30 protein-coding genes (2 of these 30 cut by a window edge) are annotated in these 57,671 nt (G+C 72.4%); 12 read left to right on the forward strand and 18 right to left on the reverse strand.

The annotated features are described in order from the left end of the window. Positions 1-556: the 3' end of a sensor histidine kinase gene (locus tag IOD16_RS22075; protein ID WP_201435953.1), read on the forward strand. The gene continues 572 nt to the left of window position 1, outside the view; 556 of the gene's 1,128 nt are visible here — the last part of the coding sequence; its start codon lies off the left edge, out of view; the stop codon is at positions 554-556. Between the two features lie 3 nt (positions 557-559). On the opposite strand, the gene vanX is transcribed toward IOD16_RS22075, so the two are convergent. From vanX to IOD16_RS22090, 3 genes are read right to left on the reverse strand one after another with little or no spacing between them, the layout of a single operon-like run. Next, the gene (vanX, locus tag IOD16_RS22080) at positions 560-1,174 is read right to left on the reverse strand and encodes a D-Ala-D-Ala dipeptidase VanX (RefSeq protein WP_201435954.1); all 615 of its coding nucleotides are present in this window, start codon (positions 1,172-1,174) and stop codon (positions 560-562) included. After that, on the reverse strand, positions 1,171-2,202 hold the full coding sequence (vanA, locus tag IOD16_RS22085; protein ID WP_201435955.1) for a D-alanine--(R)-lactate ligase: 1,032 nt from the start codon (positions 2,200-2,202) through the stop codon (positions 1,171-1,173). Before vanA ends, vanX begins: the two co-directional genes overlap by 4 nt. After that, positions 2,199-3,242 (reverse strand): D-isomer specific 2-hydroxyacid dehydrogenase family protein, encoded by a 1,044-nt coding sequence (locus IOD16_RS22090; RefSeq protein WP_201435956.1) that lies wholly within the window; start codon positions 3,240-3,242, stop codon positions 2,199-2,201. The genes vanA and IOD16_RS22090 overlap by 4 nt, the downstream gene beginning before the upstream one ends. Before the next feature lie 236 nt (positions 3,243-3,478). Between IOD16_RS22090 and IOD16_RS22095 the strand changes: the two genes are divergently transcribed. After that, positions 3,479-4,627, forward strand: coding sequence for a BMP family lipoprotein (locus IOD16_RS22095; protein ID WP_201435957.1), 1,149 nt, complete (start codon positions 3,479-3,481; stop codon positions 4,625-4,627). 109 nt (positions 4,628-4,736) lie between these two features. Here IOD16_RS22095 and IOD16_RS22100 read toward each other — a convergent pair whose 3' ends face one another. Further along, a complete protein-coding gene (locus IOD16_RS22100; RefSeq protein ID WP_123747191.1) occupies positions 4,737-5,654 on the reverse strand; it encodes a TauD/TfdA dioxygenase family protein in 918 nt (305 codons plus the stop codon). A gap of 251 nt (positions 5,655-5,905) precedes the next feature. Here IOD16_RS22100 and IOD16_RS41540 point away from each other — a divergent pair, with 251 nt between their 5' ends. The 9 genes from IOD16_RS41540 (at position 5,906) to IOD16_RS22140 (ending at position 14,956) form a co-directional block, all read left to right on the forward strand. Next, positions 5,906-5,989 carry a putative leader peptide gene (locus IOD16_RS41540; RefSeq protein ID WP_360457754.1) on the forward strand — a complete coding sequence of 28 codons (84 nt, stop codon included), beginning with the start codon at positions 5,906-5,908 and terminating at the stop codon, positions 5,987-5,989. A gap of 81 nt (positions 5,990-6,070) precedes the next feature. Further along, entirely contained in the window at positions 6,071-7,075 is a 1,005-nt protein-coding gene (locus tag IOD16_RS22105) for an ABC transporter substrate-binding protein (RefSeq protein ID WP_236594276.1), read from the forward strand. Beyond that, positions 7,072-7,893: an ABC transporter ATP-binding protein gene (locus tag IOD16_RS22110; RefSeq protein ID WP_201435958.1), complete on the forward strand. Its 822-nt coding sequence runs from the start codon at positions 7,072-7,074 to the stop codon at positions 7,891-7,893. The genes IOD16_RS22105 and IOD16_RS22110 overlap by 4 nt, the downstream gene beginning before the upstream one ends. Further along, a complete protein-coding gene (locus IOD16_RS22115; RefSeq protein ID WP_201435959.1) occupies positions 7,890-8,741 on the forward strand; it encodes an ABC transporter permease in 852 nt (283 codons plus the stop codon). The genes IOD16_RS22110 and IOD16_RS22115 overlap by 4 nt, the downstream gene beginning before the upstream one ends. 29 nt (positions 8,742-8,770) lie before the next feature. Then, positions 8,771-10,342 carry an FAD-dependent oxidoreductase gene (locus IOD16_RS22120; protein ID WP_123747188.1) on the forward strand — a complete coding sequence of 524 codons (1,572 nt, stop codon included), beginning with the start codon at positions 8,771-8,773 and terminating at the stop codon, positions 10,340-10,342. Further along, entirely contained in the window at positions 10,339-10,692 is a 354-nt protein-coding gene (locus IOD16_RS22125; protein WP_201435960.1) for a 4Fe-4S dicluster domain-containing protein, read from the forward strand. The genes IOD16_RS22120 and IOD16_RS22125 overlap by 4 nt, the downstream gene beginning before the upstream one ends. After that, entirely contained in the window at positions 10,689-11,870 is a 1,182-nt protein-coding gene (locus tag IOD16_RS22130) for an ROK family transcriptional regulator (protein WP_123747186.1), read from the forward strand. Before IOD16_RS22125 ends, IOD16_RS22130 begins: the two co-directional genes overlap by 4 nt. Before the next feature lie 2 nt (positions 11,871-11,872). After that, positions 11,873-13,204 (forward strand): LLM class flavin-dependent oxidoreductase, encoded by a 1,332-nt coding sequence (locus tag IOD16_RS22135; protein ID WP_268957637.1) that lies wholly within the window; start codon positions 11,873-11,875, stop codon positions 13,202-13,204. Between the two features lie 117 nt (positions 13,205-13,321). After that, positions 13,322-14,956, forward strand: a complete 1,635-nt coding sequence (locus IOD16_RS22140; protein WP_201435961.1) for a serine/threonine-protein kinase — start codon at positions 13,322-13,324, stop codon at positions 14,954-14,956. Here the strand turns inward: IOD16_RS22140 and IOD16_RS22145 are convergent. Further along, entirely contained in the window at positions 14,938-15,624 is a 687-nt protein-coding gene (locus IOD16_RS22145; protein WP_201441501.1) for a DUF2306 domain-containing protein, read from the reverse strand. The two genes, IOD16_RS22140 and IOD16_RS22145, sit on opposite strands and share 19 nt — an antisense overlap. A 234-nt stretch (positions 15,625-15,858) precedes the next feature. Between IOD16_RS22145 and IOD16_RS22150 the strand changes: the two genes are divergently transcribed. Beyond that, positions 15,859-16,803: a TetR/AcrR family transcriptional regulator C-terminal domain-containing protein gene (locus tag IOD16_RS22150; RefSeq protein ID WP_201435962.1), complete on the forward strand. Its 945-nt coding sequence runs from the start codon at positions 15,859-15,861 to the stop codon at positions 16,801-16,803. 60 nt (positions 16,804-16,863) lie between these two features. On the opposite strand, the gene IOD16_RS22155 is transcribed toward IOD16_RS22150, so the two are convergent. The 13 genes from IOD16_RS22155 to IOD16_RS22215 all read right to left on the reverse strand — a co-directional run. Continuing rightward, on the reverse strand, positions 16,864-17,589 hold the full coding sequence (locus tag IOD16_RS22155; protein ID WP_201435963.1) for a thioesterase II family protein: 726 nt from the start codon (positions 17,587-17,589) through the stop codon (positions 16,864-16,866). Between the two features lie 127 nt (positions 17,590-17,716). Then, entirely contained in the window at positions 17,717-18,448 is a 732-nt protein-coding gene (locus tag IOD16_RS22160; protein WP_123747183.1) for an ABC transporter permease, read from the reverse strand. Beyond that, entirely contained in the window at positions 18,435-19,388 is a 954-nt protein-coding gene (locus IOD16_RS22165) for an ABC transporter ATP-binding protein (protein WP_201435964.1), read from the reverse strand. The genes IOD16_RS22160 and IOD16_RS22165 overlap by 14 nt, the downstream gene beginning before the upstream one ends. A 27-nt stretch (positions 19,389-19,415) precedes the next feature. Then, positions 19,416-25,331 (reverse strand): type I polyketide synthase, encoded by a 5,916-nt coding sequence (locus tag IOD16_RS22170; protein ID WP_201435965.1) that lies wholly within the window; start codon positions 25,329-25,331, stop codon positions 19,416-19,418. Positions 25,332-25,333: 2 nt separating this feature from the next. Beyond that, on the reverse strand, positions 25,334-28,612 hold the full coding sequence (locus IOD16_RS22175; protein ID WP_201435966.1) for a non-ribosomal peptide synthetase: 3,279 nt from the start codon (positions 28,610-28,612) through the stop codon (positions 25,334-25,336). Positions 28,613-28,703: 91 nt separating this feature from the next. Then, positions 28,704-35,462, reverse strand: coding sequence for a non-ribosomal peptide synthetase (locus IOD16_RS22180; RefSeq protein ID WP_201435967.1), 6,759 nt, complete (start codon positions 35,460-35,462; stop codon positions 28,704-28,706). Next, positions 35,459-40,168, reverse strand: a complete 4,710-nt coding sequence (locus tag IOD16_RS22185; RefSeq protein WP_201435968.1) for an SDR family oxidoreductase — start codon at positions 40,166-40,168, stop codon at positions 35,459-35,461. The genes IOD16_RS22180 and IOD16_RS22185 overlap by 4 nt, the downstream gene beginning before the upstream one ends. Continuing rightward, positions 40,156-44,739 (reverse strand): type I polyketide synthase, encoded by a 4,584-nt coding sequence (locus IOD16_RS22190; protein WP_201435969.1) that lies wholly within the window; start codon positions 44,737-44,739, stop codon positions 40,156-40,158. The genes IOD16_RS22185 and IOD16_RS22190 overlap by 13 nt, the downstream gene beginning before the upstream one ends. Beyond that, positions 44,736-45,983, reverse strand: a complete 1,248-nt coding sequence (locus IOD16_RS22195) for an ACP S-malonyltransferase (protein WP_201435970.1) — start codon at positions 45,981-45,983, stop codon at positions 44,736-44,738. Before IOD16_RS22195 ends, IOD16_RS22190 begins: the two co-directional genes overlap by 4 nt. Then, positions 45,980-55,888, reverse strand: a complete 9,909-nt coding sequence (locus IOD16_RS22200; RefSeq protein WP_201435971.1) for a non-ribosomal peptide synthetase/type I polyketide synthase — start codon at positions 55,886-55,888, stop codon at positions 45,980-45,982. The genes IOD16_RS22195 and IOD16_RS22200 overlap by 4 nt, the downstream gene beginning before the upstream one ends. Positions 55,889-55,976: 88 nt before the next feature. Beyond that, positions 55,977-57,116, reverse strand: coding sequence for an acyl-CoA dehydrogenase family protein (locus IOD16_RS22205; RefSeq protein ID WP_201435972.1), 1,140 nt, complete (start codon positions 57,114-57,116; stop codon positions 55,977-55,979). Beyond that, entirely contained in the window at positions 57,109-57,405 is a 297-nt protein-coding gene (locus tag IOD16_RS22210; protein ID WP_201435973.1) for a phosphopantetheine-binding protein, read from the reverse strand. The genes IOD16_RS22205 and IOD16_RS22210 overlap by 8 nt, the downstream gene beginning before the upstream one ends. Then, on the reverse strand, positions 57,398-57,671 hold the 3' end of the coding sequence (locus IOD16_RS22215) for an HAD-IIIC family phosphatase (protein ID WP_201435974.1). 752 nt of this gene lie beyond the right edge of the window; only the last 274 of its 1,026 coding nucleotides appear in the window; its start codon lies off the right edge, out of view — the gene reads right to left on this strand; it ends in the stop codon at positions 57,398-57,400. The genes IOD16_RS22210 and IOD16_RS22215 overlap by 8 nt, the downstream gene beginning before the upstream one ends.

Consider the following 57,671-nt stretch of genomic DNA (forward strand, 5'->3'; position numbering starts at 1 on the left):
CACCCGGGCGATCGACCTCACCGAGGCGCTGCTCCTGCTCAGCCGCGCCAACCAGCGGTCCTTCACCCGGGAGCACGTCGACCTGTCCCTGATAGCGGAGGAAGCCGCCGAGACGCTCCTGCCCCTCGCGGAGAAGCGGGGCCTCACCATCGAGACCTCCGGCGACCTGACGCCCACCGCCGGCTCGCACGCGCTCCTGCTGCAGATGACGACGAACCTCGTGCACAACGCGATCGTCCACAACCTGCCGGAAGGGGGCACCGTGCGGGTCACGACCGGCGCCCACCCCGCGAAGGCGGTGCTCACGGTCGAGAACACCGGCGAGAAGCTCACGCCGCAGGTGGTCTCGACGTTCACCGAACCGTTCCAGCGCGGCACCCAGCGCGTGCGCAGCGACCACGCGGGCGTCGGGCTCGGCCTGGCGATCGTCCGGAGCATCGCCCAGGCCCACGGCGGAACGCTCACCCTCACCCCGCGAGCCGGCGGAGGGCTCCGCATCACGGTCCGGCTGCCCCTCTCGCCACCGCCCACCGACCGGTGGACCGGTGACCGGTGACGCTCAGGTCGACGTGATGGGGAAGTCGAAGTAGCGGTCCGGGTACGGCTCGTCCGCCAGCGCGTAGTGCCACCACTCGCGGTCGTACGACCGGAAACCGCAGTCCTCCATGATCGAGCGGAGGTGCCGGCGGTTGTCCGCCTCGACCGGGGTGAGCCCCGTCGCGCCGTGGTGCGAGACGGGGTCCATCAGGTCGTGGCCGCCACCCGTGGCGGCGAGCTCACCGGTCGCCAGGTGGTAGAGCGTCAGGTCGACCGCGCTGCCCCTGGTGTGGCCCGACCTGGCGGCCACGTACCCCTTCTCGACCATCTCGGCGCGGTCGATGGCCGGGTAGTGCCGCGCCTTCGTCCGACCGTCCTCCGGTTGCCGCGTCCAGCGCAGGAAGTGGTCCACCGCGCGTTGCGGGCGGTAGCCGTCCCAGACGAGCAGGCCGAAGCCCAGGGTCGCGGCCTTCTCCTGCGCGCTCCGCAGGGCCGCGCACAGCGCCCGCGTGCCGACGACCCGGTTCGCCGCGTAGCCGTCCACGGGTCCGCCGGTGAAGTTGTCCCCGGTGGCGTACTTGGCGTCCCAGCGCAGTCCGGGCACGAACTCGTCGAGGAAGACGAAGTCGTCGTTCACCGGGCCGCTCCGGCCAGGGCCAGCGACACGACCCGGTCGATCACCTCGCCGAGCGGCATCCCGGCCGCCGCCATCATCCTCGGGTACCGGCTGTACGAGGTCAGGCCGGGCAGGGTGTTGACCTCGCTGAGGACCACCGTCCCTTCCTCCGTCAGGAACATGTCCACCCGAGCCAGTCCCCGGCAGCCGAGAGCGCGGTACACGGTCTTCGCGGTCTCCCGGACGAGCGCGCGCGCCTCGGCCGGGATGTCGGCCGGGACGATCGCCGTCGAGTTCTCGGAGCCGCTCTCCGGCTCGCTCTCCTGGTGGATCCGGAAGAAGCCGTGCGAGAGCGCGATCCGGTCCACCTCGCCGGCGACCGGGTCCGCCGCGTCGCCCAGGATGGCGCAGCCGACCTCGCTGCCGACGACGGCCCGCTCCAGCACCACCTTCGAGTCGTACTGCCTCGCGGTCTCCACCGCGTCCGCCAAGTCCTCCGGCCGGGTCACCTTGCTGACGCCGAAGGACGATCCCGACCGGGCCGGCTTCACGAACACCGGGTAGGACAGCCGGTCGGGTTCGACCCGCTCGTCCTTCGCGACGACCCGGAAGTCCGGCGTGGCGATCCCCGCGGCGCGGGCGACGAGGTAGGCGAGGGACTTGTCCATGCACAGGGCGGAGCTCTGCACGTCGCAGCCCGCGTAGGGGATGCCGGAGAGCTCCAGCAGGCCCTGCGTCGCGCCGTCCTCGCCGAGCCTGCCGTGCAGGACGGGCAGCACCACGTCCAGTTCGATCGTCCGGTACCGCCCCTCCTCCAGCACCAGCAGTCCGCGCGCGTCGCGGTCCGGCGACAGCACGACCGGGCGGGAACCGCCGTTCTCCCACCCCGGTTCCGGACCGTCGCAGAGCCGCCACGCGCCGCTCCGGGTGATCCCCACGTAGAACGGCTCGTACTTGTCGGTATCGAGGTGCCTGGCCACCTCCCGGGCGGATTTGACGGAGACGGGGTGCTCTTCGGAGCGACCCCCGAACACGATGCCGATCTTCATATCCAGTGCTGCTTTCTGCTCTCGAAGTCGCGACAGTTGATGAGGGAGTTCGCCACGGTGTCGCGGAGCGCGTGGTCGGTGTGGTAGGCGGTGTGCGGTGTGATCACCACGTTCGGCAGTCGCCGCAACCGCGACAGGTGCTCGTGGCCGAGGGGCCGGTTCCGGTGGTCGGCGTAGAAGATCCCCTCCTCCCCTTCGAGCACGTCCAGCGCCGCGCCGCCCAACCGGCCGCTCTCCAAGGCGGGCAGGAGCGCGTCGGTGTCGATCAGCCCACCCCGCCCGGTGTTGACGACGAACGCGCCGCGCTTCATCCGCTCGATGCGCCGGCGGTTCAACAGGTGGCGCGTGGCCGCGGTGAGCGGTGTGTGGAGCGTGACGACGTCGCTCTGCCGGAGCAGTTCGTCGAGCGGCACGTGCTCGGCCGACGACCCGGGTCGGACGTCGTGGGCCAGCTGCCGACACCCGAAGCCCCGCAGCCGGTCGACGACCGCGGCGCCGATGCGGCCCGTGCCGACCACCCCGACGGTCAGGTCGCGCAGTTCCCGCCCGGGCAGGTCGGGCAACCTGTAGTCGTGAGCGTCCGCGCGCCTGAGGACGGACCCCGCGTTCCGCACCGCCATCAGCATCAACATCACGGTGTAGTCGGCCACGCTGTGGGGCGAGTACTCGACGGTCCCGACGGTGATGCCGACGCTCGCCGCGTAGGCCACGTCGACGTGGTCGTCGCCGATGCTCCTCGTGGAGAGGTACGCCACGCCGACCTGGCTGAGCGCGAGCAGGGTCGGGTTGGTGATCCGGGTCTTGTGGCCCACGCTCACGCACCGGTTCCCCGAGGCCAGTGCCGCGTTGGCCGTGGACACCGCCTCCCCGGTGATGGTCGGCGTCACGCCGAAGCGAGGCGCCAGCTCGCGGAACAGGACGGCTTCGTCCGGTCCGCAGCCGTACACCGTGATGCCCGGCGGCGGGCCGGGAGGGGAGGACCGGGGCTCCGGTGATCGGGTGCGGCGGGCCGACGGCAGTGCCGGTTCGCGGTCGGTCATGGCGCCAGTCAAGGCGAAGCGGCGTTGCCGGCACGTATGCGGTTCCCGATATGCCGACCATATGTTACCGACCAGTAAAACGGGGGCGGTCGCCCGTCCCGTCGGCCGGCCGAGCCCTTCCCAGCAGATGAACGCTCGTCCGAACGGTCGCGTCGAGCAGGTACGGTCCGTCGCGCAAGCGCGGACACGACCCACCGGGGGAAGTGTCCGCCCGAAGAACTGGGAGGGAACGAGCCGTGCGCCGTCCTGTCCGTGGCACCGCTGTCGTCGCGCTCGCGCTGACCGGCCTCCTGGTGGTGAGCGCGTGCGCGAAGGACTCCGGTGGCAGCAGCACCGGGCCGACCGCCACCGGCGCCGCTTGCGAGTTCGCGACGCCGCCCGGCGCGCCCGCCACCCCGAACACCGGCACCACCGAGGCCGACGGCGTGAAGGTCGACGGCAGCGCGCTGAAGATCGGTCTGGCCTACGACATCGGCGGCCGCGGCGACGCGTCGTTCAACGACCTCGCCGCCGCCGGGTTCGACCGGGCCATCGCGGACTTCGGCGTGCGCAAGGAGAACACCCGCGAGCTCTCCGCCTCGCCGAACGAGGACGAGTCGGTGAAGCAGTCCCGCCTGCGCCAGCTCGCGCGCGAGGGCTTCAACCCGATCGTCGGCGTCGGCTTCGCCTACACCGAGTCGCTGAAGGTCGTCGCGCCGGAGTTCCCGGAGGTCCGGTTCGGTCTGGTCGACTCGGCGGTGGAGGGCGCGGCCAACGTCACGCCGCTGGTCTTCGCCGAGCAGGAAGGCGCGTTCCTCGCCGGTGTCGTGGCCGCGTACCAGAGCAAGAAGTGCCACGTCGGGTTCGTCGGCGGCGTGGACATCCCGCTGATCCACAAGTTCGAGGCCGGCTACGCGCAGGGCGCGAAGGCCGCCGCGCCGAACATCGTGGTCGAGAAGAAGTACATCACCCCGGCCACCGACTTCACCGGCTTCCAGGACCCGGCGAAGGGGCTGGAGACCGCGAAGGGCCTCATCGAGAAGGGCGCGGACGTCCTCTACCCCGCCGCCGGCGCGTCCGGCATCGGCGTCTTCTCCGCGGTCAAGCAGGCGGGTGTGCTGGCGATCGGGTGCGACGCCGACCAGTACAACCAGCCCTCGCTCGCGGACACCCGGGACGTCATCGTCGCGTCGAGCCTCAAGCGCGTCGACGTGGCGGTGTACGACTTCTTCAGCGCCGCCGCGCGCAACGACCTGGCGTCGCTGCCGAAGGTCTTCGACCTCAAGGTGGACGGCGTCGGGTACGCCACGTCGGGCGGCAAGGTCGACGCGAAGCTGCAGGGCATCCTCGAAGGCTTCAAGGCGCAGATCATCGACGGCTCGATCAAGGTCGCGGACAAGCCGTAGTCCACCGGTCCGCGGCCGCCGGGCCGGGCGGGGGTGCCGTCCCCGCCCGGCCCGGCGGTCCGCCGGCGGCCGGACGCGCCCCGGCGGGCGGCGGTCGGGGCGGGAGCGGTCAGAGCGCGGAGAAGTGGGCCGCGTCGCCGACCACCGTGGTGCTCGTGACGCCGTCCACGCTGACCGGGACGTCACCCGCGATGGTGATGCGGTGCAGACGGCGGCGCGCGTCGTCGTAGTCGGCGACGCCGTAGTGCTGGGTGGCGCGGTTGTCCCAGATCGCCACGTCGCCGTCGGCCCACTGCCAGCGCACCGTGTTCTCCAGCCTGGTCACCCGGTCCTGGAGCAGTCGGTGGACCGACTGCGACTCGGCGTTCGTCAGCCCCACGATCCGCTTGACGAAGTGGCCCAGCAGCAACGCCCGCTCGCCGGTCTCCGGGTGCACGCGCACGACCGGGTGCTCGGTCTCGTAGCGCTGCGACTCGAACTCGTCGCGGTAGGACTCCTCCTTCACGTCCACCCCGCCGATGCGGGTCGAGTCCACGTGCCCGGCGTAGTCGTAGACGTTGCTGTGCACCGCCCACAGCCGGTCCACCAACGCCTTCAACGCCGGCGGCAGCTCCTCGTAGGCGCGCACCGTGTTGGCCCACACCGTGTTGCCCCCGTAGGGCGGCAGCTCGACCGCGCGCAGGATGCTGATCGCGGGCACGCGGTCGACGAACGTGACGTCGGTGTGCCAGCTGTTGGCCTTGCCGTAGTCGGAGTCGATCGGCAGCACGTTGGCGTGCTCGCGGCCCTTGACGGTCGGGTGGGCCAGCGTCGGCTCGCCGAGCAGCCGGGCGAAGGCGAGCTGGCCGTCGTCGTCCAGGTGCTCCTGGCCGCGGAAGAACACCACCTTGTGGGCCAGCAGCGCGTCCCGGACGGTCGCGACGGCGCCCTCGGACAGGTCGCCGCCCAGCCGGACGCCGCCGATCCGCGCGCCGATGCCCGCGCCGAGCCGGTGGACGGTGATCGTGTCGGAAAGCTGTGCGGTCATCACGGTGTCCTCTCGTGGGAATGCGTTCGCACTTCACGATGGGCAGCCACGGGTGTCGGCCACAACATTGCACGGCGGTGAATTAAGTCGTCCCAGCACGCGGACGCGGTTGACACGACCGAGCGCCTCGACACTTCTTTGCGCGGCGCAAAGAAGTGCCCCGTGTCCAGCTCCGCGAACCGCCGACTCCATGATGTGGGACGGCCACCGAGCCCGTTGACCCGGCCTGACCTGGGTGTGAGGCTCGTCGGGTGAGCCAAGCCGTCAACCTCACCTCGCGCCGGCACGTCGACCTCCGACGGCAAGCCGGCGCCCTCTGTCGCGCCGGTCGCTGAACGCGCCTCCCCTTTCTCGCCACTCGGGTCCCGCGACCCGGTATTTCGGCCTGCCCGCATTTACCCAACAAAGGATTCGCCGTGATCAGCACGCGACGGAACTTCCTCGGCCTCACCCTCCTCGGCCTGACGGCGGCCGCGGTCGGCTGCTCCACCGCGGGCGCCGGCGGCGCCGAAACCAGGACGCTGCGCTACCAGGGCTGGGCGGGCGACGTGACCCTGCCCGAACTGGCCGCCGACCTCGGCTACCTCGGCGACGTGACGCTGGAGTGGGTCGGCAACACCACCAGCGGCCCGCAGGACATCCAGTCCGCCGCCACCGGCCAGGTCGACTTCGGCGGCGCGTTCAACGGCGCGGTGGTCAAGCTCAAGGCCGCGGGCGCCCGGATCAGGTCGGTGATCGGCTACTACGGCTCCGACGAGGCGGCGTTCAGCGGGTTCTACGTGCCGGAGGACAGCCCGATCACCTCCGCTCGCGACCTGATCGGCAAGAAGGTCGGCATGAACACCCTGGGTGCGCACCACGAGGCCATGCTCGGCATCTACCTCAAGCGCAACGGGCTGTCCCCCGACGAGATCAAGAAGGTGGAGCCGATCGCGGTGCCGCCGGTCAACATCGAGCAGTCCGTGCGGCAGGGGCAGATCGAGGTCGGCGTCCTCGGCGGCATCCTGCGCGACAAGGCGTTGGAGAAGGGCGGCCTGCGCAAGCTGTTCTCCGACTTCGACCTGCTGGGCGCGTTCACCGCGGGCACCTACGTGTTCACCGAGGACTTCCTCAGGGACAACCCGGGCACCGTGCGAACCTTCGTCAGCGGCGTGGCGCAGGCCATCGAGTGGAGCCGGACGACCCCGCGTGAGGAGGTCGTGGCGCGCAAGGTCGACATCCTCACCAAGCGCGGGCGCAACGAGGACCCGGCCGCGTTGCGGTACTGGAAGTCCAACGGCGTGGCCGGGAAGGGCGGCCGGATCGTGGACCAGGAGCTGACGCTGTGGGTCGACTGGCTCGCCGAGCGCGGCGAGATCGCCAAGGACCAGGTCACGCTCTCCGACCTCTACACCAACGAGTTCAACGGGGTGGCGGCGTGAGCGCCCACATCGGTTTCCGCGACGTGGGCAAGCGGTTCGCGGTCCGCGACCGCGCATCCCGGCGGCGCGCCGAGTTCACCGCCGTGCAGGGGGTGGACCTGGACGTGGAACGCGGCGAGTTCCTGGTCCTGGTCGGGCCGAGCGGCTGCGGCAAGTCCACGTTGCTCGACCTGCTCGGCGGCCTGACCGAGCCGAGCGAGGGCCAGGTGCTGCTGGACGGCGTCCCGATCACCGGGCCGGGCCTGGACCGCGGCGTGGTGTTCCAGCAGTACGCGTTGCTGCCGTGGCGCACCGCGCAGGGCAACGTCGAGTTCGGGCTGGAGGCGGCCGGCGTGCCGCGCCGGGAACGCGCCGGGCGGGCCCGCGAGTTCCTGGACCTGGTGGGGCTGAACGGGTTCGAGGACCGGCACCCGCACCAGCTCTCGGGTGGCATGCGGCAGCGCGTCGCGATCGCCCGCAGCCTGGCCTACGACCCGACCGTGCTGCTGATGGACGAGCCGTTCGCGGCCCTGGACGCGCAGACCCGCGAGTCCCTGCAGGACGAGCTGCTGCGCATCTGGCGGCGCACCGGCAAGACGGTCGTGTTCATCACGCACTCCATCGACGAGGCGGTCTACCTCGGGCAGCGGGTCGCGGTGCTGACCTCGCGGCCGGGCCGGGTCAAGGAGGTGGTGCCGATCGAGCTCGGTGACCGCGTCGGTCAGGTCGACCTGCGTTCGAGCACCGAGTTCGCGCGATATCGACACCGGATCTGGGAGCTGCTGCAGGACGAGGTCTCGCGCGCCCAGCAACAGGAGAAGGAGGTGGCGGGGGGATGACCGCGCTGCTGGAGTCACGACCGGTCGCGGACGAGGAGCGACCCGCCGGCCGGGTGCGGAGGCCCTCGGTCGCGCGCCGCGTCGCCGACGCGCTGGTGACGGCGACGGGCAAGGTGGCGGCGATCGCGGTGCTGCTGGCGGTGTGGGAGGTCGCGCCCCGGCTCGGCCTGGTCGACGCCACGTTCCTGCCGCCGTTCTCCACCGTGCTCGACGCCTGGTGGGAGCTGGCCGCCGGCGGTCAGCTCGTGGACCACACCGGGGCGAGCCTGGCGCGTTCGCTGTCCGGGTTCGGCCTCGCGGTGGCGGTCGCCGTGCCGCTCGGGTTGCTGATCGGCTGGTACCAGCCGGTGGCGACGCTGCTCGGTCCGCTGCTGGAGGTCTTCCGCAACACCGCGGCGCTGGCGTTGCTGCCGGTGTTCGTGCTGCTGCTGGGCATCGGCGAGACGTCGAAGATCGCCATCGTGTTCTACGCCTGCACCTGGCCGATCCTGCTCAACACGATCAGCGCGGTGCGCGGGGTCGACCCGACCCTGCTGCGGCTGGCCCGGTCGGTGGACCTGTCGGGGTTCCGGCTCTTCCAGAAGGTGATCCTGCCCGCCTCGGTGCCCACGGTGTTCACCGGCATCCGGCTGGCCGGCGCGGTGTCGATCCTGGTGCTGGTGGCCGCGGAGATGGTGGGCGCCAAGGCCGGGCTCGGCTACCTGGTCAACGCCTCGCAGTTCAACTTCGCCATCCCCCGGATGTACGCGGGCATCGTCACCATCTCGGCCATCGGCGTGGTGTTCAACCAGCTGCTGGTCGCCTTGGAGCGCCGGTTCACCTCCTGGCGCGTCCCCGTCGGTTCCTGATCCACCTCAGCACGGGAAGGAGCACGCGCATGACGCTCGAACTCGACGCGGACGTGCTGGTCGTCGGCGGTGGGCCCGCCGCGACGTGGGCGGCGCTCAAGGCCGCCGAGGACGGCGCCGCGGTGGTGCTGGCCGACAAGGGCTACTGCGGCACCAGCGGCGCGACGGCGTCCGGCGGCACCGGCGTGTGGTACGTGCCGCCGGAGCCCGAGGCGCGGGAGCGGGCCATGGCCAGTCGGGAAGCGCTCGGCGGGCACCTGGCGGACCGGCGCTGGATGGCCAGGGTGCTCGACGAGACCTACGACCGGATCAACGAGCTGGCGGAGGTGGCCCGCTACCCGTTCCCGACGGGTCCGGACGGCCGCCCGCTGCGCAACGGCCTCCAAGGGCCGGAGTACATGCGGCGGCAGCGGGTGCGGGTGCGCCGGGCCGGGGTGCGGGTCCTCGACCACAGCCCCGTCACCGAACTGCTCACCGCGGACGACGGCGCGGTGGCGGGCGCGGCGGGCCACCAGCGGCAGGCCGACCGGCCGTTCCGGGTGCGGGCCGGCGCGGTGGTGCTGGCGACCGGTGGCTGCGCGTTCCTGAGCAAGGCGCTGGGCTGCGACGTGAACACCGGTGACGGCGCGCTGTTCGCCGCCGAGGTCGGCGCGGAGCTGTCCGGCATGGAGTTCTCCAACGCCTACGGCATCGCGCCCGAGCACACGTCGGTCACCAAGACCGCGTTCTACAACTACGCCACGTTCTACCGGGCGGACGGCTCGGTGCTCGACGGCGCGGGCAGCCAACGGGGCCGGTCGGTGATCGCGAGGACGCTGCTGACCGGGGAGAAGGTGTTCGGCAAGCTGGACCGCGCCGACGAGGCGGCCCGCGGGGCGATGCGGCTGGCCCAGCCGAACTTCTTCCTGACCTTCGACCGGCTGGGCGTCGACCCGTTCACCCAGCCGTTCCCGGTGACCCTGCTGGCCGAGGGCACGGTGCGCGGCACCGGCGGCATCCGGATCGTCGACGACGGTTGCGCGACCACCGTGCCCGGCCTGTACGCGGCCGGCGACGCGGCGACCAGGGAGCTGATCTGCGGCGGGTTCACCGGCGGCGGCAGCCACAACGCGGCGTGGGCGATCTCGTCCGGGTCGTGGTCGGGACGGGCGGCGGCCCGGTTCGCCCGCGCGCTCGGGCCGTCCGCGCGGCAGCGCCCGGTCCGCGCCGCCGGTGGCGCGGGACTGCGCCCGACCGGCCCGGCGACATCGCTGTCGGCGGCGGAGGTCGTGCGCGCCGTGCAGGCCGAAGTGCTGCCGTACGACAAGAACTACCTGAGGCACGGTGACGTGCTGCGCACTGCGCTGGGGCAGCTCGACGGCACGTGGTCGGCGGTGCGCTCCGGCCTGCGCGCCGAGGGCCGCGACGTGGTGCGGGCGCGCCAGGCCGCGGCGATGGTCGCGCACGCCCGGTGGATGTACACCTCGGCGCTGGTCCGCAGCGAGAGCCGGGGCATGGCCAAGCGGCTCGACTTCCCCGAACTCGACCCCGCCCAGCACTTCCGGGTCACCTCCGGTGGCCTGGACGCGGCGTGGGCCCGACCGCAGGAGGTGGCGGCGTGATCGAACTGGTGTCGGCCGCGCGGTGCGTCACCTGCGACAAGTGCGTCGCCGTGTGCCCCACCAACGTGTTCGACCGCGGCGCGGACGGAGTGCCGGTGATCAGCAGGCAGCAGGACTGCCAGACCTGCTTCCAGTGCGAGGCGAACTGCCCGACCGACGCGTTGTTCGTGGCGCCGCAGACCCACCCGCTGCCGGCCGGGTCGTCCGCCCACGACGAGGAGCACCTGCGGCGGACGGGACTGCTCGGCAGCTACCGGCGCGACATCGGGTGGGGCCGCGGGCGCACACCGGGCGCGGCGAAGGCGGTGGGCCCCGCGCTGTCCCCGTCCGGCCCGCCGCTGATCTCGTGAACCCCGCGAGGCGCGGCACCGGGGCGGCGGCGGTGTTGGGCGCCGTGCTGCGGCACGGACCGGTCGCGCGCACCACCATCGCCCGGCTGACCGGTCTGAGCCCGGCGGCGGTGACGCGCAACTGCGCGGCGCTGGCCGGTCTCGGCCTGCTCACCGAGGCGGCCGGGTCGCTGCCGTACCGGGGCATGGGCCGTCCGCACTCCCCCGTCGACGTGGAGACCCGCCGGCACCTGGTGGCCGGGATCCACGTCGCCCACGACCACTGCACGCTGGCGTTGCTGGACCTGCGCGGCCGCGTCCGGGCCAGGCTGCGGGTGCCGCACCGCGACCCGGACGACCACCGGGAGGTGCTGGCGACCGCCGCCGACCGCCTGGTGCGGCTGCACGCCGAGCACCTGCCGGGGCACGTGCCGCTCGGCCTGGGCGTGGCCGTCGGCGGCTGGGTCGACACCGAGGCGGGCGTGCTGGTCGAGCACGCGTCGCTGGGCTGGCGGGACGTGCCCGTGCGCGACCTGCTCGCGGCGCGGACCGGCCTGCCGGTGCTGGTGGACAGCCACGCGCGGGCGTTGGCGCGGGCGGAGCAGCTGTTCGGCGCCGCGGGACACCACCGGTCGCTGGTGCACCTGTTCGTCGGCAACGTGGTGGACGCGGCGATCATCACCGGCGGCGGCCCTCACCGGGGCACGCGGTCGGCGGCGGGAGGTGTCGCGCACCTGGCGCTCGGCGACCCGGTGATCGACTGCCCGTGCGGCCGCAAGGGGTGCCTGGAAGCCACCGTGTCCGACCGCGCCTGGGCGTGGCGCGCCCACCGGGCGGGTGTGATCCCCCGGCCGTCGATCGCGGACCTGGTCGACGCCGCCGCGGCCGGGGACGCGAGGGCCACCGCGCTGCTCGTCGACCGCGCCAGGATCGTCGCCCGCGCCGCGGCGCTGCTGTTCGACATCGTCAACCCCGACGTCGTCGTGGTCACCGAGCTGGGCGTCATCCGGCTGCCCGAGTGCGCGGACGCGTTGCGCGCCGAGGTGGCCGCGACCTCGCGCGCGTGCCCGTCGCCCTCGACGGTGCTGCCGAGCAGCTTCGGCCCGGACGTCCTCGGCGTGGCGGCCGGGGCCGTGCAGCTGGACGCGATCTACGCCGACCCGCTCGACATCCGCAACCCGATCCGACTGGGAGTCTGAAGTTGTCCGCACGAGAGCTCCACCTCAACGCGTTCCTGATGGGCGTCGGCCACCACGAAGCCGCCTGGCGGCACCCGCGCGCCGACCCGCGCGCCCTCGACGAGGTGGCGCACTTCCAGCACCTGGCGCGGATCGCCGAGCGCGGGACGTTCGACTCGGTGTTCCTGGCCGACGGCGTGCAGATCTGGGGCGACGTGCGGCACACGGCCGCCAACCGGTTCGAGCCGATCACGCTGCTGACCGCAATCTCGCAGGCCACCGAGCGCATCGGGCTGATCGCGACCGCGTCGACCGGGTTCAGCGAGCCGTACAACCTGGCACGGCTGTTCTCCTCGCTCGACCACATCAGCGGCGGGCGGGCCGGGTGGAACATCGTCACCACGGCGGGCGACCGGTCGGCGCAGAACTTCAACCGCGAGGTCAACTTCGACCACGCCGAGCGCTACCAGCGGGCCGACGAGTTCCTCGACGTGACCACCGCGCTGTGGGACTCGTGGGAGGACGACGCGCTGGTCGTGGACCGGGAGTCCGGGGTGTTCGCCGACGACGCCAAGGTGCACGAGATCAACCACAAGGGCCGGTTCTTCTCGGTGCGCGGACCGCTGAACGCGGTGCGCGCGCCGCAGGGGCGCCCGCTGCTGGTGCAGGCCGGGTCGAGCGAGGACGGCAAGGAGTTCGCGTCGGCGTGGGCGGAGGCGGTGTTCACCGCGCACCAGGCGCACGGCGACGCGACCGCGTTCTACGCCGACCTCAAGCGCCGCGTCACGGCGCGGGGGCGTGACGCCGACGACGTGAAGGTGCTGCCCGGCATCGTCCCGGTGCTCGGCGGCACGGAGGCCGAGGCGCGGGCGCTGGCCGAGGAGCTCGACGGGCTGATCATCCCGGTGCGGGCGGTGCGGCAGCTGACCGAGCTGATCGGCGTCGACTTGACCGACCACCCGCTCGACGAGCGGTTGCCGGAGTTCCCGCCGGTCAGCCAGGTCAACGGCGCGAAGAGCCGGTTCGAGCTGGTGCGCGACCTGGCGCGGCGGGAGCGGCTGACGCTGCGCCAGTTGCTCGGCCGGCTCGGCGGCGGGCGCGGGCACCAGGTCGTCGCCGGCACGCCCGAGCAGATCGCCGACCACGTCGAGCTGTGGTTCACCACGGGCGCGGCGGACGGCTTCAACGTGATGGCGCCCCTGCTGCCCTCGGGGCTGGAGGACTTCGTCGACCACGTCGTGCCGCTGCTGCGGGCCCGGGGCCTGTTCCGCACCGAGTACACCGGCCGCACGCTGCGCGAGCACTACGGCCTGCCGCGCCCGGTCAGCCGGTACGCCGCGGCTTCGTTGATCTGAACGGCCCCCCGACCTCCCTCCGCCGCACCGGGCGGGTGCAGTCGTCCGGTGCGGCGGGGGGATCCGGAAGTGCCGCCGCCGCTCCGGTGCGCCGCGGGCGGTTGCTAGCGTGTCGCCGTGTCTGAGCGAGAGCACACCGGGCGGATCCTCGACGGCCGGTTCGAGCTGCTGGAGAGGCTGGGCAGCGGCGGGATGGGGACGGTCTGGCGCGCCCTCGACCTGGGGCTGCACCGCGAGGTGGCCATCAAGGAGGTCCGCCCGGCCGACGCCGACCAGATCGACGGCAACTCCGCGATGGCCGCCCAGCTGCGGGAGCGCGTGCTGCGCGAGTCCCGCGCGCTCGCCCGGTTGCAGCACCCGAACGTCGTGTCGATCTACCAGATCATCGAGTCCGCCGACTCGCCGTACCCGTGGATCGTCATGGAGCTGGTCCGCGGCACGTCGCTGGACGCGCGGCTGAACGACGGCGTGCTCACCCCGGCCGAGGCGGCGGGCATCGGGCGGGACGTGCTCGCGGCGCTGCGCTCGGCCCACTCGGCGGGCGTGATGCACCGCGACGTCAAGCCCGGCAACGTGTTGCTGCGGACGGACGGCAGCGCCGTGCTCACCGACTTCGGCATCGCCGCCCTGCAGGGCTCCACCCAGCTCACCGCGACCGGCGACGTCATCGGGTCACCGGAGTACATCGCGCCGGAGCGGCTGCGCGGCGACGAGACGCACGCCGCGTCGGACTTCTGGTCGCTCGCCATGCTGCTGTACGTGGCCGTCGAGGGCTACCACCCGATGCGCCGCGCGTCCACGATGGCGACGCTCGCCGCCGTGATGACCGAGCCGGTCCCGCCGCCACGACGCGCGGGCGCCCTCGCACCCGCGCTCAACGCCGCGCTGCGCAACGAGCCGGCCGAGCGGCCCAGCGGCGAGGTGCTGGACCAGATGTTCGCCGCGGCCGAGCGCGACCCGGTTCCGCTCCTGGGACCCCCCACCCCGGCGGGGTTCGCCGTCCAGGGGCCGCCGAGCGGTCCGCAGCCCTCACCGCAGTACCCCCACTGGCAGACGCCGGCGCCGGTCGGCGGGCCGCCTCCGCACGGTTACCCGCAGTCCTACCCCACCCCGCTCCCGAAGCCGCGCAAGCGGGCGGGCGCCGTGGTGGGCTCCCTCGTGGGGGTCGCGATGGTCGTCGCGGTCACGCTGCTGGTGGCCCGCCTGACGGGCGTGTACGACTGGACGGCCTCCCCCGGCGGCTCGGCGACCACGCCGATGCTCACCGACCTGCCCGCCGGCCGGACGACCACCGCGGCCACCGCGGCGAAGAGCGACCTGCTCACGCCCGCCGGCGCGCGCGAGGCGGTCGCCGCGCTCCGCGAGGCGATGGGCGGCACCGCGGTGTCCGAGATGACGCTGTGGTCGGACCACGCGACGGCCGTCGCCCCGACCGCGGCGGTCGCGCACGGCTTCGACGACTTCGAGTACCGGGGCGGCAAGGCGACCAGGAAAGGCCCGGACGGGGTGGACGCCGACCGGGCGGTGATCGACCTGAACGAGGTCAACTGGGACGCCCTGCCCGCGCTCTTCGACCAGGCGAACACGGAGCTGGGCGTCCCGCAACCCACCATGCGGTACCTGATCATCGACACCGACATCATCGACAAGACCCCGTCGTTCCGGGTGTACGTGATCGACGGTTACGGCGCCGCGTTCCTGGAGGCGAACCTGAAGGGCGAGGTCCAGAAGACCTATCCGCGCGGCAAGTGACCGCTCGGGACGGCGACCGGCCGGTCGCCGTCCCGGTCGTGACGCCGACGGGCCGCGGCGCCGGGCTTGCGGCGTTCCAGCACCCAGTCGGTGACCAGCAGCAGGAGCAAGGGGCTGAGCCAGACCCCGATGCTCGCGGAGCTGTGCCGGAGCAGTTCCGGGCTGCCCTGGAAAGTGGTGTCCAGCTGGGGCGTGAGCACGATCGTGGCGACGATGGTCACGACCCGGCTCAGCACGATCGACATGCTGAGCGCGAAGCTGCGCGACATCCACCGGCGGTGGTCGCCGAAGCGGCGTTGGCGGGCCATGCGCAGACCCGCGACCGTGACCGCCAGCCACAGCGCGGAGCCCACGAGGTTGGCCACGCGCACCGAAGGGCCTCCCGCGGTGTGCCAGCCGATGTAGAGCCCGAGCACGCCGGCGGGCAGCGCGCCGGCGAAGACGTAGACCCGGCCGGTGAGCCGGTGCCCGCGCGGGTGGCTCGCGCGGAACGAGGGCCAGACCTGGAAGCAGGCGGTCACCATGGCGACGGCGCCGAACAAGACGTGCGCGACGAGCAGCGGGTAGTACAGGTCGTCGCCCTCCGGCGGCTCCAGGCGGGACCGAGCCGGGTCGAAGGTCAGGTAGGGCGGCACGGAGAAGGCGAGGAACAACGCCGCCACCGTCATCAGCGGGGCGATCCAGGGGCGACGCCACCAGGTCCGCGCGCGGCGGGGCGGAGCCGTGCGCGGCACGTTCGCGGTCGGGGTCATGGCGGTTTCCGTTCATGCTCGATCGGACGGGATGCGTACGCCGTATCGGCGAGGTGCGCACACCGTATCGACCCCGTGCAGCCAAAATCGCTGCTCAGCGGCATGAAGTGCACTAGTACGGGCGACGAACTGGACTAGTACGATTCCGGCATGTCGTCAGCACAGCGACCGGACCCGCCCTACCGGCGGATCGTCGCGGAACTCCGCGCCCGCATCCTGACCGGAGACCTGCGGCCCGGTGACCGGATGCTCTCCACCCGGCAGATCGCCCAGCGGTGGGGCGTCGCGGTCGCGACCGCGACGAGGGTCGTGGCGACCCTCCGCGACGAGGGGCTGGTCGAGACGAAGGTCGGTTCCGGCACGGTGATCGGCGCCCGCCGCGACCCGGAGCCGACGGCCGGCCGGGTCACGCCACCGCGACCCGGAGGCGTCGCCAAGCAGGCGCCGGCCCGCGGGCACGTCCTGCGCGCCGCCATCGCGATCGCCGACGCCGAAGGGCTCGACGCGGTGTCGATGCGGCGACTCGCGGTCGAGCTCGGCGTCGGCCCGATGTCGCTGTACCGGCACGTCGAGAACAAGGACGAACTGGTGGCGCGGATGGCCGACGAGGTCTTCGGCGAGCTGGACCTGCCGACGCCGGGACCGCCGGGGTGGCGGGCCGGGCTGGAGCTGATCGCCCGCCGCCAGTGGCGGCTGTGCCGACGCCACCTCTGGCTGCCCAGGGCCGTCTCGTTCACCCGCCCGCTGCTGGTGCCCAACATGATGGCCCAGACGGAGTGGGTGCTGCGCGCGCTCGACGGGCTCGGCCTGCCCATGGCGACGAGGGTTCGCGAAGCGCTCACGCTGCACGCGCTGGTCATCACCGCGGCCCTGCCCCTGGCGGACGAGGTCGAGGCCGAGCAGGAGACCGGCGTGCCGCTGGACCGGTGGTGGCTGGCGCGGCGGGCGCGGGCCGACGAGCTCCTCGCCGGCGGGCGCTTCCCCCTGCTGGCCACGATCCCGCCGGACGTGACGTCGGACCTGGACGAGCTCTTCGAGTACGGCCTGGCCCGCCACCTCGACGGGTTCGCCGCCCTGGTGGGAGGTCGGGCCTGAGCGCGGGTGACGCGACCACTGCCGCCCGTCGACGCGAGGCGCGCGGGCGGCAGGGCGACGTCACCTGGCCGAGGTTGCTTTCCGCTGCCACAGCAGCTGGATCTTCGACTCCATGAGCGCGGCCATCTCCGGCCGGCGCTCCTCGACGAAGAAGTGCCCGCCGTCGAACTCGGTGCTCTCCACGCGGTGCTCGGTGTAGCGCTGCCACCCGTCCGTTACGACCCGGTCGTCCCGGCCCTGCATCAGCACGACCGGGCACCGCAGCTGCTCGAACGCCGACTCCTCGTAGCCGCCCAGCAACCTCAGGTCCGCCGCGATGATCGGGGCGAAGTAGCTCATGAAGTCCCGGTCGGCGAGGTTCTCCTCGCTGAGCCCGCCGTAGTCGCGCAGCACCTGCTTGAGGCCTTCGGGGGTGTCCAGCTCGGACACCGCCTTGAACCGGCTGTCGGAGGGCGCGGCCGACCCGGAGCTGAAGAACACCAGCGGCGGGTTGCCCAGGCGTTCCTGGCAGAGCTTGGCGACCTCGTAGCCGATGACGCTGCCCATGCTGTGTCCCCAGATGGCGTACGTCCCCCGGAAGGAGTCGACCAGCTCGGTGAAGATGTCCCTGGCGAGCAGGGGCAGCGACGCCGGCATCGGCGTGGTCGTCCGCTGCTCGCGCAGCGGGTACCGGGCGATCCGGACGTCGATGCCGTCACCGAACGCGAACTTCCACTTGCTGTAGTACAGCATCCCCGCGCCCGCGTGCGGGAAGCACACGAGCGGGAGCTTGTCCACGACGCTCACCAGCGCCCCTTCCTGTCCAGCCGACCGGCGGTCGACCCGGTCACCCGGGTCGCCGGGACAACGGCACGGCCACGTCCGCCGCTCCGGGTGGCCGTGCCGCCGCGCGACACCCGGTCCGGGCGCCGCCTCACGCCCGTTCCAGGAACCGCACGGCGCCGAAGAAGCCGACCACGGTCCACGCGGCGAGCACGATGTAGCTGATCGGCTGCGCCTCGAACGTCGTGTGCGCCAGCGACGCCCTCATGACCTCGGCCATGTGGTAGATCGGCAGCACCTCGTGCACCGCCTGGACCCAGCCGGGCAGCCGCTCGATCGGGAAGTTGATCGGCGAGAACATCAGCGAGATGAACGCGATCAGCTGCGACAGCGCCATCGCGGGCTCCGCCGGCATGACGAACGAGTAGCCGTACCCGATGGCGAAGCAGGACAGCACCATGAGCACGAACGCGGGGATGATCGTCCACGAGATCGCGTAGCCCGGCTCGAAGATCAGGTTCGCGACGAAGACCGAGATGGCGATGGCCGGCACGGTGACCATGGCCCAGATGCCGACGTCGGCGATCAGGAACAGCTTGCGGCTCACCGGCAGCGACTTCACGAAGTCGAGGTAGCCGGTCATCTTCGCGCCCGCGTTCTGCATCGGCACGGTCACCAGCGCCGTCATGATCAGCACGATCGTCGGCGCGCCGGTCGCGAGGTACAGCATGCCGCCGCCCTCCGGCGACGACATCAGGTACGAGAAGCCGATCGCCACGCCGAGGGCGATCACGATCATGATGATCGAGAAGACGACCAGGTAGCTGCCCTGCTTGCGGGCCTGGAGTTCGATCACGTACTTGAGCTTGCTACCGCTGGGCACCTTCGACCGCTCCCCTGCTGCCGACGAGTTCGATGTACATGTCTTCGAGGGTGATCTCGGTGAGGGAGTACTCCGCGAGCAGGCCGCGGTCGCGCTGCTCGGCGGCCCACTTCAGCGCCTCCGAGGCGAGCTCGCGCTCGAAAGTGAGGGTCAGCTCACCGTCCGAGATCTTCAGGCCCTCGCCCCAGCCGGGCTTCTCGAACCGGTCCTCGGTCGCCTTGGCGACGGCTTCCAGCTTCATCCGGTTGCCGGCCGCCTCGCCCCTGATCTGGCGCGCGTTGCCCTGCTTGAGCACCTTGCCCTCGTTGAGCACGGCCATGGTGTCGACCGTGTTCTCGGCCTCCCGGATGCTGTGCGTCACCACCACGACGGCCGTGCCGTCCTTGGCCAGGTCGCGGATCGCGCTCCACAGGTAGCGCCGCCGGACCGGGTCGACGTCGTTCGTCGGCTCGTCCAGGATCACCGCGCGACCGGGCGCGACGGCGGCCATGCAGAACCCGGTGAGGCGCAGGACGCCGCCGGAGAGCTTCGTGCCCTGCACGTCCGCCCACTGCGTGATGTCGAGCTTCTCGAACAGCTCCGTCGTGCGGCGGTCCACCTCCTCGGGGCTGATCCCGCGGAGCTGGCCCATGACGCGGGTGACCGACCGGGGGGTCAGCTCGCCGAGCGGCGTCTTGGACTGGGGCTGCACCGAGCAGAGGTAGCGCCCCAGGTTCCGGTTCTTCACGATGTCCTGGCCGTCGATGACGATCGAACCCGAGTCCGGCTTCAGCAGGCCCAGCAGTTGGTTCACGATCGTCGTCTTGCCCGCGCCGTTGTGGCCGAACAGCCCGAATACCTCGCCCTCGTCGACGTGCAGGCTCACGTCGTCGTTCGCCAGGGTCCGACGACCTCTGGACTTGTACGATTTCGTCACGTGGTCCAGCTCGATCACAGCCATTGTCAACCTCCTCCGAAAATTAACGTATCACCCGGCGACGACACGCCCGGTCAGATACTCGACTTCGTCATCCAAAATTCGGACGAGATCTTCCGGGTCGTCGACCCACTTGCTCAGGACGAGCAGGTCAAGCCGCCCGTTGCCGACTTTCGACACGCCGTAGCAGTCCGCGTAGTCCAGTTTGGCCTGGTCGTCGGTCAGCTGCGCGAGCGTCATGTCCCAAATTGCGTCGTACTCGTCTTCGACATTTCCGACGAAGTTCAACAGGCACGTCGGCCGAAGAGTTTTGCCCATCACCGAGAGGACTTTCCGGTGCTTGACGATCGACCGGACGCTCTGCACCAGGTTCAGGAAGCTGACGTTGTTCTTGTTCATCATGCGGACCTTGTCGGTGATGATCCCGTCGAGGTCGCGCATCGTGTCGCGCTCGCCGGGCACCAGCACCGGGAGGCTGCCGAGGACCATGCCCATGACCTCGGAGTAGTCCTTGTCCTCGAACACGCGCGATTGGAACAGCATGATCAGGGCCACCTTGTCGATGCCGAGCAGCCGGGCGACGACGCGGGCGTAGAGGTGCACGACCAGGTAGAACAAGTCGACCTCCGTGCCGTCGGCGGCCCGGAGCCGGTCCAGGTCCACGGAGTAGCGGACGTCCCGGATGCGGCTGTTCGCGAACCTGGCGGATTTCTCCTGGACGATCTTCGCATACCGGACGTACTCGACGAGGTCGAACTTCTCGATCAGCTCGTCCGACGTGATGCCGACCGGGCCCTTGGCGATCTGGTCCTGCAGGTGCCGGTAGCTCTTCGCGATCGGCATCGCCCGGCTCGTGCCCGCCGTCAGCTCCTCGTAGCGCTTGAGCAGGTCGCCCCGGAACAGCTGGCCGGACGCCGCGTCGAAGATCGAGTGGTCGAACTGGAAGAGCAGGTCGTGCGACCGGTCGTTGTACTTGATCAGGACGACCTGGTACATCGGCTTGTCGACGACCTTGAAGTCCATGTTCCACTCGCGCTTGACCAGCTCGGCCCGCAGCTCCTCCTGCTCCTGCGGCTCCAGGCCGGACAGGTCCAGCCGCGGCAGGGCGATCGTCTCCGGCGCCTCGAACTCCTTCCACCGGAAGCGGCCGAACGACCTGCTCAGGAAGCTGCGCATCAGCCCGTGCCGCCCGATCACGTCGCACAGCGCCTGCTGGAGGACGTCGAGGTCCACGAGGTCGTGGAACTGGATCAGGTAGAGCTGCAGGCGCGACTCGGTGGCGAAGTGCTGCTTCTGCATCGCGCTGATCGGGTACGTCCACTTCACCGGCCGGGCGCCGATGGACCGGCGCAGCTCCTCCTGCCGGCGGTCGATCTCGTCGAAGACCTCCGAGTAGCCGCCGGCGTAGGACGGCAGGCCCGCGCCCGCCTTCAGCGCGGCGAAGTCCAGCACCGCCCCGACCTCCTCCTCACCGCCGCCGGGGACGACGTAGTGGGGCACGAACTCGGCGGGCACCCGGAGCTCGCCGAACTCCCGGACGACCCTCTTCTTGAGCGCGGCGTCCAGACCGGCCACCTGGAGCACGACGAGCGTGTCCTCGTCCCGCCCGGACTTCACCTCGCGGAACGCGCAGGCCGTGCCGAGCCGTTGTGCCAGCAGGGCCGCGAGGCCGTCGAAGGTCAGGTCCTCCGACCCGCCGCGCCTGGCCGTCCGCTCGACGAACGCGGCGAGGCCCGCGATCGTCGGGTGGTTGTAGACCTCGTTGGCCAGGACCTTGTAGCCGTTCTTCTCCAGGGCGTTGGTGAACTGCACGAGCTTCACCGAGTCGAGGCCGATGTCGAAGACGTCGGCGCGCTCGTCGACCTCGCTGAAGCCGAGCAGCGTCCGGATCTCCCGCTCGATCACCGCCGCGATCGCCTGCCGCTCGTCACCCCGGTCGGGTTCGGCCTCGACGTCGACCACCTTGGCGGCGGCCTGCGCCCGCAGGAGGTCCAGCCCGTGGTAGGCCGTGCCGATCCCCGCTTCGCGCAGGCGGGGCAGCAGGTCCAGCACCGAGCGGTCGTCTTCCCGCACCGCCGCGAACGAGTAGAGCCGGGTGAGGCCCGCGCCCGAGTCGCCGCGCTCGTTCCCGGCGAACCACGTGGTGACCTCGCGGTCCCACCCGAAGCGGTCCAGTCCCGGCCGCGACAGCACGTGGCACGGCACGCGCCGCTCCCGGCCCAGCTCCGCCAGCAGAGCCGACAGCCCGTTCCGGTCGACGTCGCCGCCCTCCCGGTCGGGCGTGTCCCACAGCACGATCTCGTCGACCCCGGGCCGGGCGCGCAGACCGGCCCGGAGCCTGGCGGACAACGCCTCCCAGGTCGACCCCGTGACCGCGGGCAGGACGGTGACCCGCTCGTCCACCGCGCCGACCCGCGTCACCGGGCCGTCCGCGCCCAGGTCGAACGGCAGCACCTCGAAGCTCCGGGCGGGGTGGCCGCCCGCGAGGTCCCGCACCACGTCCTCCACGTCGCGGCGGCGGCTCAGGACCACCGTCCGCGCCGGCCGACCGGCCGCCGGCTCGCCGCCGTCCAGCGGCACCAGCCTCGGCACGAGCCGTTGGCCCCGCTCGTAGCGGACCGCGACGTCGTCGGGCCGGTGCGCCTCCAGCTCCGCGCGCAGGCGCTCGCGCCACACCTCCCCGCCGCGGCGGTCGGCCATGGACGAGTCGCACCGGACGGCCCGGACCCGGAACTCCGGGTGCTCGTGGTTGAGGCCGATCAGCAGCGGCAGGAAGTCGCCGCGAGTGGCCAGGGCGTCGCCGGTGTCCAGCACCACGACGTCCGTCACGCACCGCTCCCGCATGTCGGGGACGGCCGCGCAGAGGCCCCGCAGGGTCGCCACCGCCGACGCGTGGTCACCCCGGTCGACCACGAGCGTGTCACCCGCCAGGGCGTGGCGCTCCAGGTCGTCGAGCAGCCGCCGGAGGTCGCCCTCGTGGCCGGGGCGGACCACCGCGCCGGACTGCCGGTCGAACCGGTACTCCGGGCCGGACGTGACGTAGAGCGCCCGCCAGTGCGCGACGCCGTCCAGCACGCGCTTGGTCCGGCGGCGGTCGTCGGTGAGCACGACCAGGACCTTCGGCTGCTCCTTGCCGGTCGAGGACGGCCGCACGGACCGCGACCAGGTCAGTTGCGAGGCGGGCGCCGGCGCCGTCACGGCGGTCCCCGTCGCGGCCTGCCGCGCGGGCCGCACGGTCACGGCGCGCGTGCCGCCGTCGGCCGGGTCGTCCAGCAGCCGCTGGAACTCCTCGATGTCGACCGGGTACTCGACCTTCTCGAACGGGTACAGCGGGAGCTTCACCTTGCGCGGCTCGCGGCCCCGGTGGAACGCCTTCCAGTCCAGCGCGACGCCGTTCTCCCACAGCTTGCGGACCGCGCGCGCCAGGTGCTCGTCGTCCCCGACCTCCTCCATCCGGTGGCGCAGCACGTTCACCGTGGTGACGTCCGCGTCGCGGCCGATGGCGCGCACGAACGACGACAGCGCCTTGCCCGGCCCCACCTCGACGAACAGCGTCCCGCCCCGCTCCAGGATCGCCTTGACGCCGTCGGAGAAGCGGACCGTCTCGCGGGCGTGCGAGCAGTAGTAGTCGCGGTCGGTGGCCTGCGCGGCGGTGATCCACGTGCCGGTCACGTTCGACAGGTACGGGATCTTCGGCGGGTGCAGGGCCACCCCGTCCAGCACCTCGCGGAACCGGTCGAGCATCGGGTCCATGTACTGCGAGTGGTAGGCGTGGTCGGCCTCGATGTGCGCGAACTTGACGTCCCGCTCGGCGCACTGCCGCTCCAGCTCGGCGACGGCCGCCGGCGCGCCGGAGACGGTGCAGTCCTCCGGGCCGTTCACCGCGGCGATGGCCAGCTCGTCGGTCAGCATGGACCGCACGACGTCCTCGGTCGCCCGCACGGAGGTCAGCGCGCCCTCGACCGTGGTGTCCATCAGGCTGCCCCGCGCCTGGACCAGGCGGACGCCGTCCTCCAGCGAGAACACGCCGGCCACGCACGCCGCCGCCAGCTCGCCGGTGCTGTGCCCGACCATGCCCTTCGGCTTGAGGCCCCACCCGATCAGCGTCCGCGCCACCGAGGTCTCCAGCATGAACAGCAGGACCTGGGTGGTGCCGATGTTGTTCAGCTGCTTCTCGGCCTCCGGCGAGTCGCCGAAGAACACCTCGCGGGGCACCTCGCTGCCCAGGGCGGTGCTGATCGTGAAGCACTCGTCCAGGTGGGCGCGGAAGGTCGGTTCCTTCTCGTAGAGGTCGCGCGCCATCCGCAGGTGCTGCGCGCCCAGGCCGCTGAAGAGGAAGTAGACCTCGCCGCGCGCGTTCTTGTGCACGCGGGCGGGCGGTTCCCCGGCGTCCAGGGACTCCTGGAGCCGCTCACGCAACTGCTCGGCGTCCTTGAACTCCACCGCGTAGCGGTAGGCCAGGCGGCGTTGGCGGTTCTGCAGCGTCCACGCCAGGTCCGAGCCGTCGACGTCCGGGTGCGCCGCCAGGTGGTCCGCGAAGTTCTGCTTGATCCGCCGGACCGCGTCCTCGGACGTCCCCGACACGACGAACGTGTTGTACGCCCGGCCCTTGGCGGAGGCCGGGCGCGCCCCGGGCGCCTCCTCCAGCACCACGTGGGCGTTGGTGCCGCCGATGCCGAACGAGCTGACGCCCGCGCGCAGCGGCAGGACCTCGTCGGCCGCCGACCGCTTCGGCCGCAGCTCCTGCTTCTCCGCCACGACGTAGAACGGGCTGCCGTCGAGGTCGATGTTCGGGTTGAGCTCGGTGAAGTGCAGGCTCTGCGGCACGGTCCGGTGCTCGAGGATCTTGCACGCCTTGATCAGGGAGGCGACGCCCGCGCCGGTGTCGAGGTGGCCGATGCTCGCCTTGAGCGAGCCGAGGCCGGTCGAGCCCGGCTCCCCCGCGCCGAACGCCTTGCGCAGCGCCTCGACCTCGATCGGGTCGCCGAGGGCGGTGCCGGTGCCGTGGGTCTCGACGTAGGACACCTCGGCGGTGGGCACGTTCGCGACGCGGTAGGCCTTGCGGATGACCTCGGCCTGGCCCTCGATGCTCGGCGCGGTGTAGCCGACCTTGCGGTTGCCGTCGTTGTTGACCGCCGAACCCTTGATCACCGCGTGGACGTGGTCGCCGTCGCGCAGCGCGGTCTCCAGGCGCTTGAGCACCACGACGCCGACGCCGTTGCCCTCGACGGTGCCGCCCGCGGCCCGGTCGAACGGGCGGCAGGTGCCGTCCGGCGAGTGGATCATGTTCTCCTGGAAGCGGTACCCGTTCTTGTGCGGCAGCGTCAGCCCGCTGCCGCCCGCCAGCGCGATCTGGCACGCCCCGGTCCACAGGTTGCGGCACGCCATGTCGATGGCGACCAACGACGTCGAGCACGCGGTGTGCAGGGTGAGCGCGGGGCCTTTGAGGTCCAGGGCGTAGGCGATCCGGGTGGCGGCGAAGTCCTTGTCGTTGAGCTGCATGCCGGTGAACGTCATCCCCGACTCCAGGATGTGCCTGGTCAGGGTGTGCGTCTCCCACGCGAGGTTGTTCGTCGCGCCGAGGAAGAGGCCGATGGCCTCGGACCGGCCCTCCGCCGAGTAGCCCGCGTCCTCCAGCGCGTGGAAGACCTCCTCGTGCAGGGCGCGGACCTGGGGGTCGATCAGCGTCGCGTCGGCGGGGGTGTAGCTGAAGAACTCCGCGTCGAAGTACTCGAGGTTCGGGAACACGCCCTTGGCCCGCACGTAGTTCTCGTCCTCCAGCGCGGCCTCGGCCACGCCGACGCCGAGCAGCTCCTCGTCGGTGAAGCGGGAGATGGCGTCGACGCCCTCGACCAGGTTCGCCCAGAACCGGTCGACGTCCTCGGCCTGCGGGAACCGGCCGGCCATGCCGATGACGGCGATCTCCAGCCCGGTCTCCCGGCGCTTGGCTGCCTTGTTGTCCGACATGGTCAGAGCTCCTCTTCAAGCTCGGCGGCGAGTTCCTCGGCGATTTCGTCCGCGATCTCCCGCAGCAGCGCACTCGCCGTGAAGGCGCGCTCCTCCTCCTGCTCCTGCTCCTGCTCCTCCTCGGCGAAGGCGTCCTCGGGTCCGCTGTCGTCGGGTCGGGAGCCGGGTTCGTCGGCGCCGCCGTCGAGGTAGGCCGCGAGCGAGGCGATGGAGGTGTGCTGGAAGAGCTGCACCAGCGGCACGTTGCGGTCCAGCGCCTTGCGCAGCCGGTTGTTGATCGTCAGCAGGTTGAGCGAGTTGATGCCCAGGTCGAAGAAGTTGCGGTTGACGTCGATGGCCTCGGCGGGGACGAGGTCGGCGATGATGTCGACGAGGAGGCGCACCACGTCGGACACCGCCCCGAGGTCCGGCGCCGCGCGGCGGGCCTCCGGCTCGGGCCGGAGGGCCGCCAGCCGCGCCCGGTCCACCTTGCCGCTCTTGTTCAACGGGATCCGGTCGAGCTGCGCCAGCCCCGCCGGGACCATGTACGGGGCGACCACCTTCGCCATCGCCTGCCGCACCGCGTCCGGCGCGATCGGCTCGCGGGCGACGTAGTAGCCCCGCAGGCTCTTCTCCCCGTCCACCTCCACGCAGATCACGGCGGCGTCCTCGATCCGGTCGACGGACCTCAGCACGCTCTCGACCTCGCCCAGCTCGACCCGGAAGCCGCTGATCTTGACCTGGTCGTCGGCGCGGCCGAGGTAGTCGAGCGTGCCGTCGGGCAGCTCGCGGACCAGGTCGCCGGTGCGGTAGAGCCGACGGCCGGGCAGCGCGGGCACCGTGACGAAGCTCGTGAGGTCGAGGTCGGGCCGGTTGTGGTAGCCGGTCGACACGCCGTCGCCGCCCACGCACAGCTCGCCGACCGCGCCGGGCGGCAGGAGGTTCAGCCCCCGGTCCAGCACGTGGACCGAGGAGTGCGCCAGCGGGCGCCCGATGGGGATCCGCTCGCGGCGCAGGTCCTCCGCGCGGATCTCGTGCGTCGTGGAGAACGTCGTGTTCTCGGTGGGCCCGTAGCCGTTGGTGATCCTCAGGTCCGGGCACGCGTCGCGGACCCGCTCCAGGTGCCGCACCGACAGCGCGCTGCCGCCGACGAGGAGGTGGTCGAGCCGGTCGAAGATCGCCGGGTCGTAGGCGGAGAGCTGGTTGAACAGCGGCGAGGTCAGCCACAGGCCCGTCACCTGGTTGCGCTTGATCACGTCGCGCATCAGGTCTCCGTCGAGCACGTCCAGCTCGTCGGCCAGCACCAGGGTCGCCCCGAAGAGCAACGTCCCCCAGATCTCGAACGTGCTGGCGTCGAAGGCGGGCGAGCCGGTGAACATCACGACCTGGCGGTCGTGGAAGTCGAAGAACTCCTGGTCGGCGAACAGCCGCAGGACGTTGCGGTGGCTGATCCGGCAGCCCTTGGGGTTGCCGGTGGAACCCGACGTGTACATGAGGTAGGCGGTGGCGCCGTTGAGGTTGCGGCGGCGCGGGAACGGCGGCACGTCCCCGGTGGGCCGCGCGACCAGCAGCACCCTGGACGACGCCGGCGCCTTCTCGGCGTGCTCCAGCACCGTGCACAGGTGCTCCACGCCCGCGTCGGCGACGACGTACTCGACCCGCGGCTTGGCGTCCTTGGTGTCGATCGGGACGTAGAAGTTGCCGTTCTTCAGCAGGCCGAGGATCGCCGCGATCAGCTCCGGGCGCCGGTCGGCGAGCACGCCGACCGCCGTGCCCGGGACCACGCCGCGGTGGTGCAGGTCCCAGGCGACCGAGTCGGACCAGCGGTCGAGCTCCGCGTAGCTGTACTCGTTGCCCCGCCACACCAGCGCGGTCTTGTCGCCGTGGGCGGCGACGACGTCGGCGAACACGTCCACCACGGACGAGTCCAACATGGCCGACGGAGCCGGGAGCGGCGCCGGGGCGTCCTCCGCGCGGCCCGCCACGAGCGCGAGGTCCGCGATCCGCGTGCGCGGGTCGTCCACGGCGGCCGTGAAGACGCGCACCAGGCAGCGCTCCAGCTCGCGCACCAGCTCCGGCGAGTAGTGGTTCGCGTTGTAGGCGAACGTGACCGCGAAGTCGCGGCCGGGGTTGACCACGATGTGCAGGTCGTAGCTCGTCCGCTCGAAGACCTGGACGCCCTCGAACGCGAGCCCTTCGCCCTGCTCGCCGCCGAAGTCGCGCAGCTGCTCGGACAGCGGGTAGTTCTCGAAGGCGACGACGTGGTCGAGGAGCTTGTTCTTGAGCGGGGTGAGGCCCTGGATCTCGTGCAGCGGGAAGTTCTCGAAGGCGTTGGCGCGCAAGTAGGACTCGTGCACGTCGCGGCACAGGCCGGCGAGGTCCTGGTCCGGGCCGGCCGTCACGCGGACCGGCTGGGTGTTCGCGAACAGCCCCACCGCGTCCCCGATGCCGCCCAGCTCGGCGCCGCGCCCGGACACCACGCTGCCGAAGACGACGTCGTCGGCGTAGTTGAACTTCTGCAGCACGACACCCCAGGCGGCCTGGAAGACGGCGCTCTGCGTCACCCCGGTCTCCTGCGCGAACCGCGTCAGCCCGTCGTGCAGCCCGGCGGGGAGGGTGAACCGGTGCGTGGCGCCCCGGTAGCCGCCGGGACGCGGGTCGGCGGGCAGGACGGCCGCGTTCTCGTAGCCGTCCAGCACCTCCGCCCAGTGCCGTCGGGCGTCCTCGCCGCGCTGCCGCTCGTGCCACGCGATGTAGTCGCGGTACGGCAGGGCCTCGACGCGCGGCTGGAACGAGCCGGTGCGGGTCAGCTCCTCGTAGTACCCCATCAGCGTCGCGAACAGCGGGCCGAGGGACCAGCCGTCCAGGATGATGTGGTGGAAGGTGACCACGAGCCGCCGGCGCCGGTCGCCGACCCGGATCAGGGTCGCCCGCAGCAGCACGTCCGCGCTGAGGTCGAACCCCTTCGCGCGGTCGGCGACCTTGAACTCCTCGACGTCGCGGTCGAGGTCGGGCCGGTCGCGGTAGTCGCGGACGTCGAGCTCCGGCGCCCACTCCTTCAGCACGATCTGGTACGGCTCGTCGGTGTTGCGGTAGGAGAAGATCGTGCGCAGGACGCTGTAGGTCCGGGACACGCCCGCGAGCGCCGCGCGCATGTGCCCGGCGTCCACCTCGCCCGCGATCACGAAGTCGAACTGCTCCACGTAGGCGTCCGAGCCCGTGTCCACGGCGTGGCTGAAGAGCATGCCCTTCTGCATCGCGGCCAGACCGGAGATGGACTCGATGTTGTCTTTGTCAACCATGAACCAGGCTCTCTGCTTCGCCCTGACGCGGTGATCGGGTCGTGGTGGCCGTCGGCCGGTGGTGGGGTGCGGTGGTCGTCATGGGCGCCGGTCAGCTCCCGCCCGCGACGTCCAGCAGGATGTCCGCGAGCACGTCCTGGCGGATCGGCGACGACACCTGGAAGCCGCGTGGCCCACCGGACTCCAGGGCGTCGCGGACCTCGTGGAACGACCTGTCCACGGCCTCGGCGACCTGCCGGGCCAAGCCGCTCGACTCCCACGAGCGCGGGTGGCGCACCTCCACCAGGAGGTCGCGCCCGCTGCGGGACGCGAGGATGTCGAGGGCGTGCGGCGAGCGGACCTCCGCGTCGGTGGTGATGTCCGCCGGGAGGTGGGTGACGGCGACGCCGTCCGCGCCGTCGGCGCTGTCCTGGCCGCCCAGGTAGTTGAAGCAGACCCGGGGCCGCACGGCGGCCAGCGTGGCCCGGTCCTCGCCGAGGCCCTCGTCGAACCGGAGCAGGGGGCCGAACCCGGCGCCCTTGTCCGGCAGCCGCTCGAACGAGTGGCGCACCGCGTCCAGGGTGTCCCCGACGCCCGGCTCGACCCGCACCAGGTGCGGGAACGTGCTGGTGAACCAGCCCACCGTGCGACTGAGGTCGTGGTCGCCCGCGATGGGCTCGCGACCGTGCCCCTCCAGGGTGAGCAGGACCCGGTTCCGACCGGTCACCGAGGCCAGCGCGCGCGCCACGACGGTCAGGACGGTCTCGGCGGCGCTCACGCCGTGCGCCTCGCGTGCCGCGTCGAGGAGCGAGAAGTCGTCGGTCTCCGCCAGCCGGACGACCGTCGTGGCCGTCTCGGACCGCGCCAGGTCGGTCTCGGCGAACACCTCCCCCGCGTCGCCGGCGGTTCGCGCGACGTCCAGCCAGTAGGGCAGCTGGGCGCGGAAGACGCCGTCCCGGGCACGCCGCCGCACCTCCGCCGTCCACGCCGGGAACGGCATGGTCTTGGCCGGCGCCTCGGCGTCGGGGTCCGCGAGCCAGGCGAGCAGGTCCTCCAGCACGACGCCCCACGACACGACGTCCACGGCGAGGTGGTGGATCGCGATGGCGAACTGCCCGCGCCCCTCGCCCAGGCCGGCGGCCAGGCTGACCACCGGGCCGCCCCGCACGTCCACCCGCGACTGCACCGTCCGCAGGTACTCCGCGAGGTCCGCGCCGGACAGCCCGGCCGGCGCCTGCTCGCCGTGCACGAGCGAGGGGGTGTCGACGTCCCGCACGTTCAGCCCGCCCCGGTCGTCCACTTCGACGCGCAGCAGGTCGTGGTGGCGCACGAGCCGTTGCGCGGCCCGCACCAGGCGGTCCAGCGGCGCGGGCGTCGCCGGCGTGACCAGCAGGCACTGGTTGAACACCGGGGCGCGGTCGCCGAGGTCGTCGAGGAACGACTGCTGGATCGGGCTCGGCGTGATCGGGCCGGACAGCGGCGTCGGGTCGTACACCCGCGGCCCGGCGCCGGCGCCCGCGGCCTCCGCCACCTTCTCGTCCAACGTCCGCAGCGTCGCGTTGCCGAGCAGGTCCGCGACCCGGACCGCGACGTCCCGCTCCTTGAGCCGGGCCACGATCTGGATCGCCTTGATCGAGTCGCCGCCCAGCGCGAAGAAGTTCGCGTCGATGTCGTCCACCGGGACGCCCAGCACGTGCCGCCACGCGTCGGCGAGCACCCGCAGCGAGTCGGTCTCCGGCGCCGCGGCCGACGCGGCCGCGGTGAAGTCGGGCTTCGGCAGCGCCGCCACGTCGACCTTGCCGCTGGCGTTCAGCGGCACCTCGTCCGCCCGGACGATGAACGGCGGCACCATGTAGTCGGGCAGCCGGCGCGCCAACGCCGCGCGCAGCACGGGCTCGTCGTGCTCCCGGCCCGCTTCGTACCCCACCCAGAGGCACAGGCTCCGGCTGCCCTCCGCGGTCTCGTGCAGACCCGCGTGCGCCCAGCGGACGCCGGGCTCGTCGAGCGCGACCTGGATGATCTCCGCCAGCTCGATGCGGTAGCCGCGCAGCTTGATCTGCTGGTCGACGCGCCCGGTGTAGTAGAGCAGCCCGTTGCTCTTGAAGGTGACGATGTCGCCGGTCTTGTAGAGCCTCTCGCCCGGGACCGAGGGCACCCGGACGAACCGCTCGGCGGTCAGCTCCGGCTGGTTCAGGTACCCGTCGGCCACGCCGCCGCCGCCGATGTGCAGCTCGCCGCTGACACCGATCGGGACCGGCCGCAGCCGCTCGTCGAGCACCCACAGCGAGGTGTCGCCGACGGCCCGGCCGATCGGGACGGCGTCGTCCTGGTCCAGCGAGTCGAGCGTGTGCACGGTCGCGAAGACCGTGGTCTCCGTCGGGCCGTACGCGTGGCCGATCCGGCCGGGCCCGAGCAGGTCGAACGCCCGCTTCACGTGCACCGGCGAGGCGATCTCCCCGCCGAAGATCACCTTGCGGACGCTGCCGAGCGAGCCCGGCACGTGGTCGACCATCGCGTTGAACATCGCCGTGGTGATGAAGAAGCTGGTGACCCCGTGCCGCTCGATCGTCGCGCCCAGCCGGTCGAGGTCCAGCACGGACTCCTTGGCCGGCAGCACGAGGGACGCGCCGTTGGTCAGCGCGCCGAACATGTCGTAGACGGAGCCGTCGAACGAGTAGTCCGAGATCATGAGGAACACGTCGCTCGGGTCGGCGGCGTAGAAGACGGACCGGTGGACCACGCGCAGCACGCTCCGCTGCCGGATCACCGAGCCCTTCGGCACGCCGGTGGTGCCCGAGGTGTACATGATGTAGATCTCGTCGGCGCTGCTGCCCGGCAGGTCGGGGTTCCCGGTGCCGGCCCTCGACCCCGCGAGCGCCGCGAGGTCCACGATCCGGAGCCGGTCGGAGATCAGCTCCGCCGCCTGCCCGCTGCGCGCGCCGGTGGTGAGGAGGATGTCGGCGCCCACGTCCCGCACCATCACCCGCAGGCGCTCGGCGGGGAACTCCGTGTTCAGCGGCACGTAGTGGCAGCGCGCCTTCAGCACGCCGAGGATGGCGACGACCATGTCGGCGGAGCGGTCCACGAGCAGCGCGACCGGCGAGCCGGGCGTCACCCCCAGCCGGGCCAGGCTGTGCGCGACCCGGTTGGCCCGGGCGTTCAGCTCCCCGTACGACAGGCGCTCGTCGTCGGTGATCAGCGCCGTCCGCTCCGGGTCGGCCGCGACGTGCTCCTCGAACAGCCGGGCGATGCCGCGCGTGTCCACCGGCGGCGCGGGCACCGTCGCGAACTCCCGGATCAGCTCCGCCTCGCGGGCGGGCACCAGGTCGAGCCCGTCCAGCGGGTCGTCGTCCGCGGCGGTGACGAACGACCTGAGCAGCGTGGCGTAGCGCTCCGCGTAGAGCGCCACGGTCTCCTCGCGGAACAGGGCGGTGGAGTACTCCCACTCCAGCAGCAGGGCGCCGTCGGCCTCCCTGGTGCTCAGCGTGATGTCGTACTTGGCGCTGCCGTCGTCGAACGGGATGACCCGCTCGTCGTCCGGCGTCAGCCCCATGTCGGTGTTCTGGTGCACGAAGCAGACGTCGAACAGCGGCCGGCGACCGGGCACGCGCGGCGGGTCCAGCTCCTCGACCAGGGCCTCCAGCGGGTACTCCTGGTGCTCGAACGCCTCCAGCACGGTCGTCCGCAGCTCGCGGAGGAAGTCGCCAACCCCGGTCGTGGGCGCGGCGGCGACCCGGAGGGGCAGCGTGGTGACGAACATGCCCACGAGGTCCTGGTAGGTCAGGTCCGGCCGGCCCATCACCGGCGCGCCGACCACGACGTCGCCCTGCCCGCTCAGCCGGGACAGCAACTGGTGGAAGACCCCGAGCAGCACCACGTAGAGGGTGACGTCGTGCTCGCGCGCATAGCGCTTCGCGGCCTGCAACGTCTCGCCGTCGACGGACGCGAAGAGCGTCGCGCCCGCCGCGGTGGCCGTCTCCGCCCGTTGCCGGTCGGTGGTGAGCTGGAGCGTCGGCGCGCCGTCGGCGAACCGGGAGACCCAGTAGTCGCGGTGCGGCCGCACGTCGTCGCCCGCCTGGCGCGCCAGCAACCCCCGGATCGCCGAGCGGTGGTCCCGGACCGGCGGCAGCGCCTTCCCCTCGGCGATGGCGCCGAGGTCGCGGAACAGGATGCCCATCGAGGTGCCGTCGGTGACGATGTGGTGGATGTCGATCGCCACGCACGACACGCCGTCGTCGAACTCGAAGTAGCCGACGCGGAACAGCGGCGCGGTGTCGAGGAGGAAGGGGCGGACGAACCGCCGCATCTCCCGGCGGGCCGCGTCCTCGTGCGCGTCACCCTCCGCGAGGGCGCCGAGCCGCCGGTGCTCGACCGCGACCGGCACCTCCGCGCGCACCCGCTGGAACGGCTCGCCGTCCCGCAGGTGGAACGTCGAGCGGAGGCTGTCGTGCCGCCGCACCAGCACGCGCAGCCACTGCTCCAGCTCGGCGACGTCCAGCGGGCCGGTGCGGATCGTCAGGCCGCTGACGTTGTACGCCACCGAGTCCTCGTCCACCTGGCTGGAGACGAACATGCTCCGCTGCGAAGCCGTCAGCGGCAGCTCGTAGTCCTCCACGACCCGTGCCGCGGGCGCCGGGCGGCGGGCCGACCCGCCCAGCCGCGACCGGACCAGCCGCTCGTCCACCCCGAAGTCGCGGACCACCGCGTCCGCGAACCCGTCGAACGTCGGCTTCGCCAGCAGCGTGGTCGGCGGGATGTCGACGTCGAGCACCGCGTTGAGCAGCTGCGTGATCTTCACCGAGGAGATGGAGTCGCCGCCGAGGGCGAAGAAGTCGTCCGCGCCGCGGATCACCGGGTAGCCCAGGACCTCCGACCACACCCCCGCGACCACCTTGCGGGGCACCGCGTCCACATCGGACTCGGCGAGCCCGTCGAGGCGTGGCGGCGCCGCCAGGATGACGCGGAGCCGGTCGACCGGATCGACCGGCGCCTGCTCGTCGACGCCGGGCGCCGGCTGCGCCCGGACCGTCTCGTCCCACAGCCGCACGTGGTGGAACAGCTGGGGCGGCAGCGGCACCCGCCGCACGTCCGCGTCCCGGTCGAGGCCGGCGAACGGCCGCGCGCGACCCGCGAGGAAGGCCGTGGCCGCGTCGGCGAGGTGCCGGAGGTCCCCGGGCCAGGACGACGGGACCTCGCGCAGCAGCACGCCGCCGTCCACCAGGCGGGTGTCGTCGGCCTGGCCGGGGTCCAGCAGCCGCCGCAGCCCGTCGCGCAGGCCCTCGACGGTCTCGCACAGGACGACCGCGCGGGCGGCCTGGTGCTCGCGGCCCACCTGCATGGTGAAGCACACGTCGGCCAGGCCGTGCCCGGGGTGGCGGTCGAGGTGCGCCAGCTGCGCCGCGGCGGTCCGGGCCAGCAGCTCCTCGGTCCGCGCCGAGATCGGGTAGAGCCGCGGCCCGCGCGCCGGGTCGGCCGTCGCCGCGCGGGTGGGCGCTTCCTCCAGCACCACGTGGCAGTTCGTGCCGCTGAGGCTGAAGCTGCTCACGCCCGCCCGGCGCGGGGTGTCGCCGGCCTCCCACTCGGTGAGGCGGTCGGCGACGTAGACCGGGGCGTTGGCGAGGTCGAGCAGCCGGTTCGGCACGTCGAAGTGGATCGACGGCGGGATGGTCCGGCGCTCCAGGCACAGCAGCGCCTTGATCAGCGAAGCCAGCCCCGCGACGCCGACCGTGTGGCCGATGTTCGTCTTCACCGAGCCGAGCGCGCAGAACTGCCTGCGGTCGGTGAACTCGGCGAACGCGCTGGTCAGGCCCTTGATCTCGATCGGGTCGCCCAGGGTCGTGCCGGTGCCGTGCGCCTCGATGTAGGACACCGACTCCGGCGCGATGCCGGCCCGCTTCCACGCGCTGACCAGCAAGTTCTTCTGCGCCTGCGCGTTCGGGGCGGTGAGGCCGTTGCTGCGGCCGTCGTTGTTGACCGCGCTGCCGAGCAGCACGCCGTAGACGTGGTCGCCGTCGGCGAGCGCGCGCGACAGCGGCTTGAGGTAGACCCCGGCCACGCCCTCGCTCCACACCGTGCCGTCGGCCGAGGCGTCGAACGCCCGCACGCGGTGCTCGGCGGACTCGGTCTCGTTGCCGAGGCTGGACGGGGACAGGAACAGGTTGATCGCGGCCACGAACGCGGTGTCGCAGTCGCCGTTGCGCAGCGCCTTGATCGCCGCGTCCACCGCGACCAGGCCGGACGAGCACCCGGTGTCGATGACGGTGGCGGGTCCGCGGAAGTCGAGCAGGTAGGACAGGCGGCTGGCCAGGATGCCCGACCACGACCCGGTGATGGCCGAGAAGTCCAGCTCCGAGAGGAACGGCAGGTAGGACGTGATCAGCCGGTGGGTGTGGTCGTTGCCGACGAAGACGCCGGTGTTGGACCCGTACAGCTCGCTCTTGGCGTACCCGGCGTCCTCCATCGTCTCGACCAGCACTTCGAGGAGGTTGCGGTGGTACGGGTCGAGCTGCGTGGCCACGTGCGGCGGGATGCCGAAGTACTCCGCGTCGAACAGGTCGACCCGGTCGAGGTAGCCGCCCTTGCGGACGGCCTCCGTGCCGCCCTCGACCCGCCGCAGGTCCTCCAGCCGCTGCGGCGGGAAGTCGCCGATCGACTCGCGGCCGTCGACCAGGTTGCGCCAGAACTGCTCCTTGTCCGGCGCGCCGGGGAAGCGGCAGGCGATGCCGACGACGGCGACGCGGTCGTCCTCCCGACCGGCGTCCCCGATCGCCCGGATGAACCCCTTCGCCCGGTCGACGTCCAGCGCCTCCTGCTTGACCTGCATGAGCAGGTACCGCAGCAGGTCCTTCTTCACTTCCGCGCTCGACGTCATCGCTGCTTCCCCCCGGCACCGTCGGTGTCGGCGAACATGGTCATGAGCTCGGCGTCACCGATCTCCTCCAGCACGTCCTGGAGCGACTGGTCCGCTCCCCCGACGTCCGCTCCCCCGACGTTCGCCGCCTGGGGCCCGGCCGCCCCGGACTCGGCCGCCACGCGCTCGTCGATGTAGCCGGCGAGGCTGGTGACGGTCGCGTAGGAGTACAGGTCGGCGATGTCGATCCGGCCGGGGTAGACGTCCTCGACCTTCTGCAGCAGCTGCGCCGTCATCAGCGAGTTGCCGCCCAGGTCCTGGAAGCTCGCGTGGGCGTCCACCTCGGCCAGGCCGAGGACGGCGCCGTAGACCGCGCCGATCCGCAGCTGGGTCTGGTCGGGGTCGGACAGGCCGACGAGGCGGACGTCGGTCACCTCCCCGCCGGCCGGCGTCGAACCCGTGCCCGCCCGCGCGACGGCCTCCGCGACGTCGTCCTCGAGCAGGAAGGGCATCTCGTCGAGGCGTTCCCGCAGCACGCCCAGGTCGAACCGGGACGGGATGGCGCCGTCGGCCGGGTGGCGCAGGAAGTGGCCCAGCCAGGCCACGCCGTCCTTCACGGTGAGCGCGCGGAACGGCGAGTCGCCGTCGCCGACCCCGTACTGCGCCGCCATGCCGACCTCGGACCACGTCGGCCAGTTGATCGACAGCGCGTCGACCCCCTCGGCCCGCGCCCGCGTGGCCAGCGAGTCCAGGAACGCGTTGGCGGCGCAGTAGTCGCCCTGCCCCTGCCCGCCGGTGACCGCGGTGATGGAGGAGAAGAAGACCAGGAAGGCGCCGGGGTGCTCCTTCGCCAGCGCCACCAGGGCGACGCCGCCGTCGACCTTGGGCGCCAGCACGGCGTCGAACACCGAACGGGGCTTGTTGGCCAGGAACCCGTCGCCCGCCACACCCGCGGCGTGCACGATGCCGCCCAGGGTGACACCCTCGTCCCGCAACCGGGCGGCCAGCCCGCGCACATCGGCCTCCCGCGACACGTCGCACACGACGTACTCCGCGGCGGCGATGCCCTGGACGCGCCGGGCGGTGTGCTCGTCCAAGGCGCGCCGGCCCAGCAGGATGATCCGCGCGGCGCCCTCGCGGGCCATCTCCTCGGCGACGCCGAGGCCGAGGCCACCCGCGCCGCCGCTGATCACGAACGTCCCGCCCGCGTACCGGGACCCGGCGGGGCCGTCCCCGGCCGGCTCCGGATCGGCCTCGGCGTACCGCAGGCGGCGCAGGAACGTCCGGGAGCCCCGCAGCGCCCGCATCACGCCACCCGCGCCGGTCAACGCCTCCCGGAGCAGCGGGGCAGGCTCCGCGTCCGCCCGCGCGTCCACCACGTCCACCAGCAGGTGCCGGTGCTCCTGCCCGACCACCTGCGCGAGCGCCTCGGTGGCGGCGGAGTGCGGGTCGGTGACGCCGTCGCCCGGCTCGACCCGCCAGGCGTCCCCGCCCAGCACCTTCAGCCCGTGCGCGAGCTTGACCCGGTGCGAGACGAACGCGCGGTACAGCTCGAACAGCCCGTCCACGCCGGCCGCCCTCCGCCGCGCGTGGGGGAGGTCCCCGGTCGCGGTGAAGTCGGTCGCGAACAGCACGCCCTCGACCAGCTCCCGCCGCAGCCGCTCGGCCAGCAGCCCCGCGCCGTCCTCGTCCAGGGCGAACACGTCCCGGCCGGTGTCGGTCCGCTCGCCCACGTAGCACGGGACGACCCGGTGCCCGAGCGCTCCGACCTCGGCGACCAGCCGCCTGCCCGCCGCGTTGTCGAGCACCACGGGCGCCCACACCGACGGCGCGGCGGCCTCGGCCGGCACCCGCGGCACCTCCAGCCACTCGGCCTGGAGGAACCGGCGCGGCCCCGCCAGGCTGAACCGCCGCCAGTCGACCTTCTTCACGGTGTAGTCGGTGATCCGCGCGAACGGGCGGCCGTCGGCGTCGAGCAGGTCCACGTCGTAGGTGATCGTCTGGCCGTCGCGGCTGTCGTCGCGGACCGTGCGGATCAGCGAGTAGCACGTCTCCGGCATGGGCCCGTGGAGCACGAAGCTCTTGTACAGGTAGGGCAGGAACGTCTCGCCGCTGTTCTGCGAGATGAGGTTCACCGCGTTGTCCAGCTTGGCCGGGTGCAGCCCGAACCCGTCGTCCGGCACGCCGTCCGGCAGCCGCAGCAGGGTCAGCGCGCCGGTCTGGTGCTTCCACACCGCGCGGACGTTGTCCCAGCGCGGGCCGAACTGGAACACGCCCGTGTCGGTCTCGGTGGGGTACGGGTCGGTCACGTCGACCGCGGCCGCCTTGAGGACGTCGAGGTCGACGGTGTCCGCCGGGCCGTCCTCGCGCAGCGGGCCGACCCGGCCTTCGACGTGGGTGACCCACTCGCCGGCCCGCGAGCTGGCCACCTGGAACGAGTACCCGTGCCCGACCCGGTCCAGCCGGGTGCGCACGGTGGCCTCCTCGCCCTCCTCGACGGAGAGCGGCACGAGGAAGAACACGTTCTCGAACCGCATGCTCCGCGTGTTCTCCAGCGCGGCCAGCGCGGCCCGCGCCATCTCCAGGTACGTCGTGCCCGGCACCACGGGCCGCTGCTCGATCCGGTGGTCGGAGAGCACCCAGTGCCGGTCGACCGACAGCCTGCTCTCGAACACGATCCCGCCGTCCGAGCGGCTGACCTCCACGCCCAGCAGGGGGTTGGCCTCGGCGGTGGCGAAGCCCCGCACGCTCGTCCTCATGGGCTTGGCCCAGTGGCGGGTCGGCTCGAACGGGTAGGTGGGCAGGGGCACCCGTCGGCGCGGCTCGTCGGCGTAGAACCCGGCGAACCCGACGCGGGCGCCCCGGACGTACGCGTTCGCCAGCTCGGTGAGGGCGGCGGCGTCGCCCCGCGCGCGGTACTCGGCGAGCTTCGCGTCGGCGGAGTCGGAGAGCCGCTTGCCGGTCTGGGCGGTGATGTCGCCGGGCCGCAGGTCGCCCCTCTTGTCGCTGACGACGGCGTGCACGCCGTGGAAGACGCCCCGCTGCTCGTCGGTGCCGAGGCCGCGCCGCCGGAGCCGGTCGACCGACTCGGCCAGCTCCTCCTTCGTCCCCGCGACGATCATGACGCGGTGCTCGTGGTGGCCGCGGCCGAGGTTGGAGGTGTAGCAGATGTCGGCGAGCGACCAGGGGCTGTCCGCGAGCACGGTCGCGTACCGGTCCAGCAGCGCGGTGAGCGCCGCCTCGGTCTTCGCGCTAACGGTGAAGCAGTAGCGCTCCCGCAGCTGGGGTTCGGCGCGGTACCGGGGCGCTTCCTCCAGCACGAGGTGGCAGTTGGTGCGGATGAAGCCGAACGAGCTGATCCCGGCCCGCCGGGGCTCGCCGCCGGTGTCCCACGGCACGAGCCGGTCGTTGACGTACAGCGGGCTGTCGGTGAAGTCGATGTAGGGGTTGGGCACGGCGAAGTTCGCCGACGGCGCGAGCAGCCCGGACTCGAGCGACTTCACCACCTTGGCCAGCGAGGCCGACCCCGACGCGGCCACCAGGTGGCCCATCGTGGTCTTGAGGGAGCCGATGCCGCAGAACTGCCTGCGGTCGGTGTGCCGGCGGAACGCGTTGGTCAGGCCCTTGACCTCGATCGGGTCGCCGAGCACGGTGCCCGTGCCGTGCGCCTCGACGTAGGTGATCGTCTCGGGCGGGACGCCGGCCTTGGCCCAGGCGTCGAGGACGACCCGCTCCTGCATCAGCGCGTTGGGCGCGGTGATGCTGTTGGACGTGCCGTCGTTGTTGATGGCGGAGGCCTTGATGACGGCGCGCACGTGGTCGCGGTCGGCCAGCGCCTTCTTCAGCGGCTTGAGCAGCACGATGCCCGCGCCCTCGCCCCACAGCGTGCCGTTCGCGCGGGCGTCGAACGTCCGCACGGTGTCGTCGTCCGAGACGACGCTGTCCATCGTCGCGCCGGACAGGAAGCTGGTCTTGGGCTCGCCGCCGGAGGACAGGTTGATGCCGCCCGCCAACGCCATGTCGCACTCGCCCAGGAGCAGGGACTGGATGGCCTGGTGCACGCTGACGCTGCCCGCGGAGCACGCGGTGTCGGTGTTGATGCAGGGGCCCTTGAGGTCGAGCACGTAGGAGATGCGGCTGGCGACCATCCCCTCCCACGAGCCGGACAGCTGCATCGGGTGCCGCTCGGAGAACATGCGGTAGTACGAGTAGTTCGACTGGTCGCGGCCGAGGAACACGCCGGTCCTCGACCCGACCGCGCTGTCGCCGCCGTAGCCCGCGTTCTCCAGCGCCTCGTAGGCCACTTCCAGCGCGATGCGCTGGTTCGGGTCCATGTAGTCCGCTTCGAGCGGGGGGATGCCGAAGAAGCGCGAGTCGAACTGGTCGATGCGGTCGAGGTAGCCGCTCACGGAGTAGAGCCGGTCGAGGTCGGCCTCGTCGACCGGCCGGCCCAGCAGGACCTCCGCGTAGTACGGGTTGCGGAGGATGTCGTACATGTCCTCCTTGCGCGACTGGGGGTAGTCGCGGATGCAGTCCCGGCCGACCTTGAGGAAGTCCCAGAACTGGTCGACGTCCTTGGCCTCGGCGAAGCGACCCGCCAGGCCGATGACCGCGATGTCCTCGTGCAGGTCGGCTTCCGACAGTTCGAGCAGCAGCCTCTTGGTGCGGTCGCGGTCGATCTGCTTGTTCACGAACTGCTCGAGGATGAAATCCTTCACGCTGTCCATCTGGTGTCCGTTTCCTCGAGAAGACCCTGCCTGTCTTCGACCGTGATCGCGCCCTGCTCCAGCAGGTCCAGCAACTTGTCGATGTCGCCCTCGTCGGCCTTCGCGGCGGCCGGCGGCGGGCTCGCGGCGGCCGGCGCGTCCACCCGCGACTTGGCTGCCAGGCAGGCCGCCTGGGCGGCGACGGTGGTGCAGCGGAACAGGTCCGTGATGTCCATCAGACCCGGGTAGCGCTCGTCGTAGAGCTTCAGCACCTGCGCCGTCAGCAGCGAGTTGCCGCCCAGGTCGCCGAACTCCTCGTGCGCGTCGAGCACGTCGAGGTCGAGCGCCTCGGCCCAGATCTCCGCGACACCCCGTTCGAGGTCACCGACGGAGTCCAGCCCGTGCAGCCGCACGGCACGTCCGCCCGAGCCGCGGCCGGCCTCGCGCGGCGCCTGCCGGGCGGGTTTCCGCATCCGCCCCGGCATCAGCACCGGCACGGTGTCCCCGGAGGCCATCAGGGCGTCGAGCAGGTCCACCGCCTCGGCGGTGTCCAGCGGCGGGAACAGCTCGTCCTCGTCGGCCGCGCCCATCCGCTCGGCGATCCCGGTCTCGCGCCACGCGGGCCACTGGACGCTCAGGCCGGGCAGCCCTTCCCGGTCGCGGCGCTGGGCCAGGCTGTCCAGCACCAGGTTCGCGGCGGTGTAGTCGGTCTGCCCCTGGTCGAGCAGGAGCCCGGCGATGCTGGAGAACGCCACGAAGTAGTCGGGCCGGTCGGCCAGCGTGGCCTCGTGCAGGTGCACCGCGCCCAGCGCCTTGGGGCGGTACACCCGCATGAACTCGTCGAAGTCCTTCGTGTACAGGAAGCCGACCCCGGGACGCCCGGCGAGGTGCAGGACACCGGAGATCCGGCCGTGCCGCTCGCGCAGCTCGCGCACGGCGCGGTCGACCGCCTGCCCGTCGCCCAGGTCGAGCCGGACGACCTCGAACACGTCCAGGTCGCGCTCGAACTCCGCCCAGTCCGGCCGGGTCGCGTCCGCGTGGTCGGACCCCAGCAGGACGAGCTTGCGCACGCCGCGCGACACCAGGTGCCGGGCCACGGCGGTGCCGAGGTCGCCCGTGCCGCCGGACACGAGGGTCACGCCGTCGCCGGGCGGCAGCGCCCGACCGCCGTCCCGCGCCGGGACGGGGTGCCGCTTCACGTGCGGCTCGTGCGGTCGCCCGTCCCGGTAGAGCAGGAACGGCGGCCGGTCGGCGCCCGCGGCCTCGGCCGCCAGCGCCGCCGGGCCGGTGCGCTCGTCGCTGTCGACGCAGCGGATGCCGAGGGCCTTATACTCCAGCGCGGCGACGCGCATCAGGCCGAGCAGCCCGGCCTGGCCGGGGTGCAACGCGGTCTCGTCGCCGGTGACCGCGAGCGCGTTGTGCGTCAGGGCCAGCAGCCCCCCGGCGAACACGAGCTGCCGGTCCGAGATGAGCTCGATCAGGCCCAGCGCCCGTCGCACCGGCTCGCTCGTGGCGTCGGCGAGCGAGGCGTCACCGGCGGGCAGGCAGGCCAGCACGCCGAAGGCGAACTCGCGACGCCCGCCCAACCGCTCGTCCGCGTCACCGGCGTCCGGCAGCAGGACGCAGTCGTAACCGGCGGACGCCAGCTCGCCGCGCACGCCGTCGAACGCGGCGCCGAAGTCACCGCAGAGCAGGACGGTCCCGCCGCCACCGCGCGTCGGGGCAGGCGGCGCGACCAGCCGGTAGGCCTGGACGTAGCCGTGCTCGCCGGCTCCGCGCACGTCGAGGTCGACCGCGGACTTGACGCAGTAGTTGTCCACGGTCAGCAGCACCCGGCCGGACGGGTCGACCACGGTCACGTCGAACGCGTGCAGCGCGCCGGCCACCGACTCCGGCCGCTTGCGGAAGTGGGCGAGCACGCGGGCGGGCAGGGAGTCGCGGATCGTCAGGACGCCGTAGGAGAACGGCAGGTACAGCCGCTCCTGGTCGTAGACGTTGCTCGGCGCGTTGATCACCGTGTCGAACAGCGAGGGGTGCAGGACGTAGTCGGCCAGCTCGGACCGGTACCGCGAGGGCAGCTCGAACTCGTAGAGCAGCTCGGCCGCCCCGGCGTCGGCGTGCCCGTCGCCCAGCGCCCCGGTCCAGCGGTCGCTGACGTCCAACCCCTTGGCGTGGTCGGAGCCCTCCGGCTCGCGCAGCGGGTGGTCCAGCCGCCGCCGCAGGCCCTCGACGTCGAGCGGCGGGACCGCGTCGGCCACGGCGCCGCGCACCAGCTCGGCCCGCGCGTTCTCCACCCAGCCGCCGTCGGCGCCGCGGCCGGCGATGGTGACGGCGGTGACGTCGCCCCTGGTCTCGAAGATGAGGTGCACCTCCTTGACCTCGCCGTCGGCGACCGCCAGCGGCGCGGCGAACAGGACGTCGCGCAGCACCACGTCCGACCCGGCCAGGCCGAGCCGCCGGGCCGCCGACACGACCATCTCGACCAGCCCGGTGCCGGGCAGCACGCCGACGCCGTGGATGCGGTGCTCGGCCAGCTCCCAGAAGTGCTCCGGGTCGAGCCGGCACACCACGATGTCGCGGTCGAGCGAGCGCACCACCTCCGCGCCGTCGATCAAGCCCCGGCGGCCCTGGCCGGCGGGTTCGACCCAGCACCGGGACCGCTCGAACGGGTAGGTGGGCAGCGGTGTCCGGCGGGCGCCGCCGGGCGCGGCCCGCCGCCAGTCGACCTCGGCGCCGCGGGCGTAGAGGGACGCCAGCCGGCGCAGCGCCGCGCGGTCGGCCGTCGGGGAGGCCACGGCCGCGGCCTCCCGGTCCAGCTCCTCGCGCTCGGCGTGGGTGAGGTCGTGCGGCTCGCGCTTCTCGCCGGCGTCCAGCACCAGGCGGAACGACCCCCGGCCGACGTCCGGGTTCGCGGCGACGCCGTCGACGTCCTCGATGTACCGCGCCAGCAGCGCGTCGAGCTCCGCCCGGCTCTCGAAGACGAACGCGGCGCGCACGCCGTGGTGCAGCCGGCCGACCGACGCGGTGAAGGCCAGGTCGGCGAGGTCGACCTCGTGGTCGGCCAGGAAGGCGCGGTAGCGCTCGGCGAGCCGGGCCAGCGCCCGGCCGTCGCGGGCGCTCAGGGGGAGCAGGAAGCAGGTGGGCGACTGCGCCCCGGCGCGGTCGCGGACCGGGACCGCGTCCGGGCCGCGCAGCACGAGGTGGCAGTTCGTCCCGCTCAGCCCGAAGCTGTTGATGCCCGCGTACAACGCCTCCCGCTCGTCGTCCGACCACGGCACGGTCCGGTCGTTGACGTACACGGGGGTCTGCGCGAAGGCGATGTTCCGGTTCGGCTCCTGGAAGTTCAGGCTCGCCGGCAGGACGCGGTGCTTCAGCGACAGGACGAGCTTGGCCAGCCCGACCAGGCCGGACGCGTTGTCCATGTGGCCGATGTTCGTCTTGACCGTGCCGATGCCGCAGAACTGCTTGCGCGCCGTCTGCCGGGAGAACGCCCGGTCGATGCCGCTGACCTCGACCGGGTCGCCGAGCCTGGTCGCGGTGCCGTGCGCCTCGATGAAGCTGATCTGCTCGGCCCTGACCCCGGCGTCGGCGAGGGCGTCGGTGATGAGGTCCGCCTGCGCGTCGGCGTTGGGCGCGGTGATGCCGTTCGACGCGCCGTCCTGGTTGACCGCGCCGCCCATGATGACGGCGTGGACGTGGTCGCCGTCGCGCTGCGCGCGGTCCAGGGACTTGAGCACGAGCACGACGCAGCCCTCGGCGGTGCTGGTGCCGTCGCCGCGGCGGTCGAACGTGCGGGTGCGGCGGTCGGCGGAGAGCGTGTCCTGGATGTCCTTGATGCCGATGCCGGACTCGTCGTCGGCGTCGACCGGCAGCAGGTCGGTCTTCACCGCGCCGACGATCGCCATCGAGCACTCGCCGTGCTGGATCGCGCGGTAGGCCGTGTAGGCGGCCACCAGGCCCGACGAGCAGGCCGTGTCGACGAGCAGCGACGGGCCCCTCAGGTCCAGCAGGTAGGCGATCCTGCTGGCGATCATCGACCGGATGTTGCCCGCGACCGCGATCTCGGGCGCGCCGGGGTCGATCGCCTGGACCACCGCCCGGTAGTCCTCGCCGAAGTCCGCCGACATGCCGGCGTACACGCCGACCTTGCCGCCGCCGATGTCCTTGTTCAGGTAGCCGGCGTCCTCCAGCGCGGCCCAGGCGGTCTCCAGGAAGATCCGCTGGTTCGGGTCGATCGACTTGGCCTCCTGCCGCGACAGCGAGAAGAACCGGTAGTCGAACTCCGACACGCTGGGCAGCCGGGCGCCGCCGGAGTAGCGCTCGGCGGCGATCGGCAGCCGCACGCCGCGCGCGGCGAGGTAGGCGTCCACGTCGGCGCGCCGTTCGGCCGACAGGTCGCGGTACCCCTCCTCGCCGCGCAGCAGGCTCGCGAAGAACCCGTCGAGGTCCTCCGCCTCGCCGACCCGGCCGCTCATCCCGATGATGGCGACGGGTCCGGCCTTCTTCCGCGGGCTGGAGCGGGTGACGCGCACCTCGGAGTCGTCCGGGAGCCGCGTCAGGTCGAGGTCGTCGAGACCGGGCAGGGAGCTCATGTGGCGAGGGCCCCCGCGATCGTCCGGAGGCCTGCGTCGCCGGTGCGCCGCAGGATCGACTCGACGCGGTCCCGCTGCTCGGCCTCGGGGACCTGCTTGGTCCTCATGATGGTCAGCAGCAGGTCCAGCGCGGTCTGCTTCTGCTCGTCGGACAGCGTCTCCTGGTCGAGCTTGGAGAGCTCCTGGAGCTTGCGGTACGGCAGGACGACACCCTGGTCGTACGCGGCGGCGTCGAAGTTCCGGTTCCGGGTGGCCGCGGCGGCGCCCAGGCACAGCCCCACCAGCCCCGGCTCGCGCTTCTTCAGCTCGACGAGCTGGTCGAGCACCGCGCGGACCCGCTCCGGCTCCTCGTCGAAGCTGTGCACCTCGCCCGAGCCGACGGCGCCCGTGAGCATCTTCTTCAGCACCTGCTTGGGCCCGACCTCCACCCACACCGCGGCCTTGCGCTCCACCAGGGACGCCACGATGGCGCTCCAGCGGACCGGGCTGGTCAGCTGCACGGCCAGCGACTCCCGGATGCTCTGGGGGCTCTCGTGCGCCTCGCCGGTGACGTTGCTGTAGACCGGCACGGTCGGCTCGGTGAACTCGACCTCGTGCAACGCCTCGGTGTACGCGGGCACCGCGTCCGCCATGAACGAGCTGTGGAACGCGCCGGCCACGTTCAGCTTGACCACCTTCGCCCCTCGGTCCTCGAGGTGGGCGGTCAGGCCCTTCAGGTCGTCCAGCGTGCCCGACAGCACGGTCTGCGCCTCGGCGTTGTAGTTGGCCACCTGCACGTCGTGGCCGCCGGAGTTGAACTCCTCCACGCACTTCTCGACGTCGGCGACCGGCATCCGCACCGCGGCGACCATCCCGGTGCCGCTCTCCGCGACGCAGCTCTCCATCGCCTCGCCGCGCGCCTTGACCAGCCGCACGGCGTCCTCGAACGTCAGCGCGCCCGCCGCGAGCAGCGCGGTGATCTCACCCAGGCTGTGCCCCGTCATGGCCGACACCGGGATCTTCCGGTCCTCGGTCATCACCTCGTACATCGCGTAGCTGAGCACCAGCAGCGAGACCTGCGCGAACCTGGTCCGGGTCACCTCCGCCGGCGGCGCGGTGAAGCAGAGGTCGGCCAGCGAGTAGCCGACGAGGTCGGACGCCTGCCCGAAGCGGTCCCGGACGACCCGGTTCCCGTCGAACCACCGCTTGCCCATGCCCGCGAACTGGGAGCCCTGCCCCGGGAACACGATCACGAGATCCTTCATGACTGCACCTTCTCCTTCGACGCGGGCGGAGCCAGGGCTCCGAGGAGCTTCACGTGGCCGCCCAGCAGCTGTTCCACCCGCGCGGGGTCCACCTCGCGGGCGTGGTCGATCCGGACCGAGACGGCGTCGGACCCGACGTCCACGGCGAACACGAGGTCGAAGTGGCCGAGCAGGTCGGCGTCCTCCACCTGCCGGGCGGCGCCGCACGCGACGGACACCGTGCCGTCGACGCCCCGGCAGGCGACGAACCGCTCCAGGTCGATCCGGTCGTTCCGGTCGCGCTGCCGCCGGTAGTCGTCGAAGACCTCGGCGAGGTCGGCCTTCCCGGCGAAGTCGAACCGGACCACGACCACCCGGCCGTCGTCGTCCACGACGCACAGCGAGACGTCGTCCACCTTGAGGAGCTTGTTGAGCGTGACGGCGAGCGCGACGTGCGCCACGTCCTCCGGCTCGTGCGCCCCTCCCGCCCGCAGTCGGTCCAGGGTGTCCCTGGTGCTCGCGGGCAGCACGGCCTCGACCCGGCCGTCGGCCGCGGCGTCGCTCGTGAACCACGACTCCGGCAGCCGCACGCCGAAGCCGGTGAGCAGCGCGTCGGCGTCACGCCGGGCGAACCCGGCCTCCAGGTGCTTGCGCAGCTTGCCGATCGTCGGGTTCGCGAACAGGTCGCTCACGTCCAGCATGCCGGGGAACTGCCGGTGCAGCTCCTCCAGCAGCAGGACCAGGCTGAACGAGTTGCCGCCGAGGTCGAAGAAGCTCTGGTCGTAGCCGATCGGGATGTCGCCGAGGACCTTGCGCCACGCGGCGACCAGCTCCTGGGCCACGCCCGTGCGGTGCTCGTCGGCGGGCGCGGCCTCCACCGGCTGGTCGGCCCGCGCCTCCAGGGTGCGGCGGTCGACCTTGCCGCTGGTCGTCATCGGGATGTCCGGGACCGGCGACAGGGTCGCCGGGACCATGTAGTCGGTCAGGCGCTCGGCCAGCCAGTCCCGCAGCGCCTCCGGCGCGAGGTAGGCGCCCTCGCGCACCTGGTAGAAGCCGCGGATGACCTGGCCGCCCGACACCTCCCGGACGATCACCGCCGCGCCCGTGACCAGGTCGTGCCCGGTGATCGCGAGCTCGATCTCGCCCAGCTCGACGCGGTAGCCGCGGATCTTCACCTGGTCGTCCACCCGGCCCAGGCAGTGGACCTCGCCGTCCCGCCAGAGGGCGCGGTCGCCGCTGAGGTAGATCCGGCCGTCGCCGAACGGGTCCTCGCGGAAGCGCTCGCGGGTCAGCTCGGGCCGGTGCAGGTAGCCGGGCGACACGCCGAGCCCGCCGATCCACAGGTTCCCGGCCACGCCCTCGGGCACCAGCCGGAGGTTGTCGTCCAGCACGTAGAAGGTGGTGTTGGCGATCGGGGCGCCGATGGTGACGGGACCCGTGGCGCCGGTGAGGTCCTTGACGCTGGACCAGATGCAGGTCTCGGTCGGGCCGTAGACGTTGTGCACCTCCAGCGACGCGTGCTCGCCCAGCCGCGGCAGCAGGTCCTCCGGGAAGCCCTCGCCGCCCACGATGAGCTTGTCCAGCCGCGCCAGCGCGCGGCGCGCGGCCTCCGGGTCGGCGAACAGCAGGCGCAGCCGGGTCGGCGTCATCTGCAGGTACTCGACGTCGTTGGCGGCGACGAAGTCCGCGATGTCCGCGGGCGTGCGGACCTCCGACTCGCCCGCCACCACGACCGTGCCGCCCTTCGCGAGGGTCAGCAGGGTCTCCAGCAGGAAGATGTCGAAGGACGGGGTGGTCAGGCAGCCCACCGCCTTGTGCTCGGCCCACCCGAGGGCCGCGGGCATCCCGACGAGGAAGTTCGCCAGCGACCCGTTCGTCACCGTGACGCCCTTGGGCGTCCCGGTCGAGCCGGACGTGAAGATGACGTACGCGAGGTCGTCCGGCCCGGCCGGCGTCGCGGTGGTCGGGCCGTCGAGCGGAGCGTCCTCCCGCAGCACCAGCGCGCGGTCGCCGAGGTCCACCGCGGCGGCCAGCTCCTCGGTGCAGACGACCTTCTCCGGGGCCGCCGTGTCGATCACCAGCCGCAGCCGCTTCGCCGGGTCCTTCACGTCCATCGGGAGCCACGCGGCGCCGATGCGGTTGACCGCCAGCATCAGCGCGACCAGGTCGGGCGTCGGCGGCAGCAGGAGGCCCACCAGGTCGCCGGCGCCGACGTCGTGCGCGCGCAGCAGGCCGGCGAACCGGTCCACGCGCCCGGCCAGCTCGGCGTAGGTGACCTCCTCGCCGCCGAAGCGGATCGCGGGTCGTCCCGCGTGGTCGCGCACCGCGGCCTCGAACACCTCGGCGAGGGCCGGCACGTCCACCACCGGCCCGGCGCCCCAGGTCAGCAGCCGGTCCCGGGTCCCGTCGTCCAGCCGGGACAGCTCGTCGACCGTCTGGTCCGGCTCGCGCACGACCCGGGCGACCAGGTCCGCGTACTGCTCGGCCAGCTCGGTCATCCGCCGCTCGCCGTAGACGCCCGAGAAGTTCAGGTCGCCGAACAGGCCGCCGTCGCGCTCGGTGAGCTCCAGGGAGAGCGCGAACATCGAGCGCGGCACGGCGAAGTCCTCGGACGTGCCCTCGACGTCGCCGAACCGGTGCACGCGATCACGCGCGTTGGTGAAGGTGAACATCACGTCGAACAGGGCGTTGCGCCCGAAGTCCCGGTCCAGGTCCAGCTCCTGCACCAGCACGTCGTAGGAGTACGACGAGTGCTCCACCGCCGCGAGGCTGGTGTCGCGCACCGCCTGGAGCAGGTCCGGGACGCGGGTGTCCGCGGTCGGGCGGATGCGCAGCGGCAGCGACTGGGCGAACATGCCCACGGTGTCGTCGAACGACCCGGTGATCCGCTGGTCCAGGGGGATGCCGACGCACAGGTCGGCGCATCCCGTGGCGTTGGCCAGCAGCACCGACCACAGCGAGAGGTAGAAGATGAACGGCGTGGTGCGGTGCCGCTCGATGACCGCCTTGGCGGCCTCGTGCAGCGCGTCGTCGATCCGGAAGTGGTGGTGCGTCCCGGCGAAGTCGTTCACCACCGGGTAGGGCGAGTCGGTGGGCAGGTTCAGCGGCGGCGGCGCGGTCTCGAACTCGCGCAGCCACCACCGCCGGTGCTCCTCGTAGGCGGGTAGGCCGGCGGACCGCGCCTGCGCCCGCACGAACGCCGGGTAGCCGTCGGACCGCACGTCGGCCAGCTCGCCGCGCGCGAGGTGGTCGGCGAGGTCGTCGAGGATGATGTCGATCGACGCGCCGTCGGCGATGATGTGGTGCAGCGAGATCACCAGGTGGTGCGTGCCGTCGGCGTCGATGACGATCCCGCAGCGCCACAGCGGCGGCCGGGCCAGGTCGAACGGCCGGTTCAGCGCCGCGATCACGTCCTCGGTCCGCAGCGCGGGGTCGCGCCGGTGGTCGAAGACGTGGAACTCCGGGGTGACGTCCGGGGCGACGCGCGCCTTGATGTCGGTCGCGTCGATCTCGTAGTGGCCGCGCAGCTTCGGGTGCTTGCGCGCGATGGCCCGGAACGCCTCGGCGACCCGCTCCGGGTCGAGGGGGCCGTCGAAGCGCAGGCCGGTCACGATCTGGTAGGCCTCGTTGCCGCCGCGCATCCGCGACAGCACGTAGACCCGCTTCTCCTGCTCCGACACCGCGCTGTCGTCCAGCGGGTCGAGACCGGCGCCGCGGCCCGTGCCGGAGGGCAGGCCGCGGGGCGCCGTCGAGGTCGCCCGCCGGAAGTCGAACCCGCCCGCGCGCAGCGCTTCGACGCTGGTGCGGATGACCTCGAAGATGCGGTCCTGGTGCTCCCGGGTGTGCGCCAGGGAGAAGAAGGCGGTCCGCCGCTCCCACACGTAGACGCCGTGGAACACCATGAGCTTGAAGAACAGGTTCAACGTCAACGTCATGTCGGACATGTCGCGCGGCACGACGGTCTCGTACTTGTAGAGCGACGAGAAGTGCGACACCTTCAGCGGCACTTCCTCCGCCTCGAAGTAGTCGTTCACGCGGCGCGCGAAGTCCGCGGTGAGCTGGTTGACCGCGGCGAGCGCCTCGACCCCGTGCTCGCGCAGGTGGGTCAGCGCGGCCTTGCAGGCGGCCATCGTCAACGGGTGCTTGCAGAACGTGCCGGCGAAGAAGGTCGTGGGCGTCGAGGGCTTGGAGTCGTCCACGTCGGACCACGCGCCGCCGTCGACCGCGTCGAGGTACTTGGACTTGCCGGCGATGATGCCGATCGGCATCCCGCCGCCGACGAGCTTGCCGTACAGCGACATGTCCGACTCGACGCCGAAGTGCTCCTGGGCGCCGCCCAGCGCGATCCGGAAGCCCACGATCATCTCGTCGAAGATCAGCGCGATGCCGTGCTCCGTGCAGATCTCCCGCAGCTCGCGCAGGAACTCGGTGGGCTGCAACGTCGGGTTGCGCGACTGGACGGGTTCGACCAGGACGGCGGCCAGCTCGGCCCCGTGCCGCCGGATGCGCTCCAGCGACTCGGGGCTGCCGTAGGTGAGCACCACCGTGTCGTCGACCGCCGACTGCGGGATGCCGATCGAGGTGGGGATGCTGTCCTCGCCGTCGGCTTCCGCCAGCACGGCGTCGTAGCTGCCGTGGAAGGAGGTGAGGAACCGCGCCACCTTGTCCCGGCCGCTGACCGCGCGCGCCAGGCGCACGGACACCATCACGGCCTCGGTGCCGGTGTTGCAGAAGGCGACCCGCTCGGCCCCGGTCATCTCGTGCACCAGCTCCGCGACCTCGCCCGCCACCCGGTTCTGCGGGCCGAGCTCGTAGCCGCGGTCGAGCTGGTCGCGCACGGCGTCGACGATGAAGTCCGGCTGGTGGCCGAAGAAGTGGACGCCGTAGCCCATCGCGGTGTCGATGTACTCGTTGCCGTCCACGTCCCAGAACTTCGCCCCGCGCGACCGGGCCGACACGACGGGGTAGACCGTCTCCTTGAGGCTGGGGTTGAAGTTGAGCGAGGCGATCCAGTCGGCCAGCACCTCGCGGTGCTCGCCGGCGTACACCTTGGAGGTCGGGGTCTTCGCGGTGAACCGCGCCACGAAGTCGCGGATGAACGCGGCCTGCTCGGCGGTGAGCCGGTCGTCGACCAGCTCGATGTTGTTGGTGTGCGTGCCGACCTTGCGCGACCGGGCCACCGGGCGGCCCGGCTTCGCCTTCGGCTCAGGCGCCGGGGCCTGCGGCGCCACGCCCGCCAGCACGTCCAGCTGCTGCCGCATGATCTCCAGCTGCGACCGGATGACGCCCTCGATGCCGGGCGCTTGCGCGGACGCGCCCACGTCGAGCCCGACATGGTCCCCGATGGCCGGGACCGGGACGGCCCGTGGCCGCGGGGTCGGCTCGGCGGTGATCACCGGGGCCGCCTCGGCGGGCCGGTGCTCCAGCACGAAGTCGGCCAGCAGCCCCGGCGTGTAGAGCGACTCGAAGAACGCCTTGATCGGGATGTCCAGGTCGTACTCCGCCTCGACGCGCTTGCCCAGCTGGACGAGCATCAGGGAGTCGATGCCCAGCGCGAACAGCTGGACGGACTCGTCGATCGCGTCCACCGCGACGCCGGTGACCTGGCCGATGCTCTGCTTGACGAACTCGACGACCGCTTCCCGCTCGGCCATGCGCCGGACACCCGTCCTCTCCACCTCGGTGACCACCGGGGGCGACACCTCGCCGCCGTGCTGCCCGGCGCGGTCGGAGTACCAGGTCCGCCGCCGGTCGAACGGGGTGCGCGGCAGGTCGCGGACGAGCTCGCCCGACCCGCCGGGCAGCCGGTCCCACGCCAGGGACCGGCCCAGCTCCCACAGCACCGCCGCGCTCTCCAGCAGCTGGCGGGTGTCGGAGCGGCCCTTCCGCAGGCTCGGCAGGACGACGGCGGCGTCCGCGAACTCCTGCGCGACGAGCCCGCCGACCGTGGCCGTGGCGCCGATCTCCAGGAACACGCGCGCGCCGCTGTCGACCGCGGCGCCGACGGCCGCCCGGAACAGGACGGGCTCGACCAGGTGCCTGCTCCAGTAGGACGCGTCGATCGGCGAGTCCGCCGGGACGGGCTGCCCGGTCACCGCGGAGATCCACGGCAGGGCGGGCGGGTCGAACGCGTGGTGGCGGATCTGCTCGTGCAGGTCGTCCGCCGCCTGCGCCATCGACGCCGAGTGGTACGGGTGCGAGACGTCCAGCCGCTCGGTGAAGATCCGCTGCTTGCGCGCGGCCTTGAGCACCGCGGCGAGGCCCTCGGCGGCGCCGGCGACGGTGGTGTTCTCGGCCGCGTTCACCGCGGCGACGGAGACGTCCGGGTGGTCGGCCAGCAGCTGCTCCGCCCGCTCCCGCGAGCACAGCAGCGTCGCCATCGAGCCGTCCGCGGTCGAGGCCGCCACGACCCGTGCCCGGCGCGTCACCAGGTCGACCGCCTGGGTGAGGCTCATGACCGACGCGAAGCAGGCCGCCGCGTACTCGCCGACGCTGTGGCCGATCACGGCCGAGGGCGTGACGCCGAGCGCCTGCCAGTACCGCGCGAGCGCCAGCTCGACCGCGAAGATCATCGCCTGGGTGTGGCGCGGCGACCGGAACGGCGCCTCGTCGTCGCCGAACATGGCCTCGACCGGCGACACGTCGCCGATCCGGCGGAACACCCGGTCGATCTCGTCCAGCTCGGCGCGGAAGACCGCGGCGTGCTCGTAGAGCTCCCGGGCCATGCCCGGGTACTGCGTGCCCTGCCCGGAGAACACGAACACCTGGCCGGCGCCCGCCTCCCGGGCGGACGCGAGCGAGCCCAGCGCGGTCTCGACGGCGGCCGGGATGTCGGTCACCGAGTCGCAGACCAGCGCCGCCCGGTGCCGCAGGGCCGCGCGCCGCTCCCCCAGCGTGTGGGCGATGTCGGCGAGGTCGGCGGACGTGCCCCCGCTCCACCCGGCCAGGTTCCGCAGGGCGGTGCGCAGCGCCGCGTCCGACTTCGCCGAGACGGGCAGCAGGCGGGCCGGGGCGGGCGTCGTCCGCGCGGCCCTCGGTTTCGGCCGGTACTCCTCGACGATCATGTGCGCGTTGCTGCCGCTGATGCCGAAGGAGCTGATCCCGGCCCGGCGGCGACCGCCGACCGGTTCCCAGGCGACCTCCTCGGCCACCACCTCGATCGGGATGGCGTCCCAGTCGATCAGCCGGTTGCCCTCGCGGAAGTGCAGGGTGGCCGGGAGCCTGCCGTGCCGCATGGACACGATCACCTTGCACAGCGCGGCCATGCCCGCCGCGGACTCCAGGTGCCCGAGGTTGGACTTCACGCTGCCGACGCGCAGCTTGTCGCGCCTGCCCGCGAAGACCCTGGCGAGGGCGTTGACCTCCTGCGGGTCGCCGATGGGCGTGCCCGAGCCGTGCGCCTCGACGTAGGAGACGTCCTCGATCCCGACGCCGGCCTCCGCCATCGCGGCCTCGACCACGCGCTGCTGCGCGGTGCCGCTCGGGACGGTGAACCCGCCGCCCTGGCCGTTGTGGTTGATCGCCGAACCGCTGATCACGGCCAGCACGTCGTCACCGTCGCGCTCGGCGTCCGACAGGCGCTTGAGGACGACGACCGTCCCGCCCTCGCTGCGGATGTAGCCGTCGGCGCCGTCGTCGAAGCTGCGGCACCGCCCGGTCGGGGACAGCGCCTGCAACCGGGACCACGACACGTGGCCCTCCGGGCTGAGGATCAGGTTCACCGCGGCGGCGACGACCATGTCGCAACCACCCTGCTTGAGCTCGCGGCCCGCCTGGTGCAGCGCGTACAACGATGACGCGCAGGCCGCGTCGATCGCCTGGCTGGGGCCGTCGAAGCCGTAGGTGTAGGAGATCCGGCCGGCCGCCGAGTTCGCCATGTTGCCGGTGTAGCTGTACCGCTCGGCCGGGTGCCCGAGGTTCTTCCCGACCTGGACGTAGTCGTTGGTGTAGATGCCGACGAACACGCCGACGCGCCGGTCGCGCCCCGCCGCGGTCGGGTCCATCCCCGCGTCTTCGAGGGCTTCCCAGGTCAGCTCCAGCAGCAGCCGCTGCTGCGGGTCGATCGACTCGGCCTCGGTGGGTGAGATGTTGAAGAACAGCGGGTCGAAGCCGTCCACCTGGTCGAGGTAGCCGCCCTGGGTGGTGGTCACCTCGCTGGTGTCGAGGTCGCTGTGCGCCCACCGGTCGGCGGGCACCTCCCGCACGACGTCGACCCCGCCGCTCAACGTCTCCCAGAGCTGGTCGCGGGTCTCGATGCCGCCGGGCAGCCGGAACGCCAAGCCGACCACGGCGAGGGGCTCGGCGGAGAACGCGCCCTCCCGCGCCGGGGCGGGGCGCGCCTCGGCCGGCGCGCGGACCTGACCGACGCGCCGGGTCAGCTCGGCGGTGAGCGCGTCGGCGGTGGGGTGGTCGATGATGAACGTGCTCTCCAGCGAGACGCCCAGCTCGCGCGCCAGACCGCTCTGCAGCCTGATCAGCTGGACCGACGTGCAGCCCAGCTCGAACAGGCTCTTCTCGTAGTCGTCCTGGCGCAGCTCGCCGCCGATGCCCAGCACCTCCGCGACGTGCCTCGACACCAGGTCGGGCAGCGAGGCGCCGTCGGCGGCGGGCCGGGTCGGCGCGGTGCCCGCGCGGGAGCGGGTCGCCGGCGCGTCCAGGTCCGGCAGGTCGATCGTCCGGCCGCGGCCGGCGAGCACGGGCTCCCAGTCCACCGCCAGGCCCTGCACGTGCGCCTCGGCGAGCGAGGTCAGGAAGTGGTCCAGGCGCGGCTCGTCGCGGCGCAGGGAGTTCAGCACCGGCGCCTCGACGCCGACGTCCTCCGCGGTCTGCCGCAGCGCCAGCGTCAGCACCGGGTGCGCGGTGACCTCGACGAACGCCTGGTAGCCGGCCGCCAGCATGGCCCTGGTCGCGCTCTCGAAGAGCATCGGCTGACGCAGGTTGCGGTACCAGTAGTCGGCGTCCAGCCCGGCGGTGTCGACCGCCGCGCCGGCCATGCCGGAGTAGAACGGGATGTCCGACGCGCGCGGGGTGATCGACGCGAGCGAGGTCAGCACGGTGTCGCGCACCTCCTCGACCCGCGGGCAGTGGGCGGCCAGCGGCACGGAGGTCACGTGGGCGTAGACGCCCGCCGCGCGCAGCTGCTCGGCGGCGAGCGCGAGCACCTCGCGGTCGCCCGAGACCACCACCGTGCGCGGCGCCATCACACCCGAGACGTGGACGTCGTGGCCGTGCTCGGCGAACCACGAGGTCACCTCGCGCACCGGCAGCGCCACCACGGCCATGCCTCCCCGGCCGGCCAGCGTCGACTGGGCGCGGCTCCACAGCACGGCGGTCTTCGCGGCGTCGTCCAGCGACAGCGCGCCGGACACGAACGCCGCGGCGGCCTCGCCGATGCTGTGCCCGACCACCGCGTGCGGTCGGACGCCGTAGGAGCCCCACAGCCCGGTGAGCGCCACCATGATCGAGAACAGCACGGGCTGCACGACGTCCGTCCGGTCGTACAGGTCCGCGTCGTCCGACCTCAGCACGTCCACCAGCGACCAGTCGACGTGCGGCGCCAGGGCGTCGGCGCAGTCGGCGATCCGCCGGGCGAACACCGGCGAGGAGTCGAGCAGGTCGGCGGCCATCCCGGGCCAGATCGCGCCCTGGCCCGGGAACACGAACGCGGGGCGCGTCACCTCGACCGCCGTCCCCTCGACCACGTGCGGCGCCGGCCGACCTTGGGCGAGCAGGTCCAGCGGCCCGGCGAAGTCGTCGCCACGCCCCAGCAGCACGGCGCGGCGCGCGTGCGGCGGTCGGGTCGTCGCCAGGGTGCGGCCCACGTCCCAGGCGTCGACGGCGCCGTCGCGGACGAAGTCGCGCAACCGCGCGGCGACGTCGCGCAGCGCCTGCTCCCCCGGCGCGCCGAGGATCCACGGAATCGTCATCGCCGCCTCACCACCCGGTCACACGGGGTGCTTGCCATGACGCCCTCCGGGGTGCTCGCGACGCGCGGGATCTCACACGGTTCATTGCCTAGTTCTTCCTGGCGTACTTCTTGTAGCCGAAGTCGGCGATCATGACCTGCTGCAGCTGGGAGGTCCCCTCGATGACCTCGAGGATCTTCGCCTCCCGGAACAGGCGCTCCGCCGGGAAACCCGACCAGCACCCGTTCCCGCCGAGCACCTGGACCGCGTCCGACGTCGCGCGCTGCGCGATCGTGGACGAGAAGTACTTCGCGATGTTGGTCTCCATGGCCGCGTCGGCGGTGCGCGGCGCCAGGAAGCGGCCCGCCCGCCGGCACAGCTCCCTGGCCGCGGCGACGTTCGTGACCGCGTCCGCGACCATCTTCTGCACCAACTGCTGCGTGCCGATCTTGACGCCGAACTGCTCGCGGCGCGTGGCGTAGGAGCACATCTCCTCCACCGCCGCCTGCGCCAGCGCGACGCCCGCCCACGCGATGCTGTACCGACCGTGCAGCAGGGCCGTGTTGACCACGAAGCCGAAGCCCGCGCCGACGCCCGCGACGAGGTTCTCCGCCGGCACCTCGACGTCGGCGAAGGCGACCTCCGCGATGTGCGTCGCCCGGTTGCCCAGGAACCCGGACATGGGCCGGGTGTCCACTCCCGGCGCGTCCCGCTCCACGATGAACGCGCTCGTCGTGCCGTGGTCGGAGGCGACCACCAGGAACAGGTCGGCGATCCCGGCGAAGGAGATCCACTTCTTCCGTCCGTTGAGGACGAACGTGTCGCCCTTCCTGGTGTAGGTCGTGGCCACGGCGGCGGCGTCGGACCCGGCGTTCTCCTCGGACAGCGCGAAGCACGCGATCCGCTCGCCGCGGGCGAGCGCGGGCAGGTACTTCTCCTTGAGCCGCTTCGACGCCAGGTCCACCAGCGTCCCGGCCACGATGGAGGTGTGCACGGTCAGCAGCGCCCGGGTGGAGGCGCACGCCTTGCCGATGACCTCGGTGAGCTCCCCGTACGCCAACGGGTCCAGGCCCAGGCCGCCCCACCTCACGGGGATCGCCGCGCCGAGGAAGCCCTCGGCCGCCATGGTCCTGACGACGTCGGCCGGCAGGCGCTCGTCGCGGTCGAACTCCGCGGCCCGGGGCGCCAGCCCGGTGTCCGCGAACGACCTGGCTCTCGCGATGACCTCGGACGGGTCGACGTCACTCACCCGACGGGCTCTTCAGGTCGGCGACCATGTCCGCGAGGCGGCGGACCGAGCTGAAGTTCCGCAGCACGATGTAGTCGTCCGGCACCTCGACGTCGAACGTGGACTCCACGTAGTGCAGGAGCTGCATGGCGAACAGCGACGTGAAGAAGCCCCGCTCGAAGATGTTGTCCTCGTCGTGCAGCTCCACGTCCTTGAACGCGGTCATGTTCTCCCGCAGGTAAGCCCGGATGTTGGCCGCGGCGTCCGCCACCGTGACGTCTGCCATGTTCACCACCGCCTCGTCATGCATCGATCTCGACCTTGATGTACTCGGGGTATCCCTGCCGGAGAGCGAGGTCGTTCTCGTACAGGTGGTCATTGCCCTCTTGCGACACCACGCGGAAGTTCGCCAGCTGGTAGGTCACCAGCATCTGGCGGTTGCGGTCGGTGCGGCGGAAGCGGGCGAACAGGCGCTTGCCGTGGTCGGCGGCGCGCTGAAGCAGGAACGACAGCAGCACCGTGCCCACGCCCTTGGACACCGTGCGGCAGGACATGAGCAGCAGGTTGATCGTCCAG

The organism is Saccharothrix sp. 6-C (assembly GCF_016695385.1).
Classification (GTDB): domain Bacteria; phylum Actinomycetota; class Actinomycetes; order Mycobacteriales; family Pseudonocardiaceae; genus Actinosynnema; species Actinosynnema texasense.

What these genes read in the sequence shown, in the direction of transcription:
- IOD16_RS22200 (WP_201435971.1), bottom strand. Translation starts at nt 55,888, where the DNA reads ATGACGATTCCGTGGATCCTCGGCGCGCCGGGGGAGCAGGCGCTGCGC.
- IOD16_RS22120 (WP_123747188.1), top strand. Translation starts at nt 8,771, where the DNA reads ATGACGCTCGAACTCGACGCGGACGTGCTGGTCGTCGGCGGTGGGCCC.
- IOD16_RS22190 (WP_201435969.1), bottom strand. Translation starts at nt 44,739, where the DNA reads ATGAGCTCCCTGCCCGGTCTCGACGACCTCGACCTGACGCGGCTCCCG.
- IOD16_RS22185 (WP_201435968.1), bottom strand. Translation starts at nt 40,168, where the DNA reads ATGGACAGCGTGAAGGATTTCATCCTCGAGCAGTTCGTGAACAAGCAG.
- IOD16_RS22195 (WP_201435970.1), bottom strand. Translation starts at nt 45,983, where the DNA reads ATGAAGGATCTCGTGATCGTGTTCCCGGGGCAGGGCTCCCAGTTCGCG.
- IOD16_RS22115 (WP_201435959.1), top strand. Translation starts at nt 7,890, where the DNA reads ATGACCGCGCTGCTGGAGTCACGACCGGTCGCGGACGAGGAGCGACCC.
- IOD16_RS22150 (WP_201435962.1), top strand. Translation starts at nt 15,859, where the DNA reads ATGTCGTCAGCACAGCGACCGGACCCGCCCTACCGGCGGATCGTCGCG.
- IOD16_RS22175 (WP_201435966.1), bottom strand. Translation starts at nt 28,612, where the DNA reads ATGGTTGACAAAGACAACATCGAGTCCATCTCCGGTCTGGCCGCGATG.
- vanA (WP_201435955.1), bottom strand. Translation starts at nt 2,202, where the DNA reads ATGAAGATCGGCATCGTGTTCGGGGGTCGCTCCGAAGAGCACCCCGTC.
- IOD16_RS22165 (WP_201435964.1), bottom strand. Translation starts at nt 19,388, where the DNA reads ATGGCTGTGATCGAGCTGGACCACGTGACGAAATCGTACAAGTCCAGA.
- IOD16_RS22145 (WP_201441501.1), bottom strand. Translation starts at nt 15,624, where the DNA reads ATGACGGTGGCGGCGTTGTTCCTCGCCTTCTCCGTGCCGCCCTACCTG.
- IOD16_RS22090 (WP_201435956.1), bottom strand. Translation starts at nt 3,242, where the DNA reads ATGACCGACCGCGAACCGGCACTGCCGTCGGCCCGCCGCACCCGATCA.
- IOD16_RS22100 (WP_123747191.1), bottom strand. Translation starts at nt 5,654, where the DNA reads ATGACCGCACAGCTTTCCGACACGATCACCGTCCACCGGCTCGGCGCG.
- IOD16_RS22210 (WP_201435973.1), bottom strand. Translation starts at nt 57,405, where the DNA reads ATGCATGACGAGGCGGTGGTGAACATGGCAGACGTCACGGTGGCGGAC.
- IOD16_RS22180 (WP_201435967.1), bottom strand. Translation starts at nt 35,462, where the DNA reads ATGACGTCGAGCGCGGAAGTGAAGAAGGACCTGCTGCGGTACCTGCTC.
- IOD16_RS22170 (WP_201435965.1), bottom strand. Translation starts at nt 25,331, where the DNA reads ATGTCGGACAACAAGGCAGCCAAGCGCCGGGAGACCGGGCTGGAGATC.